General features: G+C 36.0%; 59 protein-coding genes, 1 tRNA gene and 1 pseudogene. 22 read left to right on the top strand and 39 right to left on the bottom strand.

The window, feature by feature from the left end; all coding sequences use genetic code 11:
- Window positions 1–67 precede the first annotated feature (67 nt).
- The 4 genes from E2R67_RS10980 to E2R67_RS10965 all read left to right on the top strand — a co-directional run bounded on the left by E2R67_RS10980 (window position 68) and on the right by E2R67_RS10965 (window position 3,116).
- On the top strand, window positions 68–307 hold the full coding sequence (locus E2R67_RS10980) for a hypothetical protein (RefSeq protein ID WP_134291003.1): 240 nt from the start codon (window positions 68–70) through the stop codon (window positions 305–307).
- Window positions 308–378: 71 nt separating this feature from the next.
- The gene (locus E2R67_RS10975) at window positions 379–1,236 is read left to right on the top strand and encodes an HAD family hydrolase (RefSeq protein ID WP_134291002.1); all 858 of its coding nucleotides are present in this window, start codon (window positions 379–381) and stop codon (window positions 1,234–1,236) included.
- Window positions 1,237–1,259: 23 nt separating this feature from the next.
- Complete coding sequence (locus E2R67_RS10970; RefSeq protein ID WP_134291001.1) at window positions 1,260–2,144, top strand: 2-hydroxyacid dehydrogenase; 885 nt, start codon at window positions 1,260–1,262, stop codon at window positions 2,142–2,144.
- A 291-nt stretch (window positions 2,145–2,435) separates the two neighbouring features.
- The gene (locus E2R67_RS10965) at window positions 2,436–3,116 is read left to right on the top strand and encodes a YiaD family glycine zipper/OmpA-like lipoprotein (RefSeq protein ID WP_134291000.1); all 681 of its coding nucleotides are present in this window, start codon (window positions 2,436–2,438) and stop codon (window positions 3,114–3,116) included.
- 72 nt (window positions 3,117–3,188) lie between these two features.
- Here E2R67_RS10965 and E2R67_RS10960 read toward each other — a convergent pair whose 3' ends face one another.
- From E2R67_RS10960 to E2R67_RS10935, 6 genes are read right to left on the bottom strand one after another with little or no spacing between them, the layout of a single operon-like run.
- Window positions 3,189–3,854, bottom strand: a complete 666-nt coding sequence (locus E2R67_RS10960; RefSeq protein ID WP_134290999.1) for an HAD family hydrolase — start codon at window positions 3,852–3,854, stop codon at window positions 3,189–3,191.
- A gap of 1 nt (window position 3,855) precedes the next feature.
- A complete protein-coding gene (locus E2R67_RS10955) occupies window positions 3,856–4,875 on the bottom strand; it encodes an ABC transporter ATP-binding protein (RefSeq protein ID WP_134290998.1) in 1,020 nt (339 codons plus the stop codon).
- Window positions 4,872–5,660, bottom strand: a complete 789-nt coding sequence (locus tag E2R67_RS10950; protein ID WP_134290997.1) for an ABC transporter permease — start codon at window positions 5,658–5,660, stop codon at window positions 4,872–4,874. The genes E2R67_RS10955 and E2R67_RS10950 overlap by 4 nt, the downstream gene beginning before the upstream one ends.
- Entirely contained in the window at window positions 5,650–6,537 is an 888-nt protein-coding gene (locus tag E2R67_RS10945) for an ABC transporter permease (RefSeq protein WP_134290996.1), read from the bottom strand. Before E2R67_RS10945 ends, E2R67_RS10950 begins: the two co-directional genes overlap by 11 nt.
- Complete coding sequence (locus tag E2R67_RS10940; protein ID WP_134290995.1) at window positions 6,534–7,337, bottom strand: alkaline phosphatase family protein; 804 nt, start codon at window positions 7,335–7,337, stop codon at window positions 6,534–6,536. The genes E2R67_RS10945 and E2R67_RS10940 overlap by 4 nt, the downstream gene beginning before the upstream one ends.
- A gap of 12 nt (window positions 7,338–7,349) precedes the next feature.
- Window positions 7,350–8,399: an ABC transporter substrate-binding protein gene (locus E2R67_RS10935; RefSeq protein WP_134290994.1), complete on the bottom strand. Its 1,050-nt coding sequence runs from the start codon at window positions 8,397–8,399 to the stop codon at window positions 7,350–7,352.
- A 214-nt stretch (window positions 8,400–8,613) separates the two neighbouring features.
- Between E2R67_RS10935 and E2R67_RS10930 the strand changes: the two genes are divergently transcribed.
- From E2R67_RS10930 to E2R67_RS10915, 4 genes are all read left to right on the top strand, one after another.
- The gene (locus E2R67_RS10930; RefSeq protein ID WP_134290993.1) at window positions 8,614–9,333 is read left to right on the top strand and encodes a UTRA domain-containing protein; all 720 of its coding nucleotides are present in this window, start codon (window positions 8,614–8,616) and stop codon (window positions 9,331–9,333) included.
- Window positions 9,334–9,467: 134 nt separating this feature from the next.
- Window positions 9,468–9,761, top strand: coding sequence for a methyltransferase family protein (locus E2R67_RS10925; RefSeq protein WP_134290992.1), 294 nt, complete (start codon window positions 9,468–9,470; stop codon window positions 9,759–9,761).
- A 94-nt stretch (window positions 9,762–9,855) separates the two neighbouring features.
- On the top strand, window positions 9,856–10,845 hold the full coding sequence (locus tag E2R67_RS10920; protein WP_243837002.1) for a YheT family hydrolase: 990 nt from the start codon (window positions 9,856–9,858) through the stop codon (window positions 10,843–10,845).
- Window positions 10,846–11,089: 244 nt separating this feature from the next.
- Window positions 11,090–12,127, top strand: a complete 1,038-nt coding sequence (locus E2R67_RS10915; RefSeq protein ID WP_166739370.1) for a YHYH protein — start codon at window positions 11,090–11,092, stop codon at window positions 12,125–12,127.
- A gap of 108 nt (window positions 12,128–12,235) precedes the next feature.
- Here E2R67_RS10915 and E2R67_RS10910 read toward each other — a convergent pair whose 3' ends face one another.
- From E2R67_RS10910 to E2R67_RS10900, 3 genes are read right to left on the bottom strand one after another with little or no spacing between them, the layout of a single operon-like run.
- Entirely contained in the window at window positions 12,236–13,039 is an 804-nt protein-coding gene (locus E2R67_RS10910; RefSeq protein ID WP_134290990.1) for an ABC transporter permease, read from the bottom strand.
- 3 nt (window positions 13,040–13,042) lie between these two features.
- Complete coding sequence (locus E2R67_RS10905; RefSeq protein WP_134290989.1) at window positions 13,043–13,849, bottom strand: ABC transporter permease; 807 nt, start codon at window positions 13,847–13,849, stop codon at window positions 13,043–13,045.
- Window positions 13,833–14,825, bottom strand: a complete 993-nt coding sequence (locus E2R67_RS10900) for an ABC transporter ATP-binding protein (protein WP_134290988.1) — start codon at window positions 14,823–14,825, stop codon at window positions 13,833–13,835. Before E2R67_RS10900 ends, E2R67_RS10905 begins: the two co-directional genes overlap by 17 nt.
- 397 nt (window positions 14,826–15,222) lie before the next feature.
- Here E2R67_RS10900 and E2R67_RS10895 point away from each other — a divergent pair, with 397 nt between their 5' ends.
- From E2R67_RS10895 to E2R67_RS10885, 3 genes are all read left to right on the top strand, one after another.
- Window positions 15,223–16,308, top strand: a complete 1,086-nt coding sequence (locus E2R67_RS10895; RefSeq protein WP_134290987.1) for a TRAP transporter substrate-binding protein — start codon at window positions 15,223–15,225, stop codon at window positions 16,306–16,308.
- 133 nt (window positions 16,309–16,441) lie between these two features.
- On the top strand, window positions 16,442–17,008 hold the full coding sequence (locus tag E2R67_RS10890; RefSeq protein ID WP_134290986.1) for a TRAP transporter small permease subunit: 567 nt from the start codon (window positions 16,442–16,444) through the stop codon (window positions 17,006–17,008).
- Window positions 17,005–18,384, top strand: coding sequence for a TRAP transporter large permease (locus E2R67_RS10885; RefSeq protein WP_134290985.1), 1,380 nt, complete (start codon window positions 17,005–17,007; stop codon window positions 18,382–18,384). The genes E2R67_RS10890 and E2R67_RS10885 overlap by 4 nt, the downstream gene beginning before the upstream one ends.
- A 111-nt stretch (window positions 18,385–18,495) precedes the next feature.
- Here E2R67_RS10885 and E2R67_RS10880 read toward each other — a convergent pair whose 3' ends face one another.
- From E2R67_RS10880 to E2R67_RS10860, 5 genes are all read right to left on the bottom strand, one after another.
- The gene (locus tag E2R67_RS10880) at window positions 18,496–18,984 is read right to left on the bottom strand and encodes a L,D-transpeptidase family protein (RefSeq protein WP_134290984.1); all 489 of its coding nucleotides are present in this window, start codon (window positions 18,982–18,984) and stop codon (window positions 18,496–18,498) included.
- A gap of 14 nt (window positions 18,985–18,998) precedes the next feature.
- Window positions 18,999–19,703 (bottom strand): HAD family hydrolase, encoded by a 705-nt coding sequence (locus E2R67_RS10875; protein ID WP_166739369.1) that lies wholly within the window; start codon window positions 19,701–19,703, stop codon window positions 18,999–19,001.
- 60 nt (window positions 19,704–19,763) lie between these two features.
- The gene (locus E2R67_RS10870; protein WP_134290982.1) at window positions 19,764–20,186 is read right to left on the bottom strand and encodes a GNAT family N-acetyltransferase; all 423 of its coding nucleotides are present in this window, start codon (window positions 20,184–20,186) and stop codon (window positions 19,764–19,766) included.
- Complete coding sequence (locus tag E2R67_RS10865) at window positions 20,186–20,845, bottom strand: Bax inhibitor-1 family protein (RefSeq protein WP_134290981.1); 660 nt, start codon at window positions 20,843–20,845, stop codon at window positions 20,186–20,188. The genes E2R67_RS10870 and E2R67_RS10865 overlap by 1 nt, the downstream gene beginning before the upstream one ends.
- Window positions 20,846–20,934: 89 nt before the next feature.
- On the bottom strand, window positions 20,935–21,327 hold the full coding sequence (locus E2R67_RS10860; protein WP_134290980.1) for a hypothetical protein: 393 nt from the start codon (window positions 21,325–21,327) through the stop codon (window positions 20,935–20,937).
- A gap of 269 nt (window positions 21,328–21,596) precedes the next feature.
- Here E2R67_RS10860 and E2R67_RS10855 point away from each other — a divergent pair, with 269 nt between their 5' ends.
- Window positions 21,597–22,724, top strand: a complete 1,128-nt coding sequence (locus tag E2R67_RS10855) for a M14 family metallopeptidase (RefSeq protein WP_134290979.1) — start codon at window positions 21,597–21,599, stop codon at window positions 22,722–22,724.
- Window positions 22,725–22,796: 72 nt separating this feature from the next.
- Here the strand turns inward: E2R67_RS10855 and E2R67_RS10850 are convergent, their stop codons facing one another.
- On the bottom strand, window positions 22,797–24,047 hold the full coding sequence (locus E2R67_RS10850) for a leucine-rich repeat-containing protein kinase family protein (RefSeq protein ID WP_134290978.1): 1,251 nt from the start codon (window positions 24,045–24,047) through the stop codon (window positions 22,797–22,799).
- A gap of 106 nt (window positions 24,048–24,153) precedes the next feature.
- The gene (locus E2R67_RS10845) at window positions 24,154–24,768 is read right to left on the bottom strand and encodes a LysE/ArgO family amino acid transporter (protein WP_134290977.1); all 615 of its coding nucleotides are present in this window, start codon (window positions 24,766–24,768) and stop codon (window positions 24,154–24,156) included.
- A gap of 179 nt (window positions 24,769–24,947) precedes the next feature.
- Between E2R67_RS10845 and E2R67_RS10840 the strand changes: the two genes are divergently transcribed.
- Window positions 24,948–25,853 (top strand): LysR family transcriptional regulator ArgP, encoded by a 906-nt coding sequence (locus tag E2R67_RS10840; protein WP_134290976.1) that lies wholly within the window; start codon window positions 24,948–24,950, stop codon window positions 25,851–25,853.
- Between the two features lie 9 nt (window positions 25,854–25,862).
- On the opposite strand, the gene E2R67_RS10835 is transcribed toward E2R67_RS10840, so the two are convergent.
- Together E2R67_RS10835 and E2R67_RS10830 are read right to left on the bottom strand one after the other, a co-directional pair.
- Entirely contained in the window at window positions 25,863–27,497 is a 1,635-nt protein-coding gene (locus E2R67_RS10835; protein WP_134290975.1) for a tetratricopeptide repeat protein, read from the bottom strand.
- A 138-nt stretch (window positions 27,498–27,635) separates the two neighbouring features.
- Window positions 27,636–27,719: transfer RNA gene (locus E2R67_RS10830), tRNA-Tyr, on the bottom strand.
- A 124-nt stretch (window positions 27,720–27,843) separates the two neighbouring features.
- On the opposite strand from E2R67_RS10830, the gene E2R67_RS10825 reads away from it, so the two are divergent.
- Window positions 27,844–28,401 (top strand): VC2046/SO_2500 family protein, encoded by a 558-nt coding sequence (locus E2R67_RS10825; RefSeq protein WP_134290974.1) that lies wholly within the window; start codon window positions 27,844–27,846, stop codon window positions 28,399–28,401.
- 75 nt (window positions 28,402–28,476) lie between these two features.
- Window positions 28,477–29,025 carry a DUF3332 family protein gene (locus E2R67_RS10820; protein ID WP_134290973.1) on the top strand — a complete coding sequence of 183 codons (549 nt, stop codon included), beginning with the start codon at window positions 28,477–28,479 and terminating at the stop codon, window positions 29,023–29,025.
- A gap of 76 nt (window positions 29,026–29,101) precedes the next feature.
- On the opposite strand, the gene purU is transcribed toward E2R67_RS10820, so the two are convergent.
- From purU to E2R67_RS10740, 17 genes and pseudogenes are all read right to left on the bottom strand, one after another.
- Window positions 29,102–29,941: a formyltetrahydrofolate deformylase gene (gene purU, locus E2R67_RS10815; RefSeq protein ID WP_134290972.1), complete on the bottom strand. Its 840-nt coding sequence runs from the start codon at window positions 29,939–29,941 to the stop codon at window positions 29,102–29,104.
- A gap of 28 nt (window positions 29,942–29,969) precedes the next feature.
- A complete protein-coding gene (locus E2R67_RS10810) occupies window positions 29,970–30,437 on the bottom strand; it encodes a YchJ family protein (RefSeq protein WP_134290971.1) in 468 nt (155 codons plus the stop codon).
- 63 nt (window positions 30,438–30,500) lie between these two features.
- Complete coding sequence (asnB, locus tag E2R67_RS10805; protein ID WP_134290970.1) at window positions 30,501–32,171, bottom strand: asparagine synthase B; 1,671 nt, start codon at window positions 32,169–32,171, stop codon at window positions 30,501–30,503.
- 207 nt (window positions 32,172–32,378) lie between these two features.
- Complete coding sequence (locus E2R67_RS10800) at window positions 32,379–33,995, bottom strand: cation:proton antiporter domain-containing protein (RefSeq protein WP_134290969.1); 1,617 nt, start codon at window positions 33,993–33,995, stop codon at window positions 32,379–32,381.
- 186 nt (window positions 33,996–34,181) lie between these two features.
- Window positions 34,182–34,433 (bottom strand): class I ribonucleotide reductase maintenance protein YfaE, encoded by a 252-nt coding sequence (yfaE, locus tag E2R67_RS10795; protein WP_134290968.1) that lies wholly within the window; start codon window positions 34,431–34,433, stop codon window positions 34,182–34,184.
- Between the two features lie 13 nt (window positions 34,434–34,446).
- Window positions 34,447–35,592 (bottom strand): class Ia ribonucleoside-diphosphate reductase subunit beta, encoded by a 1,146-nt coding sequence (gene nrdB, locus E2R67_RS10790; RefSeq protein ID WP_134290967.1) that lies wholly within the window; start codon window positions 35,590–35,592, stop codon window positions 34,447–34,449.
- Window positions 35,593–35,719: 127 nt separating this feature from the next.
- A complete protein-coding gene (locus E2R67_RS10785; protein ID WP_445177039.1) occupies window positions 35,720–36,469 on the bottom strand; it encodes a sterol desaturase family protein in 750 nt (249 codons plus the stop codon).
- Between the two features lie 56 nt (window positions 36,470–36,525).
- Window positions 36,526–37,161 carry a CDP-alcohol phosphatidyltransferase family protein gene (locus tag E2R67_RS10780; RefSeq protein ID WP_134290965.1) on the bottom strand — a complete coding sequence of 212 codons (636 nt, stop codon included), beginning with the start codon at window positions 37,159–37,161 and terminating at the stop codon, window positions 36,526–36,528.
- A 21-nt stretch (window positions 37,162–37,182) separates the two neighbouring features.
- Window positions 37,183–37,821: an ATP-binding cassette domain-containing protein gene (locus E2R67_RS10775; RefSeq protein ID WP_134290964.1), complete on the bottom strand. Its 639-nt coding sequence runs from the start codon at window positions 37,819–37,821 to the stop codon at window positions 37,183–37,185.
- Between the two features lie 23 nt (window positions 37,822–37,844).
- Entirely contained in the window at window positions 37,845–39,551 is a 1,707-nt protein-coding gene (locus E2R67_RS10770; protein ID WP_134290963.1) for an ABC transporter permease, read from the bottom strand.
- Entirely contained in the window at window positions 39,551–40,849 is a 1,299-nt protein-coding gene (locus E2R67_RS10765; protein ID WP_134290962.1) for an ABC transporter substrate-binding protein, read from the bottom strand. Before E2R67_RS10765 ends, E2R67_RS10770 begins: the two co-directional genes overlap by 1 nt.
- Window positions 40,836–41,723, bottom strand: a complete 888-nt coding sequence (locus tag E2R67_RS10760; RefSeq protein ID WP_243837001.1) for a DUF547 domain-containing protein — start codon at window positions 41,721–41,723, stop codon at window positions 40,836–40,838. Before E2R67_RS10760 ends, E2R67_RS10765 begins: the two co-directional genes overlap by 14 nt.
- A gap of 48 nt (window positions 41,724–41,771) precedes the next feature.
- The gene (locus E2R67_RS10755) at window positions 41,772–43,925 is read right to left on the bottom strand and encodes a dihydrolipoyl dehydrogenase family protein (RefSeq protein ID WP_134290961.1); all 2,154 of its coding nucleotides are present in this window, start codon (window positions 43,923–43,925) and stop codon (window positions 41,772–41,774) included.
- Window positions 43,926–44,244: 319 nt separating this feature from the next.
- Window positions 44,245–46,515, bottom strand: a complete 2,271-nt coding sequence (gene nrdA, locus E2R67_RS10750) for a class 1a ribonucleoside-diphosphate reductase subunit alpha (protein WP_134290960.1) — start codon at window positions 46,513–46,515, stop codon at window positions 44,245–44,247.
- 556 nt (window positions 46,516–47,071) lie between these two features.
- Window positions 47,072–47,278, bottom strand: coding sequence for a DUF2061 domain-containing protein (locus E2R67_RS16765; protein WP_208379512.1), 207 nt, complete (start codon window positions 47,276–47,278; stop codon window positions 47,072–47,074).
- Between the two features lie 42 nt (window positions 47,279–47,320).
- Window positions 47,321–47,464, bottom strand: a pseudogene (locus E2R67_RS16760) (DUF2061 domain-containing protein); the annotation flags it as partial.
- 230 nt (window positions 47,465–47,694) lie between these two features.
- Window positions 47,695–47,931: a YecH family metal-binding protein gene (locus E2R67_RS10740; protein WP_134290958.1), complete on the bottom strand. Its 237-nt coding sequence runs from the start codon at window positions 47,929–47,931 to the stop codon at window positions 47,695–47,697.
- 254 nt (window positions 47,932–48,185) lie between these two features.
- On the opposite strand from E2R67_RS10740, the gene E2R67_RS10735 reads away from it, so the two are divergent.
- Window positions 48,186–48,527, top strand: a complete 342-nt coding sequence (locus tag E2R67_RS10735) for an immunity protein YezG family protein (protein WP_134290957.1) — start codon at window positions 48,186–48,188, stop codon at window positions 48,525–48,527.
- A gap of 98 nt (window positions 48,528–48,625) precedes the next feature.
- On the opposite strand, the gene E2R67_RS10730 is transcribed toward E2R67_RS10735, so the two are convergent.
- Both E2R67_RS10730 and mtgA read right to left on the bottom strand, forming a co-directional pair.
- Window positions 48,626–48,964, bottom strand: a complete 339-nt coding sequence (locus E2R67_RS10730) for a thioredoxin family protein (RefSeq protein ID WP_134290956.1) — start codon at window positions 48,962–48,964, stop codon at window positions 48,626–48,628.
- A gap of 117 nt (window positions 48,965–49,081) precedes the next feature.
- On the bottom strand, window positions 49,082–49,762 hold the full coding sequence (gene mtgA / locus E2R67_RS10725; protein WP_134290955.1) for a monofunctional biosynthetic peptidoglycan transglycosylase: 681 nt from the start codon (window positions 49,760–49,762) through the stop codon (window positions 49,082–49,084).
- A gap of 322 nt (window positions 49,763–50,084) precedes the next feature.
- Between mtgA and E2R67_RS10720 the strand changes: the two genes are divergently transcribed.
- Complete coding sequence (locus E2R67_RS10720; RefSeq protein WP_134290954.1) at window positions 50,085–50,513, top strand: DUF2753 family protein; 429 nt, start codon at window positions 50,085–50,087, stop codon at window positions 50,511–50,513.
- Window positions 50,514–50,584: 71 nt separating this feature from the next.
- Here the strand turns inward: E2R67_RS10720 and E2R67_RS10715 are convergent, their stop codons facing one another.
- The gene (locus tag E2R67_RS10715; RefSeq protein WP_134290953.1) at window positions 50,585–50,974 is read right to left on the bottom strand and encodes a hypothetical protein; all 390 of its coding nucleotides are present in this window, start codon (window positions 50,972–50,974) and stop codon (window positions 50,585–50,587) included.
- A 53-nt stretch (window positions 50,975–51,027) separates the two neighbouring features.
- On the opposite strand from E2R67_RS10715, the gene E2R67_RS10710 reads away from it, so the two are divergent.
- Window positions 51,028–51,501 (top strand): MarR family winged helix-turn-helix transcriptional regulator, encoded by a 474-nt coding sequence (locus E2R67_RS10710; RefSeq protein ID WP_134290952.1) that lies wholly within the window; start codon window positions 51,028–51,030, stop codon window positions 51,499–51,501.
- A 136-nt stretch (window positions 51,502–51,637) separates the two neighbouring features.
- On the opposite strand, the gene E2R67_RS10705 is transcribed toward E2R67_RS10710, so the two are convergent.
- A complete protein-coding gene (locus tag E2R67_RS10705) occupies window positions 51,638–52,525 on the bottom strand; it encodes a bile acid:sodium symporter family protein (RefSeq protein ID WP_134290951.1) in 888 nt (295 codons plus the stop codon).
- A 391-nt stretch (window positions 52,526–52,916) separates the two neighbouring features.
- Between E2R67_RS10705 and E2R67_RS10700 the strand changes: the two genes are divergently transcribed.
- From E2R67_RS10700 to E2R67_RS10685, 4 genes are all read left to right on the top strand, one after another.
- Entirely contained in the window at window positions 52,917–53,726 is an 810-nt protein-coding gene (locus tag E2R67_RS10700; protein ID WP_134290950.1) for an alpha/beta fold hydrolase, read from the top strand.
- Window positions 53,726–54,646, top strand: a complete 921-nt coding sequence (locus E2R67_RS10695; RefSeq protein ID WP_166739368.1) for a GGDEF domain-containing protein — start codon at window positions 53,726–53,728, stop codon at window positions 54,644–54,646. Before E2R67_RS10700 ends, E2R67_RS10695 begins: the two co-directional genes overlap by 1 nt.
- 186 nt (window positions 54,647–54,832) lie before the next feature.
- Window positions 54,833–56,332 (top strand): hypothetical protein, encoded by a 1,500-nt coding sequence (locus E2R67_RS10690; RefSeq protein WP_134290949.1) that lies wholly within the window; start codon window positions 54,833–54,835, stop codon window positions 56,330–56,332.
- Window positions 56,333–56,733: 401 nt separating this feature from the next.
- On the top strand, window positions 56,734–57,510 hold the full coding sequence (locus E2R67_RS10685; RefSeq protein ID WP_134290948.1) for a DUF1223 domain-containing protein: 777 nt from the start codon (window positions 56,734–56,736) through the stop codon (window positions 57,508–57,510).
- Window positions 57,511–57,671: the final 161 nt, after the last annotated feature.

Below are 57,671 nucleotides of genomic sequence, written 5' to 3'. Positions count from 1 at the left end.
TTTTTAGTTTATATGAGAATAAAAAATATCTTTTATTAATAACAACTTGAATGTATTGGAGATAACAATGGAATGGCCAAGTATTAAAGACTGTTACGCTGCCATGTCTGCATTTTCAGAATATTATATGGAAGGCGAACAACTAGAAGAGTGGCGTTCAATTATTGAAACTGGATTAAATGAAGAGCGCTTTCCTCCAGGGAAAGGATTTCTATATGAAATTGAAAAGGTGATGAAAACCTCTTCTAAGCCAGAAATACAAGATAGAAAAAACCTACATGAAATAATTTGTATGGTTTGCATTTAGAAAGGTCATGAGTTGTAAGACTTTGTTTAGCTTTTACTGATAAACCCATTAAAAATATTAGGCGATTTTTTATGAAACCAGAAGAATCATTATATGTAACCGATTTAGATGGTACTTTATTAAAAGATGATCAAACTCTTTCCAAGGAAACGATTTCTTTTCTTACCAATGCAATAGAAAATGGCTTAAATTTTACCTATGCCACTGCTCGCTCCATCGCTTCTAGTGCTTTTGTTTTAGAATCGTTACAACTTAAATTACCTGTTATTTTATATAATGGTGCGCAGATATATTGTCCTAAAAAGCAATCTTATATACATACTTCTTATATGGATTCAGATTCATATTTAATGCAGTTACAATCATTATTAAACGATGGCCTAGACCCAATTGTTCATTGTTTAGATGAAAATGATAATTTAAATGTTTACTTCAAATCGGTTGCTAATGAAAGTACTAAGCAGTGGATTAACTCCCGTCTTAAAAATGGAGATAAACGATTTCGAGTTACTCATGATTTCTCAGAGATTGATAGCTATAAAGTAATTGAGCTAATGGTCGTTGGTTATTATGAACAACTTGTTGAGTATAAGACGGCTTTAGAGCAGGATTCTAGTATTTCATTTGTGCTCGGAGAGGATGTTTATTGTAGAGGCTATTATTGGCTTGAATTGAGTCATGCAAATGCTAATAAAGGTTTTGCGGTTGAAAAACTAAGAAAGTATTTATTAAAAGAGGGTATCGTTTTAAAGAATATTATCTCTTTTGGTGATAACCATAATGATATTCCGATGTTTAAACAGTCAACCAAATCCTGTGCTGTTAATAATGCAAAAGCGTCTGTAAAAGACATAGCAGATAGTGTTATTAAAAGTAATAATGAAGATGCTGTTATTGGTTACTTAAAAGAAAATGTAATGGCTAATTAATGTAAAATTTAATAGGTAATTTAGTGAATAAAAAATGCTTTGTTGATCCTTCTATAACCTTATCTGATAAAGATATTCTCTTTCTAAATAATTTGAATTTAGAGGTTGTCAACTATGATAAAAATGAGTGTGATCATCGCGAGATAAATTGTTTTTTATTACATAGTCAATGTGCAGATAAACAACTATTACAAATGGAAAACTGCAAATATATTGGTATTAGAGCGCACAATACAGACTACGTAAATAAACAAATAACTGAACAACAAGGCATTAAAATTCAAGGCTTAAAAAAACAACATAGTATTAATGCCGTCGCAGAGCATGCATTTTCATTAATTTTTGCCCTAACTAAAAACTTAATTAATACACACCAGAATGTGGTTGAAGGTGAGTGGCGAAATGGCTTGTCATTAAATTACGAACTTAATAACAAAAAGCTAGGTTTGATTGGTTATGGCCAAATTGGACGTAAAGTTGCTGAGTTAGGGAAAGCCTTTGGTATGGAAATATTGATTGCTGGAAAGAAGGGGAGTGATCAAGTTGATGAAATTAATTTAGAGCAAGTCTTAAAGGAAGCTGACATCATTTCTTTGCATTTATCGAGTAAACAAGAGAATTATAATTATATTGGCCACGAACAGCTTGCGTTAATGAAAGATAATTCAATTTTAATTAATACTGCTCGAGGCTCCGTTTTAGATTACAACGCTTTAGATGGTTACCTTAAACAAGGTAAATTTCTCGGAGTAGGTTTGGATGTGTTTGATAAAGAGCCTTTGTTAAAATCTCCACTAACAAATTATAGCAATGTCATTTTAACGCCTCACTCTGCTTATATGACTAATGAAACGTTAGATGAAATGAACAATGAGCTTTTAGAAAATTTAAAGATATTTTTAAAATGATTAGCTGTTATTAATTATGAAATAGGGAGAAGAAGGCTTGATCTAGTTACTCGAGGGTAAACGTAATGAAAGTTTAAAAAAGTAAACATTTAAATTATTGATGTGCTCTCTTTGAAACTTTCCTATACTCTGTATGCCTGTGTTTTTATAACAAATATTTAACTATTTCAAAAATGTTTAGTTTCCTAGTAAGCTGATTGCATTTTTATTAATAACGCCAATGTTGCTTTTAATAAGCAAAACCAATAATTTTAAGTAAAGCTGAATTAATCCATTTAAAAGAGAGTTTCCATGAAAAAAAATACTAAAACAACAATTGCATCAATTGCCTTGATCGCGCTATTAACGGGTTGTGAAGCGACGCAACGTCAAAATGCAACAACCGGTGAAACTGAAACAAACTCTGCGACTAAAGGGGCTCTAATTGGTGCGCTTTCCGGTGCAGTAGTTGGTCTTGCTGCAGGTAAAAATGCAAAAGAACGTAAAAAATATGCACTAGGTGGACTTGTTGGTGGTGGTGTAATTGGTGGCGGAGCGGGTTATTACCTAGATCAACAAGAAGCGGCTTTACGTGAAGAGTTAACTAATTCTGGCGTGCAAGTTAAACGTGTTAGTGAAACTGAGTTACAACTTATTATGGAAAATGGTATCGGCTTTGGATCTGGTTCATCTAATCTATCTTCAAGTATCTTTTCTACATTGAATGGTGTGGCTGTAATATTAGACGAATACCCAGATTCAAAATTAATTATTACAGGTCACACAGACAGCTCTGGTAGTGATGCAACAAATCAAAAGTTATCTGAGCGACGTGCAAGCTCTGTTGGTCGTTACTTAATTAATCAAAAAGTTGATTCAGCTCGTATTACAACACAAGGTGTGGGTGAAAGAAGTCCAATTTGTACTAACAGTACTGCACAAGGTCGAGAATGTAACCGTCGTGTTGAAATTAGCATTCAACCTACTAGTTAGTCGTTAGTTAAATTTTAATTAAATGAAAAAAGGGCAGGTAAACTCAATGTTTACCTGCCTTTTTTTTTAATATTAATTTCCCCAGCTATAAATCTGCCATTGACTGTGTTGTTTTGCTTGCTCCATTAGCTGTACGCATGGGTTGATCAAATAAGTATGATCAGCGTAAAGGCATAAAGGAAGATCATTGATTGAGTCAGTGTAAAAATGAATCTCATCAAAACTAATTTCGTTATCAGCGACCCAACTTTTTAAACGTTGAATTTTACCTTCACGGTAACTTGGTACACCTGATACTTTGTTAGAGTAACAACCATTTTCCATTAACAAATCAATACCGATTGCGTGTTCGATCCCCAATTTTTGAGCTACTTTTTTGACGATAAAGGTGACCGTCGCTGAAATGATTAATAGGGGCGTTTTATCTGCTTTCAGCTGGCTAATTAAGGTTAATGCTTCTGGGAATACAAGAGGCATAACGTCAGTGTTAACGAACTCGTCGACTAAACTATCAATTTCGCTTGCTGGGATGCTTGTGATGGGCGCTAAGGTGAATGCTAGATAATCTTCCATATCCATTTCACCTTTTGCATACAACGCCATCATTTCACGATCTTTAGCTAAAAAATCAGGGGAGTTAACTATGCCTTTGTTAACGATAAAGGCATTCCACAACATAGCACAATCACCATTTACTAAGGTTTCATCCATATCAAATACATAAAGTGCTTGCGGCATATTAAACTCCTACTGGTTGAATTTCATTTAAATTAAATAATAGTTCTATCGCGCTACCTTTGGGCATGAGTCGTTCAGAAGAGCGGTTTAATAAATCAACGGTTAATTCTTCATTTTCTACTTTTAAATTGTAGCGGATAACATTACCTAACAATTGATGCGAAACAACGGTTGCAGATTTTGGCGATGAGATATGATCTGCATATTGTCGACCTGATTCTTTGATGTAAATAGATTCGGGACGTATCGCGACTTTACTTGTGGTTTCGATATCAAACCAATGCTTAGCGGTTTCTGCTGCAATCAGGTTGTAATGCCCCATAAAGCCTGCCACAAATTCATTCGCTGGTTTGGTGTAGATATCTTCTGGATTACCTTGCTGAATAATTTCACCTTGATTCATTAAGAAGATTCTATCTGACATCAACATCGCTTCTTCCTGATCATGTGTTACAAAGATCGTGGTCAGATTTAATTCTTTCTGAATATCTAAAATTTGTTGTCTTAAATTTTTACGAATTTTAGCATCAAGCGCTGAGAGTGGTTCATCAAGTAGCAGAATTCTTGGCTTTACAATTAGCGCTCTTGCTAGTGCTACACGTTGACGTTGGCCACCAGAAAGCTCATGCGGATAAAACTTTTCTTTTCCATCAAGCTCTACAAGATCAAGCATATTTTGTATGTCTTGTTGTGCTTCTTTTTTACTGATGCCTTTCATTTTTAATCCAAAGGCTACGTTATCTTCTACCGTCATATTAGGAAATAATGCATAAGACTGAAACACCATGCCTATTTCACGGTTTTGAGGTTGTGTATGGGTAATATCAACACCATCAACCCATATTTCACCTTTATTGGCTTTATCAAGACCCGCTAAGGTGCGAAGTAGTGTGGATTTACCACAACCACTCGGACCTAATAATGTGACGAATTCACCTTGTTCAATAGTAAAATCAATATCTTCAAATACAGTGACATCACCAAAACGTTTACTCAGTTTATTTATTGTTACGTAACTCATAGATTATTTCCTCTGGTCAAACGACTCGCCAACCAAGTACACAAAAAGATGAAAGCAAAGTAGGTCATCACTAAAGCCGATGTGAAATGACCGCTAGTTTGGCGCATGTTATAAAGATAAATTTGTAATGTTTCATAGCGAGTACCAACAAGAATATTGGCAAACACAAATTCTCCGAGCAGGAAGGAGAAGGATAAGAATAAAGAAGCAAGTAAGCCTTTTTTTAAGTTCGGTAGAATGATTAATAAAAATGCTTTGGTGGTGCTTGCTCCTAAAAGATGAGCGGCATCGATCAAATCCTTCAAATTAATGGCGGTAAAACTATTGGCAATCGCTCGATACATAAAAGGTAATGCGATAGTGAAATAGGTGCCAACTAATATCCATGGCGTACCAATGAGTTGAAATGTACTGTCTGCATATAATTGTAATAACCCCACAGAAGACACCACAGGTGGTACTGCAAAGGGTAATAAAATTAACAGGTTCATGACTTTGTCGAGTTTAGGGTAATAATAAAACACCACAAAAATCATAGGCAACACAAGTACGGTTGCTAACAATAATGAAGCAATACAAATAAACAGTGAACGACCAAACGCATCAATAAAACGTGGATCAGTCAATAAGGCGCCGTACCATTTAAGTGAAAAACCATCGGGTAAAATAGTGGCTCCCCAACTCGATGATAATGAATAAATAAAGGTCGCTAATATAGGGATTAACAATAAGGTGCTAATACCGTAAACAATGCCTTTATGAAGAAATAATTTATTATTTTCCATGGTAACTCCGTGCAATTAACCATTGGTTGATAGCGGTAATAAAAGCAAGTAATAGCATTAATAGCACTGAAATAGCCGCTGCTAGGTTAGGCTCTAAGAAAAGGTCACCCGAGACCAAACTGGCAATTCTAATGGTGACCATGTTGTAGTTACCTGAAGTTAATGCGTAAACACTTGCATAAGCACCGATTGCATTAGCAAACAAAATAATAAAGGTGCCAAGCAAAGCGGGAGAAAGGATAGGAAAACCTATTTTAACCCAATATTGAAACGGGCTTGCTCCTAATAATGCAGCTGCTTCGTAAGCATCTTTTTTGAGGGCGTCAAAGGCGGGATAAAGTAATAAAGCGCCTAATGGAATTTGAAAGTAAATATATAGAGTGAGTAATCCCCAGCTGCTATATAAATTAAAGTCTTCAATGAGTCCCCATTTTTGTAATAGCAAAGTCACTGCGCCATTGGTGCCTAAAATAATAATAAAGGCAAAGGCTAAAGGCACGCCTGCAAAGTTACTACTCATATTAGTAAAAGCGATCATTGCTTCTTTAATACGGCTATTTAGGTGGCGTAATGATGAAACCAATAGGCCTGCGAGTATTAATCCTACTAAGCTTGACCAAAAGCTGATCCATAAACTGTTATGGAAACTTTGTAAGATAAAAGCAGAGTCGAATATTTCTTGATAGTTTTCTATTGACCATTCTTCTTCGTAAATAAAACTATTAATAAATACCCAAACCATTGGAGCGATTTGAAATAGATAGAAAAAAAGCGCAAATGGGATAAGCCATAATGCGGGTTTATAAGTTGCTAATGTAGAGAGTAAACTTTGTTTGGTAATATTTTCTTGTTCTTGTTTGATTACCTTTGTATTCATTTTAAACACTCCTTAATAAAGGGTTTTGAGTGTTCTAACCCAAGTAGCTCACAGACCATGCCGCAAAGTTCTGTTTGTTTTATGGCATTGGCTTGATGGCTGAAACGATCGCCTATTAAATAAAGCGGCACTTCGCGTTCTTCTTTAAGGGTACCTCCATGCGATTTATCATTATTCATACCATGGTCACTGGTAATTAATATTTGATATCCGAGATTGATCCACTGCGGTAAAAAGTCCGAGAGGATAATATCGACATGGCGCGCTGAATTACGATATTCAGCTGAATCTAATCCATACTTATGTCCTGCATCATCAACATTCATTGGATGAATCAATAAGAAGTCTGGATCGTATTCTTTTCTTAAATATTCCCCATCAAGGAATAGCGCTTGATCGGGATAATGATCCCAGTGATAAAACACACCATGTTGAATATTTAACTCTGGGTTATTGGTATGTCGATCTCTCTGCGCATCATATGGAGAGGTGTTATATAACTCACTAACCCAATGATAGGCGGCAGCGGCGGTTTTTTTACCTTGTGTTTTAGCCAAGCTAAATATGGATTCGTAATGTGAATTTCGCGTCACATGGTTGTGGACAATGCCACTTTTGACAGGAGAGGTGCCAGTTAATATACATTCGTATAAAGGGCGTGATAGCGAAGGTAATTCGCTATACAAAGAGTATTGACTTGCCATCTTGTGCTCAATTAATCCATTTAAGTAGCCCATACAATCTTGGGCTACTTTTAGATTCAAGCCATCAAGAACAACAAGGATCACCTTATTATTCATAGTTAGCCTCAATTATTGTTGGTGGATTAGTACACTTTCTTGCCAAGCGCGAGGTAGTCTACGTGCCGATTTTTCCCATGCTTTAAAATCAGTAATAGGATTAACTGATTTATATTGCTCATTAGGGATTAATTTAGCTTGAGTTTCAGCTGGTAGTGTTACATTTGTACGGATTGGACGTGCATAACCATTTGCAAGGTTAATTTGTCCAGCATCACTGAAAATGTACTCTCGTGCTAATTTTGCAGCATTTGGATTTTTTGCGTATTTGTTAATAATGGTTGTGTAACCAGAAATAACAGAGCCATCCTGTGGAATACTAACGGTAAAGCGTGAACGGTCGATTTTATCTCGGTAATTCAATGCATTAAAGTCCCACATAACAGCAACTTCTACTTCGCCTTTTTCTAAGTTCGCTAAACTTGGGTTGGTATAAGATAGTCGACCCTGTTTAGCTAGTTTTTCAAAAAACTTGATTGCTGGTTTGAGGTTTGACTCATCGCCACCATTAGCAAATGCAGCAGCTAACACAGCATTATTTGCTTGAGAAGCAACGCCAACATCACCAATAGTGACTTTGTAATCGCCTTCAAGTAAATCCGCCCATGTTTTTGGTGCATTTTTAACTAGGTTGTTATTAGAAATAAAAGAAATAGTACCTGTATAAGCTAGTGCCCAATGACCATCTTTATCTTTCGCCCAGTCTGGAACGTCATTCCAAGTCGTTGGTTTGTACGCTTGTGTCACGCCTTTTCTCGCTGCAACGCGTGCAAATGCAAAACCAACATCACCAATGTCTGCGGTTGCATTTTTCTTTTCTGCTTCAAATTTTGCAATTTCTTGTGCGGAGCTCATGTCAGTATCTTGATGGCTGATATTATATTTTGTTTTTAGATCAACCCAAGTATCTTTCCAGTTTGCCCAACTATCTGGCATACCTATGCTGTATACTTGTCCCTCTTTTTGTGCAGCTTTAATTAATGAGTCAACTGACTCAGCTGCATAGGTGTTATGGGTAAGTGATAGAGCAAGAAGTGTTGTAGTAGCTTTTATTATTTTCATTGTATGTTCATCCTTTGTTTTTTAAATTCATTGGACTAGCCCAGTGAGTACGTTTTTTATACTACCTGAGAGATATTACAGTTTGTTTACAAAAAAGATCAAGTTTTATTTATTTAAGTTGAAATGATTCATGTTTTAATGATGATTAACTTGCTTATTGTTGTTTTTATGGCTTAAATGGTTAAGCGTTAAATAATAGTTTGGACTAGACCATATGGCAATAAAGAAGGATGCCTCTAAAAATATTAAAGAGGTACTGCGTGACCAAATCAATGGTAAGTTGTTGCTACCATTGCAAAAGCTACCTTCGGAACGAGAGTTAAGTGAGCTTTTTTCAATTACGCGAATTAGTGTTAAAAGTGCATTGGATTCACTCGAAATTGAAGGCTTAATTTACCGTGAAGATCGTCGTGGGTGGTTTGTTTCTCCTCCTAGGGTTAAATATAATCCATTATCTAGATGTCACTTTCATCAGATGATTAGTGAGCAAGAGCGTATTGCTGAAACTCAATTACTTGGCGTTAAAAGCATGATGGCACCGAGCAGCATTGCAACCATACTCGCGTTGTCTGAACTCACGCCTATTCATGTGCTTGAACGATTACGTTATATTGATGGGCGTGCCGTTTTATTTGTTGAAAATTGCCTGATTAGTGAGTTTTTTCCAGATATTTTGTCAGAAAACTTGGCGCAATCACTGACTACGCTTTATGAAAAAAAGTATGGGTTTAAAAATAGTCGTTCTCATTTTGACTTCATTCCTACCTCAGCTCCAGAGCATGTAGCTCATGCATTAAATATACGTCCGGGGCAGCAAATATTAAAAATATGCCGAGTCAATTATAATCAGCATCATCAAATAATTGACTGTGAATTTGAGTATTGGCGACCTGATGCGGTTATTATTAGTATTGATAATCGAGAATCATTTTAACTATTAAAAAAATATGGCTCTTAATGAAACAATTAATTAGAGAGGCTTTATGGTTTATGTCATTGCACAATTTATATTATTAGCAGCGATTGCTTGGCCTATGGGAACGCTATCATTTTCATCAATCGGCTTTTATGGTTAATCGACCTGGTAATTTTAATGTGCGTCCTGATCCTAAAAAATCGGGAAAGTTGATCGTTCACGGTCCTTATCGATTGATTCGTCATCCCATGTATACCTCTTTATTCTTTGCAGGCTTAGGCGTACTTTTCTTTCAATTTAGTATTTATAAGTTAGTTGCTTGGTTATTATTGATTGTTGTGTTGGCTTTAAAGGCGCGCTTTGAAGAAAAAGCATTATGTTTGCACCATCAAGATTATGCTAACTATCAAAAAACCAACAAGGCTTTTATTCCTTGGATCTGGTAATTTGTTGAAAGTACCAAGTTAGAATAATACTTAAAGTATTGTAAAATCATGTTTATACTAATCACATTCTCAATTTTAGATGGCGTTATTGTTAATGATGAATCAATTTAAACCGGCTATTGGTCTTAGTAATCAGCACATTCAATCCATTATTTCTAGCACAGGTCCACGGAAGTTTTTAGAAAATCGTCGTGCTGCTACCTTGTTAAAAACCGCTCAACGTCATGTCATTAAAACACCTCAAGGTGTCCAATTATTAGGTTACCTTTCTAAAACAAGTGTCAGTGAGTCAAAGGGACTTGCGATTATTATTCATGGTTGGGAAGGGTGTTCTGAATCATTGTATGTTCTGTCTAATGGTCAAAGATTATTAGATGATGGCTTTGATGTGTTCCGTTTAAACTTGCGTGATCACGGCAGTACTCAATCACTGAATAAAGATATTTTTAATTCAGCTCGGCTAGAAGAAGTGGTTGAAGCTGTTAAGTACGTTTGTACCCATTTTGGTGGCGCTCATAATGTACTTTGTGGTTATTCTTTAGGGGGAAACTTCTGTTTACGTGTCGCTAATTTAGCCAAGGTTGAAAATATTGGAATCGATCAAGCGATTGCGGTTTGTCCTTTATTAGACCCAATAACGACAATGGAAAAATTGAATACCGGATTCTTTATCTATGAACAGTATTTTGTTAAAAAGTGGAAACGTTCTTTATTCAAAAAATTACAGTATTTTAAGGACTATGATTATGGAAAGCCGCTTAAAAAATTAAAAACTTTAGACCAAATGAATGCATTTTTTATTCTTGGTTATACTGATTTTAATACTATTGAAGATTACTTTAATGCTTATTCAGTACTTGATGATGGACTAAGCCAGTTAGCTATTCCAACGACTATCATCTCTTCTGAAGATGATCCTATGATCCCATCTTCTCAATTAGCACGTTTGTTTAAGTCAGAATGGTTACATTTTGAATTACAATCTAAAGGCGGTCATTGTGCTTTTATCAAAAACTGGAAGTTAGAAAGTTGGGCAACGGATAGGATCTCTGAGTTAATTAACGAATACCGCCTCATTAAATAATTGTATCTGCTTGTTTAAAGTCTCTTGCTCATAATATCCCTGTTATGAGCTAGTTCTCTCTCTATTATTACTAAAAAGATTGTTCATTTATTTCTCCATATTTCTTGCACAATAAATTCTTATACTCCTGAAATTATCAGTGATGTCTATAAATTAAATCATTTCAATGTGGCAAATAGAATCCGAACTAGGCTTATTTCTAAAATAAATGAAAATCTAATTAATGATGGTAAAGGGAATTAAAATGAAAAAAACATTAACGCTTTTAACAATGACTGCAAGTTTAGCGGCTTGTGTCGATCATGGGCATGATAGTGATCATAGTCATGATCATGGTGATAACAGTCATCAGCATAGTCATAGTACTGATATAACTAATGACAATGTAAAAGATATTACTGGCACCATTTTTACTAGCCGTGCAACAAATTGTGCAGAATATGCCAATGAATATACGTCTAATGTTAAAGATGTTAATGAAAATACTGCTTATGCTGGCCGTTTAAAGATCTCGTTAGAAAATGGACAATGTGTATTCAATACGAATGCGATCCCTAACCACGATTTTAATGATGGGAGTCGAACGTTCCGCAATCCCGTTTCAGAGCAGGATGTCACTTATACCATTCCACAATCTCCTAAGATGAGCGATAAAATAACCGAACTAAGTTTACGTGCAGATAATGCCGTATTTTTAAATGGTGTTAAATTGGATTTATTGGCAGCAGGGTGTTTTGGTGTCGGTGATGGTTTTATTGGTTGTGGTGATACAGAACAACCTTTTAGATTTGATCCGATGTCCTCGTTAAATAGCTTTGGAACCGACTCGCACAATGCACATACTCAACCTGATGGCACTTATCATTATCATGGCAATCCATTAGCGATGTTTACAGCGAGTAGTAAAGCTGCATCACCAGTGATTGGTTTTGCTGCTGATGGTTTTCCTATTTACGGTAGTTATTTTGATGATAATGGCACCATTAGGAAGGCTAAATCCAGTTATGTGTTAAAGAATAATGGCAGCTTAAGAGCAGATGTTGTCTTTGCCGGTAAAACCTATTCGCCAGGTGGTAGCTACGATGGTCAATATGTTGATGATTTTAAATACGATGCCTTAGCTGGTGGAGATTTAGATGAATGTAATGGTATGACTGTCGATGGTCATTACGGGTATTACGTAACGGATGCTTACCCTTGGGTGTTAAAATGTTTTAAAGGAACGCCTGATGATAGCTTTAATAAGAAAAGACCGACTAAAGGTCCAAAACGTAAGTTATAAGTAGGTATAAAGTAGTGGTCATATAGAGCCGAGTTGTGTGCTCTATATGACTGCAATAAAGTATTATATCTTTTAAAATCTTTTCTTAAATTTACTCCTAAAATTTTACTAATTCCCTGTGCTTTTATAAAACCTCAAACTATATCGCCAGTAACAATAAGATAAAGCATATAAAACAAACCCCACACAAGGTGCGATATAAATATAAGCAATCGGGAAATCAATAAGATCGGCTTTTCTTAATATAAATTGTGCTGGAAAATAATTAACAAACGCAAAGGGCACAATATAAATTAATAAGAACTGAATCGAACCATGAAAAATGCTTAAGGGATAACCTGCAAATTTTCGTGTATTCCAATACAGTATATTTCTTATATTAGTGACTTTGATTAATGTAAAACTCAATGACGCAATAAATAAGAATAAAGCGCCTTGAATTAAGACTCCACTGATCACAGAGACAATACAATAAAGCACTAAAGTTGTATTCCAATCGACATTAATTTGCCCTGCAGAATAGATGAAAAGTACTAAGCCTAAGCATCCGTGACCAATCGCTGCAAACCAATCTGCATTGCTTGATATTATTTGAAAGACTAAACCTCTTGGCCTTAATAAAAATCGGTCTAATGAACCTTTGTTAACCATGTTTTCAAAATCACGAAAACCAGTAAAAAATAAGATTAATAAACCGTAAGTAAAAAAGATAAAACTAAACAAAAATAATAATTCATCAATATTCCAGCCATTAATGTTTTCAAACTTTAATAACATAAAGTAGATAATAATGATGCTTGCGGATTCACGTAAAAATACAGCAAGTGATCTGAAAATCGCATCAACCTTATACTGGAATCGTGATTTGATAGTAATGAGCGAATAATGAATAAATAGAGCGAATGTATCCATTGCTTAACCTCCTTGTATCACGATGCGTTTTTTGCCTTTTAACCACATCACATGACTGATTAAATACAAAGCAATGATCCATAACGATTGTTTAATGAAAAACTCCCCTACATCAGCAGGCGCAATATCACCTAAATAGATACGAGAGGGAACGAAGTAGATAGAGCTGAAAGGTGTATATTCAATCCATTTTAAGATTGAATCGGGCATAAACCATAACGGTAAAACAGCACCTGATAATACGGTGATAAATACATTTTTAATGGTAGAAAGGCTCCAGACACTGATCATCCAGAATGCGAAGAACTGCACAATGGAACTGATCATCCATAACACCAAAAAACCTAACACGGCGCTAACAATAAAGAATAAAAATGAAACAAAGCTATCAGGCGGTAAAATGTCGATAACAAAACTGAAAAGGATAATGGTGGGTAAAAAGTTAGAGATTAAGCGGAATAAAATTTCACCTAAGGTTTCTGCAAACATTTGCCCGCGAAAATTGATTGGCAGTAATAAAGTGTAGGCAATCGTTCCATCATGAACTTTTTTAGAAACCATTTGATCGTTAATCGTGTAAGCGTTAGCTAAACCTTGGCTTATCATGATCGTTGTTACCACCATCGAAAATGAGATACCATTAAAAATCTCCTGTGCGCCATAGAGTGTTTTCCATATTAGGCAGGCAATAAACAACTGAATGCAGGTGTTTAAAATCCCCATCAAATAATCAAACTTGTAAACCATCTTGCTTAAGAAGACTGTTTTGGTAAAGGCAAGGTAGACGCTAATATTAAATACCTTTGTCATAAATATCCCTCACAATTTCTTCAATATCGGGTTCGCTGATCGTTAGATCAGAGACTTGATAGTTTTCAAATAAATACTGAATCAACGACTTTACTTCGATATCTTCATTTTTGAATAGAAATTCTTTACTGCGATCTTTTTTACTGATGATTTTAATAGAAGGAGTCTTCGCGACTTCAGATATGTCGTAATCTTGTTCAAACTTAACCACTAGTTTTCGCTCACTTCCAAAGTGAGTTTTAATACCAGCTACCGTTCCATCGTATATTTTTTTACCTTGATCAATGATGATCAAGCGTTCACAGGTTTTTTCTATGTCTTGCATATCATGCGTTGTGAAAATGATGGTGACACCGAGTTCTTTATTCATATAACGAATAAATTCTCTTATTTTCTCTTTAGCAACAACATCTAAACCGATAGTCGGTTCATCAAAGAAAACAAGCTCCGGAGAATGTAACAGGGCGGCTGCAATATCAGCTCTCATTCGCTGTCCAAGTGACAGTTGGCGAACGGGTTGCTCTATGAAACTTTTCATATCTAGAATTTTGGTGAACATTGCGAGATTTTCTTGGTATTTTTGATCTGGTATACGGTAGATTTTTTGCAGTAAATCAAAGCTATCGATAATGGGTAGGTCCCATGATAATTGCGACTTTTGTCCAAAAATAGCGCCAATCTTCGCAACATATTCAATACGATCTTTATCTGGACTCAAACCGAGAGCTGTAACGCTACCTTCTGTGGGTGACAAAATGCCACTGAGCATTTTTATGGTTGTAGATTTACCTGCACCATTGGCACCTATAAATCCAACGGCATCGCCTTTTTTGATGGTAAAGCTAATATCATCGACTGCTTTTTTGTGGATGTATTTAGGTAAAAATAAGTTTGCTAAGTGTCCGAATAATCCTTTTTCTCGCTTGCTGATTTTAAATGTTTTTTTAAGGCGCTTACCTTCAATCACAGTTTCCATTTTATGCATCCAAGGTATTAATAAAAAGTTGTTAATGAAAACTATGTAGCCAATTTTCATTTTTTAGAAACTAGGATGATGCTATGGAGAAGATGATTATCAAGTTGTTTATGTTGATTCTTCTACTTTGCCCCCTTTTTTTGTGATAAAAATTTTATTAATTCGAAGTGAGTATTTGTTTTTATTAATTGACCGTAAATCAGTTATTTTTTGATTTTTGTACTTCGATTAAATAATTAGACGGAGATATGTCAAAAACTCAAACATTTAATGCAAAATAATTCACTATTTGTTTACTCCTTGGCAACAAATGATTAGCATCACTACCCCTTATTAAAATCAATATGCTTTTATCTGATATTAGCGTATTTAAATATGACTACTCGAGGAATGTAAAATGCCGTTGAAGAAAATAATGAAGCGTTTAGGAATGGGCATCACCATTGCGGGAGTATTGTTGACCCCGTTTATGGCGAATGCAGCTAAAGCAGAATACAAATGGAAAATGGTAACAACTTGGCCTAAAAACTTTCCTGGTGTTGGGACTGGCGCAAATGAATTAGCAGAGCTAATCAATGAAATGAGTGATGGTCGTATTCAAGTTAAAGTTTACGGCGCAAAAGAATTAGTAGGCGCTTTAGAAGTGTTTGATGCGGTATCACGCGGTACGGCTGAAATGGGACATGGTGCATCCTATTATTGGAAAGGCAAAGTACCTTCCGCACAGTTTTTTACAACGGTTCCATTTGGTTTAACAGCACAAGAGTTAAACGGTTGGATTTACTATGGTGGTGGCCTTGCATTATGGCAAGAAGTTTACGAACCCTTTGGCGTACTACCAATGCCGGGTGGTAATACTGGCGCGCAAATGGGTGGTTGGTTCAATAAAAAAATTGATAGCCTTGCTGATTTAAAAGGGCTTAAAATGCGTATCCCTGGTTTAGGTGGTGAAATTTTAAAACGTGCGGGCGGCACACCGGTTTTATTACCTGGTAGTGAAATTTTCCCAGCATTACAGTCAGGCACGATTGATGCTACTGAATGGGTTGGTCCTTATAATGACTTAGCTTTTGGTTTAAATCGTGCGGCTAAATACTACTACTACCCAGGATGGCATGAGCCGGGTTCATCAGTAGAAGTATTATTTAATAAAGAAGCATTAGCAGCATTACCAAAAAATCTACAATCTATTGTGTTAAATGCGACTAAAATTGCGAATGCAAATATGTTAGCTGAATACACTACACGTAACAGTCAAGCGCTTGCTCAAGTTGCTAGTAAAGGTGATGTTCAAATATTACCTTACCCTGAAGATGTACTTAAGAAATTAAATGAGTTATCTGAGCAAGTTGTTAAAGAAGAATCAGAAAAAGATGAGATGAGTAAAAAAGTTTACGCTTCTTACAAAGCATACCGTGACCAAGTGATGAAATGGCATGATATTTCTGAACGCGCTTTCTTAAACGCAAGAAGTTTAAAATAGTGACATAGATAGTGTCTAATTTTACTGTTTAGTATTTCCAAGGGCTTAAAATGAATCAACGCTTTTTAAGCCCTTGTTCTTTTGATGATAGAGACTGTTATAATCGTTTTTTAGTTTTTGATTGAGAATCTATATGGATAACCCATCCCCTGTAATAATTAATTTGATCAAAAGTATCAATCGTTTTAGCGATGCTTTAGGTCGTTTTATCTCTTGGTTTGTTTTAGCTATTGTATTAATTACCTTTACCGTTGTTGTGATGCGTTATGTATTCAATACCGGTTCTGTTTTTATGCAAGAGTCTATTACTTACTTTCATAATTATGTGATCATGCTTGCGGCTGGTTATGCGCTGCTTAAAGGCGCACATGTACGTGTAGATATTTTCTATCGTCCAGCGAGTGCGAAGAAAAAAGCATGGGTCGATTTACTTGGCTTTATCTTTTTAATGTTACCAACCTGTTCTTTTATTCTTTATATTGCTTGGGAGTATGTGGCAGCGTCATGGAGTATTTTAGAAGGTTCACAAGAAGCGGGTGGTATTAATGCTCGTTACCTATTTAAAACAAGTATTTTATTAATGCCTGTATTGATGATTATACAAGGTGTAGCAGAAAGTCTAAAAGCAATTTTAGTGATTAAAGGTTATGAAAATCAAGTGCTTGAACTAGATGAGCAAGAAGAGGAACACGCATTATGATTGAACTTATTCCATTAGGCTTATTTGCTTTTGCTTTTGTCATTTTATTAATTGGCTACCCTGTGGCTTTTGCTTTATCTGGTTCGGCATTGTTGTTCGCTTTAATTGGCTATACAACAGGTACCTTCGATAGTGTTTTTCTTGAAGCCATTCCCAATCGTATTCAAGGCATCTTAATTAATGAATTATTAATCGCGATCCCTTTATTTGTATTTATGGGCGTGATGCTAGAAAAGTCAAAAATAGCAGAAGAACTACTAGATACCATGGGGCAAGTCTTTGGTGGTAAACCTGGCGGTCTTGGTTTATCCGTTCTAGTTGTTGGGATGTTACTTGCGGCTAGCACAGGTATTGTTGGTGCAACAGTAGTGACTATGGGATTATTGGCCTTACCGACAATGCTTAAGCGTGGTTATTCTCCACAAGTGGCGACAGGTGTTATTTGTGCTTCAGGTACCTTGGGGCAAATTATTCCGCCTTCTATTGTACTGGTGTTATTAGGTGACGTCATTTCATCGGCTTATCAACAAGCGCAATTAGACCAAGGTATTTTTTCACCTGAGAGTGTGACTGTCGGTGATTTGTTCTTAGGTGCATTAGTGCCGGGAATGTTGTTAGTCGCTTTGTATGCGCTTTATATTATTTTTATTGCTTTTTTTGCACCGAAAAAAGTACCGCCAATTCCTGCTGATGAACGCAAAGTTAGTAGAGAGTTATGGATGCAGGTATTGACTGTTTTAATTCCACCTATTACTTTGATTGTATTAGTACTTGGATCTATCTTAGCTGGGATTGCAACACCGACTGAAGCGGCTTCTGTCGGCTCGGTAGGCGCAATCATATTGGCTAAATTTAAGAAAACATTAAACTTAAATATTTTAAGGCAAGTATTAAGAAGTACTACTGAAGTCACTGCTATGGTCTTTATGATATTAATTGGTGCTTCTATTTTCTCATTAGTATTTAGAGGATTTGGTGGTGATGATTTAGTACGTGAATTCTTAACAGGTTTACCGGGCGGAGTATTTGGTGCAGTCTTCTTAGTGATGCTAGTCATGTTCTTATTAGGTTTCTTCTTAGACTTTATTGAAATCACGTTTGTGGTGATCCCAATTGTTGCTCCTGTTTTATTAACCATGGGAATCGATCCAATTTGGTTAGGTATTATGATTGCTTTGAACTTGCAAACATCATTCTTAACACCGCCTTTTGGGTTCTCACTCTTTTATCTCCGAGGTGTCGCACCCGATTCGGTTTCCACACCGCAGATATATCGAGGTGTAGTGCCTTTCATCGGCATTCAACTATTTGTTATTGGGTTGCTCGCTTATTATCCGCAACTAGCAACTTGGTTACCTGAGTTCGTTTACGGTTAATATTTACTGTTATTTGCAGTGAACCCTAGATAAATAAAAACCGCAAGCCAAGTAAATTGGGTTGCGGTTTTTTTATGGGCTTTCTGATCTCATTAATTTTAAACGGGTAATTTACCACTCAATTGTGATTTTTGTGCCAACTTCAACTAGATCTAGAAACTCATCGATTTCAGAATTTGTTAATGCGATGCAGCCATTCGTCCAATTAAATAGTTGAGTAATAGGGGAGAGAAAACCTAACCAATTTCGTTGTCCGTGCACCATAATAAATCCACCTGGAGAAACGCCAAGCTGTTTAGCATTTTCTTTATCCGCTGCTTGAGGGTAGCTAATATGCATGGCACGATAAAAGGAAGAGTCATCTTTTTTATAATCTAAGGTATAAGTGCCTTCGGGCGTCTTTTCGTCACCTTCTTGCTGTTTATGCCCTTTAGGATTTTCACCAAAAGCAACGTGATATTCTTTTACTATTTGTCCGTTGTCTAATAAATACATTTTGTTCTCAGACTTGTCGACTTTGACCAGATCGACTTTAGCTAAGGCGGTGTTAGACATAAAAAGGTTAGTTAACAGTAGTAATATGAATAGGGTGTGCTTCATCGTATTCTCTGTGGTTATATTGCGTTATTTAATGATAATAAGTCTATTATTTGAGACAAATGTTCAATGGAGTGATCCGCGGGTTTTATATTTTTAGGCCAATCATGAAAACCTTTTATCCAGATTGTTTTTAATCCTGCATTTCGTGAACCTTCAATATCGTTAATAGGATGATCGCCTACGTAACAACATTCTTCAGGTTTGAATCCCGCTTCAGTCAGTGTATTGATAAAGATTTCTTTAGCGGGTTTATTAATGCCAGCAGATTCGGAACTAACTAACTTGTTAACTTTGCTATACGCCGTTAGTGTTTCTGCTCTTGCTAATCGCGTGTCATGTGCTCCATTTGAAATGATACCAATATAAAAGCCTTGTTCAGATAAAGTTTGTAGTAATTCATTAGCGCCTTGCATAGCAACTGAATAAAGCGGAAATTGGTTATTCCAATGCGTTTTAAGCTGTTCAATAGTCGGTTCTGTATGCCAATTAAGTTGTTGATAAAGTGTTTCAGAAACGGCTTCTTTTACCGTTTTGTAAGGGGAATCTTTGGCTAAATAACCTCCATTATCTTGAGTTTTTATTATTGTAATAATATCTGTAATGGACGCTTCAAGTAATTGTGAGGCAAAGTCTTGATAAAATGCAGCCGCGTAAACTTCAATACTTTTGATTCTATGTATCAGTGTGTTGTCTAAGTCAAAATAGATTGCTTTAATCATTACTCTCTCCATGAGTTTATACTTAGTGGTAGATTTACTTTGCCTTATTGATGAATAGGATTAATTTTTTACCATCAGTTCGATTTTTAAACCTTGCTGTAAATAGCTTTGCTTTCTCTTAATAAGAAACTCAGGTGTATTTGAAGGCTCCGCAATAACAAAACCTGCTTCACCATAAAAGTTAATTAAATGGGAATGGGGTAAGCAGTAGCAAGGAAGTTGATTGGGAGATAATTTAGACATCATGTATTTCAATAATTCCTTCCCAATATGTTGACCGCGCAAATGAGGTAAAACTTGCATGCCTCTAAGTACTGGGATCCCTTGTTCAGAGGCTATGCGAACTACTGCGCAAAGTTTGTTATCTTGAAGTATATAAAAAACAGTGTCATCACTATTAAAAGTACCGCCATAACCACAGACAGCATAAAAGTCTGCTAGTTTTTTCAATTCATAGGCTTTTGCTTTTAATAATTGCAACACTACTTTCTACTACCTAATATTCTTAAAATTCGTAAGAATAAATTGATGATATCCATGTAAAGTGACGCTGCACTATCAATCGCATTATCATAGGTTTTAGGGATCGCATTTGCTCTTGCCCAATCATATCCAATATAACCACAGAAAATCAGGACAACTATCCAATCAATAATGTCGTGATGTGTTTTGAAAATGAAAATTTCAACTAATTCTACGACAATTACGCATATAAGGGCGATGCTTAATCCACCGATAATTTTATTAAAGAAAGCTGGATATAATGATCCTAATATCATCATAATAACAGTGACAGAAGCGGTAACGCGTATAGCTTCAAGTACAATATTTTGGTCATATTGACTAACGACTAAATTGATAATTAAGCCAAAGGGAACCACAACCAAGTTATAGCCGAGAAAACTAATCGCAGGAGTATTCGATTTTTTAAATAAATAAATACCAGTGAAGCATGTAACAAAGTAAGCGATAAAGAAGATTAAAGGATTAATATTCGCAATTGAATCCACAGAGATATTTAAAACCATTAGCCAGTTGATGGTAAAGCCCCACAAAAGGGTTAAACCGATTATTAAGTTATATAACGAAGGGCTAATGCGTTGATCATTAGTTTCAGTTCTATCAAATACAGAGTCGGTCATTACGTGTTTCCTTAGGTATGAGTTCTTAAATTTTAAACGGGGATGTTAAATACTCACTCTTTAGTTTATTGAGTGAGTATTCTGAGATTTTATTCTTTGGTTGCTAACTGAATTGTTTTTGATAACTCTTTAATCGCATTAAAGTTGGTTTCAATAGTAAATAATTCTTTAAAACCTTTTCTAACATTACTTTGATCTACGCCTTCAGACTTTGCGTAGCGAGCAAAAGCGGCGGCAGTGATTTTTATATCGTAAGCATATTTTTGAATATCAGTTTTAGCGATGACTTTATAAACTTCGCAACTTTCACTGTCCCATCCTTTGCTTTTTTGAAGCTTCATTTCAACTAAACAATTTAAGGTAATATCTTTATATTCATTAGATAGCTCAGCCATTTCTTGAAGGTCATCAATTTCATCTTTGTCCATCATTGAACAACCGGAAAGTAATGCTGTAAATAAAAATATCCAAACCTTTGCCATTTGCTTTTCCTTTTAGAAGTTGATGATTCATTAAATGGTTTTACTAAAACAAAAATAAAATATTATCACGGGAATTAGAAAAAGTTGTCTTTATTATTTAAATTCACGATCAAAAACCTAGAAAATAGCCTCTTTGTGAATCAATTAATGTTTATTTAAGTTGATGATTAGAGTGTAAAGCACTAATTAGATTGTTAGTTTTCCTACCTTGTTTGTTTACAATCGTTTATGATCGAAACTCTAACTTACACATTAAGAAAGGAAAAACTATGCGCATCACCGCTAATTTTGATTCAGGCAATATCGACGTTATTAATGCCGATGATAAAAAAGATATTCAACTTGCAATACGTCCAGATGCAGGAGGCGAGTTTTTTCAATGGTTTAACTTCCGCTTAGAAGGTGCAGTAGGTGAGCAATATATTCTGAATATTTTAAATGCTGGCGAATCTTCTTATGTTGAAGGCTGGGAAAATTATCAAGCCGTGGCTTCGTATGATCGCCAACATTGGTTTAGATTACCTACTTTTTATAAAGAAGGTAAATTAACGATTGCTGCGCAATTAGAATGTGAGTCGATTCAGATTGCCTACTTTGCACCTTACAGCTATGAACGTCATCAGGATTTATTAGCCGCAGTACAAACTCATCCTTTAGTAAGCTTGGTACATTTAGGTGAAACGCTTGATAAGCGCGATTTAACTTTAGTTAAAATTGGTAATGATGATGCTAACAAACGTAATATCTGGATCACTGCGCGTCAGCATCCTGGCGAAAGTATGGCTGAATGGTTAGTTGATGGATTAATGCATAGTTTGCTTGATAGCGACAATCCAACGGGTAAATTATTATTAGACAAAGCTAATTTCTACATAGTGCCTAATATGAACCCTGATGGTAGTGTGCGAGGACATTTACGTACGAATGCGGCAGGCATGAATTTAAACCGCGAGTGGCAAAATCCAAGTTTAGATAAAAGCCCTGAAGTTTTTCATGTGATCAAAAAAATGGAAGAAACGGGTGTTGATTTATTCTATGACGTACACGGAGACGAAGCATTACCTTATGTCTTTTTAGCAGGATCTGAAGGTGCGCCAAGTTATAGTGAACGATTAGCTAATTTACGTGAGCGATTCTCTGAAGTGCTTAAGTTAGCAAGTGCAGATTTCCAATCTGAATTTGGTTACGATGTTGATGCACCTGGCGAAGCAAATATGACTGTTGCAACAAATTGGGTTGCAGAGCGTTTTGATTGTTTGGCGAATACATTAGAAATGCCGTTTAAAGACAATGATAATTTACCTGATCCAACAATGGGCTGGTCTCCTGAGCGTTCAGTTAAATTAGGTGAAGCGTCATTGATCGCGATGTTAGCAGTCGTGGATGACTTGCGTTAATTTAACCGCTCATTTTACCTGCTCAAACTAAAATCAAGCTTAGCTCTATTTGCTAGGCTTTTTTATCTCTGTTTATTTAACTTGTAACACTAAGCTTTGATAAAGCGATGTGTTTTTGTCTTCTTCTACACAAATACTGAGTAGATCATCAATAAAGAGTTTCAAAGCCCGTTGTTCAATGGTTTTGATACTAACTTGAATCTCATCGGAGAGCATGTGATACATACTTGCTGCTCCAAAGTCTCCAAAGATGATATTCGCTTCTTCATCAAATAACGTATTGTGTGCGTACAAGTCGCCATGACAGACCTGCTGATTATGCATATGTTCAAAGACTTGTGTCATTTGATCGACTATTTTCTTTATCTTCTCAATGGATAAAGTGAATTCATTGTTAAAAGTATCTCGCGTACAAGTTTCTAACGTAGGAGGTAAACCTAGGTTTTTAAAATGAGGTGGAATTAACTCCATAATTAAAGCTAAGCAATCACTTTCATTTACTTGTGCAATCGAGCTTACTAAACTGTTGTGAATGCCTACTTTCAAACAAGCTTGTAATTCATCTTGAGGGTAGCCATCACTGGTTACTTCGCCTTTAAAGACCTTCACAGCAATTTCAGAAGGGAAGTGTTGTTGCTTATCTTCAATCCATTTTGCTTTATAAATAACACCTGATGCGCCTTGCCCTAACACTTCTTGTAAAACATAGTCTTTAGATGCCACTTCAGGCACTGAATCAATTGCATCACAGGCTTGGTTGGTTTGGCAAAAAGGATTACCTGAAAAAGCAAACCAAGCCAGTTTAGGTAGCGTTAATAGCTGTATCGGGAAAGCAACGAGTTGATTGGCTGAAATACGCAGTAGTTCAAGGTTAGTAAGCTGAGAAAAACTGTTAGGTAGATGAGTTAATTGATTACCTGCTAATGCGAGCTTTTGTAGGCGAGGACGTTTACCTAACATTTCTGGTAAGGCGGTTATTTTATTATCGGTTAAAATTAACCATCGTAATGTTAAAGGTAATGATTCCGCTGGTACTTCAGTGATTTGATTAGATTTAAAGCCAATCATTTCCAATAAAGGACATAAACCTAACACGCTCGGCAAACTTGTAAATTGATTATTAGAAGCAAAGATTATTTTGAGTTGCGTTAATTGAGCGATTTCATCAGGTAAGCTGCTGAGTTGGTTGTTAGAAAGATCTAATATTTCCAAACTATCGGCTAAGGATAAAATCTCCATTGGAAATGTTGTTAAATTTTCTGACAGTTGTAGGCGTTTAATGCCTTTCAATTCACCAGCTTTAAGTTGCTCAATCGTATGCAAAATGATTCCCTAATAAACAAAAAGGTCCAACTAACATGAACCTATTAAATAAAAGGGGTATTTGAACATAGAGTGGCGGCTATTCGCCACTTTAATTTAACACGGGTTAGTTCGTTAAAACATATTGCAATAAATAAACAGCTAAGACCCACATCATACTTGCGATAACAAAGTCGATGATTTGTTGGCTTCTTGGTTTTGATAAAACAGGTGCTAATTTTTGTCCCAATAACGCTAAACCAAAGAACCAAATAAATGAAGCACTCACACCACCAAAAACAAACCAAGGACGTTGCTCAGCAGTTAAGTTCGCTGCAAACCCACCTAAGATAACAATCGTGTCGATATACACATGTGGGTTCAAAATAGTAAAAGCACAACAAGCTAATACAATTGCCTTAAAGCTGCGGTTTTTATTATCTGTCTGTAAATTGTTGCCACCTTTAAAGGCGCTTTTAAAACACAAGAAACCATAATAAGCCATGAACACTGCGCCTAATATACCAATGCCAGTTAATAACCAAGGATAAGCGTTAAATACCTTTGCTCCACCCCAGACTCCAGCTGACATGAAAATAACATCTGCGATTGAACAAAACGCGGCAACAAATAAGTGATGTTGGCGTTTAATACCTTGGTTTAATACAAACGCGTTTTGCATACCAATAGGCATGATTAATGTTGCCATTAAGGTAAGACCAGTAAAATAAGTGCTAAACATAAAATCTCAATAATATGGGGTTGTTGAAAATAGGTGGCTACTATAGTTTTTTTATTTATGTTAGTGTAGCTAATAAATTTAATGATTGATTAGTTTTTCTTATGTTGTTTTGAATAAAATCCATTACAACAAGATAATCATGGGCTAATTGATGGTTCAGTGCATGAAAAGGACGTTATATGGATCTAAGTAATATCGACTATAAGTTATTAAAAGCCTTGGATGCCGTTGTGTCAGAGCAAAGTTTTGAACGTGCAGCACAACGTCTTTTTATTACTCAGTCAGCTGTGTCTCAACGTATCAAGTTATTAGAGAAATTATTTGGTGAGCCTTTATTAATTCGTTCAACACCGCCGCAATCTTCAGAATTAGGGCGTTTGTTGTTAGGTCATTATCAACGCGTCTTACAATTAGAAACAGAGCTTAATCAGCAATTAGATTTAAAAAGTAACCAATCACAGACTTTACCACTTGCGGTAAACGCAGATAGTTTAGCAAGTTGGTTGATTACTGCTTTGAGCCCGTTATTACAACAAAAGAATGTGCAGCTTAATTTATTTGTTCAAGATGAATCGACTACATGGGAAAGAATGCGTAGCGGTGAGGCGTTGGCATGCTTAAGTAGCAAAGAAAAAGCAATTAGTGGCAGTGATAGTCATTTTTTAGGTTATATGGAATATATTTGCGTAGCGAGTCCAGATTTTATTGAGCGTTTCTTTAAACAAGGCGTCAATAAGGAAAGCTTAAAACATGCGCCAGCGATGTCATTTGATCAGCATGATGATATGCACTTAGCTTTTCTAAGAGAGCATTTTCAATTGGAAATGGGACAGTATCCTTGCCATACCATTAGGTCTTCTGAAGCTTTTGTTGATTTAACCCTAGCCAGTGGTGCTTATAGCTTTAATACCGAGTTTAGTGTGCGTGAACATTTACGTAATGGACGTTTGATTGATATTTTGCCTGAGCATAAAGTGCGTGTGCCTTTATATTGGCATTGTTGGCAATTAGGCGGTGAATTAATGCAAGAATTGAGTATGCAAGTGATTAACTACGCTAGGCAAGTATTGGAAACCGTCAATTAAAGAATGAGCTTAAGTAAGCTCTCTTAACTCTTTTAATAACGAACTTAATCTTTTTGCATGATTTTCAGGTAAGTGCGTATTACTCAATAATAAGAAACTATTTTGGCATTGTTTAACTAATTTATTTCTGTCTTTATCTTTATCCGCTTTATCTTGCAATATACGAATAAGTACTTGCGAGCGATTTAATAATGCGCCTGAGTTGAGTGGCTCTAATGCTAAGGCTTGATCAAAGCTATCTAATGCTTCTTCAAGTGCGCCCGCACTAAAGTACTTAATACCCATTTGATTATAACCTTTAAAGCTTTTCATACGCGTTGTAAGCCCTTCACCAGTTTGTTTTTTAATGTTTATCGCTGTGGTGGGATCGATAATATCGCGCGTCTCTAATTCTTTTAAATATGGTGCAGCTTCTTCAAATTCTCCGATTTCTAATAATGAAAACAAAGTTTCTGTTAAAAATGTCGTATCAAATTCAGAAATAGGCTCTTCAGTTTTTCTCAGTGTATTAAAAATTCGACGTTTGGCTTTAAGCGGCTCATCCATGGCAAAGGAAACTTTCGCTTGGCAGATTTCATCAAAGCCTGCGAAGTTAAAATCATGGTTTCTTCCTTCCTCAAAACGGCTTTGATAAAGTGTTGAATTGACCTTTTTTAAAATGTTTTTACGTATGCCCATGTCTTTTTCTTGCTTAGCAAATTCGATAATACTACGAATGTAATTAGCAAGGTGGCAAGGATCTGGATAAAAGGAGTTACGGTTTAATGATAAAATTGCAGAATAGCTGTTAAGCATGATCTTATGCTCTTGCATTTCATTCGCCAATAACACCACTTCTTGATGTCGTTCAATACTATGATTGGTGGTCTCTGCTGCCTGTGTCAATATAACCAGTGCTTTTTCTAATTCACCATTATCTTTATATGCTCGCGCCAACCATCGATAAGCTTCCATTTGTAATGGCGTGTATTCGATCAAACGTTTTAATACTTCGATAGCTTGAACATATTTCTTTTGTAAATAATAAGCTTTTCCTAAACTGATACTTGGCCTTACTAAAGGCCTTAAATCAATTAAGGGTTTTAAAATCGTTTCTGCTGCACTGAATTCTTCTATTTGAATATAGATATCTGCGAGTAAATTTTTACAAAGGCTACGGTGCTTAGTTTCTTTATCGATCTTTTCTTTGCATTGTTGGATAGCTTGTTCGTACTTTTCTTCAGAAAGGGATTGAAAGATATCTTGAAATATTAATTTACGTTTTGTCGCTGCGGCTAATCGATTACTTAATTGAACCTGCGAGAAAGGTTTCATTAAATAATCATCTGGAGACTTTTCAATTGCCGTTAACACCATCCCTTTGCTGCTGTCGCCAGTAATAATAAAACATAATGCGTGGTTAGGGACGAGTTGATTTCTTTTTAAGTAATCGAGTAATTGAGCGCCGTTTTTTCCTGAACCTAAATTGTAATCTAACAGATATATATCGTATTGAACTCGGTTGGCAATTCTTACTGCTTGGTCTGCTGTTTCTGCAAAATTTATGTTTTTGGCGCCTTGATTAGTCAGCATCGTTTTAAGCATGACATGGAATGGCTTTTGATCATCTACGATTAATATTGTTTTATCACTGTAGTTAAACATAATCAGGTTCTTTTTTAAAAACGAAAGCTTATTGCTCAGTGTAGAGTAATTTTTATCAATAAATAAGCAATACTAGCTAAAGGTATAAAATTTGTGAAATAAAATTTAAAACAAGCAGGGGGAATATCGAAGTTGAAATGGTGGAGGGAGGTGGATTCGAACCACCGAAGCTTTCGCGACAGATTTACAATCTGTTCCCTTTGGCCACTCGGGAACCCCTCCGTTATTTCGCAAAAGATAATATCAGAAAATAAGCGCTTGTGAAGATTAAAGTTTAAAAAAACATTAAATAAAATCAATTTGTTGCCGATAAAGAGAATAGTTTACCAAGGAATCTTTTTATCGTATGAATATCGAACAGCTTGATCAACAAGTTATTATTAACGAATGGCAATTAGGACAGCAGTTAAATACCGCTGTGCATAGTGGCACTCGTGAAAAATTTAATTTGTTATTAAGTTTTTTGTCCGATGATGCGCGTGATTTTGCACAATTTGATATAAAGAACCCAGATCCTGATGTCAATGAAGCACCTGATTTACGGGCTAGGTTTAACTTGTCTGCCGCACAACCTTTAGTTAATGAAGGTCCTTCTGAAGTATTATTGGCTGAGCTTAATAATGACTTACAACAAACTAGGTTACATGATATTCGCCTTAAACAGCTCCTTTCCAATGAAGCTATTTTATCTAAAGCCACAGAAGGGGCTTTGCCAATAGATGTGCTTGATAACTTACCTTTAATAAAGCAACAAAGGATCAACCAAGCGTATCAAGCAAATACCGCTGAAATTGTGGTTAATGATCGAGAACCTAAGATCGCACAAGGTGTTGATGCTCATCTATTAGATGAATATTCAAACTTAGATTTAGCTAACCGACCTATACAGGTGAGTTATGCATAATTTTTTATTTTTACGCAATAGACTTTTACATCTCTAATTTTACTTCTTGTATGAAATTAGGTTTTAGGAAAATTTATGAAAAATAAAACCTTTAAATTAATAAGCTGCTTTTTACTCACTCTGAGTAGCACGGGGTTATTATCTGGCTGTATTGGCAGTAATGTTGCTACTTCTAAAGTACTACAATTTAATTTGGAAGTAGTTGAAAATAAGTATGCTCGTGGTGGTGTGAACGTACTACTGACACCTGTTTATGCGTTAACTGTTGCCGTTGATCTACTTGTGTTTAACACCATTGAGTTCTGGGCAGGAGAAAGCCCATTAAATGGCGAAAAACATATTTTTGATTCAACAAACTCTCCCGTGTATCAAGTTGACCAAAAAGTATTAATTCCTGAAAGAACATTCACTTCAATTAATAATGAGCAAACTAATAAACAAGTTTATTCAGTACAAGCGACACTTATTAATAAAAATACAGTGGATTATAATATTGTTTACAATAATGGTGATGTGGCTGTGTTAAGAGGGGATAAGTCAGGTGAAGAGATCACTTTCTATCTTGATGGAAAACTTGTTACACATGCTTCTATTAATGATTTGCAAGCGTATTTAAATCCTTAGTTCCTATCTAAAAAAATGCCCTGTTGTCTAGCAGGGCATTTGATATTCAGTATTTAAAAACATTCATTTAAAGCCGTTATTTAAACACAACGGTTCTGTTGGCATACACAAACACTTTATCATCTAGTACTTGTTGTAAAGCTCGACTTAATACTGACTTCTCCACATCCTTACCAGCTTTAGCTAGTGCTTCTGCGCTGTAAGCATGGTCGATATGCGCTACATCTTGAGTAATGATTGGACCTTCATCTAAGTCGTTATTAACAAAGTGGGCCGTTGCGCCAATGATTTTCACACCACGATCAAAGGCTTGCTGGTAAGGTTTTGCGCCAATAAAAGCAGGTAAAAATGAATGGTGAATATTAATTAACTTATTGTCATAAGCTTCAACAAATTTAGGCGTTAGAATACGCATGTATTTAGCAAGAATAACGTAGTCAGGTGTATAAGGTGCAATTGCTTCTAAAACCTTATTTTCATGCTCTTCACGCGTTAAACCTTCATGGCTTACTGTGTGGTAAGGAATATTAAATTTAGTGACTAAGTCTTCTAAAATATCGTAGTTACCAATGACTGCTGCAATTTCTACATCGATACCACCATAGGTGCTCTTCATTAAGATATCACCTAAACAATGTGCTTCTTTTGTCACTAATATCACAATACGTTTGCGTTGATTAGAACAAATTAGTGAGCGATTTGAACCTTTTGGTAAATTTAAATCTAAATCCGCTAATAAAGTTTGATCATTAAAAATGCCTTCAAGCTCAGTACGCATGAAGAAACGGTTATGTTGATGGTCAACAAACTCATTATTTTTAACGATATTAAGTTGGTGTTTTTGACAGATATTAGTAATTTGCGCAATTAATCCTTTTGCATCAGGGCAATCGGTTAGCAGTGTTTTCTTTTCCATTAGTTTCTCTATTATTTTGATCATGCTGTTATTGGCCACAACATTTTTTATATTTTTTACCGCTTCCACAGGGGCAAGCATCATTGCGGCTTATCTTACCTGATTTTTCACTTGGATAAAAAGTTCCGTCACAATAAAGCCATTGATCATGATCTTTCACAAAGTTAGAACGCTCATGGTGACAGTTTAAGTGGCCTTCCTGTGTGTACCAAGCTTTGAATTCAACAAAGCCTGTTTGTTGATGTGTTTCTGTTGCAATGATCTCTAAGTTCTTCCAATCCAGTGATGCTTCAGAAAGAGCTGCAACAGTTAATTCTCCACGATAATCGATATGGTAAGTGTTAAATAAATACTCCCCGAGCTGTAAACAAAAGGCACTAAACCGTGAACGCATGAGTTGTTCACAGGTCTTCGGCTTTTCTTGTTGCATATGAAATGGTTCGCAACAATTCTGATACTGCTGTCCACTTTTACAAGGGCAGGGCATTGGCTTCATTTTCTTTAATCCATAAAAAAAGCGCTCAATGAGCGCTTTAATAATTTCTATTATTCACTCAGCTTATTTTTGTTTGTAAGCATCGTTGTGAATGCCAGCAGCACGACCAGAAGGATCAGCATTATTCTGGAAACTTTCATCCCATGCTAATGCTTCAACGGTTGAACAAGCCACTGATTTACCATGAGGAACACATTCTGCTGCACTATCAAGTGGGAAATGCTCTTCAAAAATAGTACGGTAGAAGTAAGCTTCTTTAGTATCTGGTGTGTTAATTGGGAATTTGAATTCCGCAGACGCTAACTGTTGATCCGTTACTAATGTTTCAACATGTTCTTTTAATGTATCGATCCAGTTGTAGCCAACACCATCAGAGAATTGCTCTTTTTGACGCCATAATACTTCTGGTAATAGTTGACCATCAAAGGCTTCACGTAGGATATTTTTCTCGATACGACCATCTTTGATCATTTTAAGTTCAGGGTTAGTACGCATTGCTACGTCTAAGAACTCTTTATCTAAGAAAGGTACACGCGCTTCAACGCCCCAAGCTGCCATTGATTTATTAGCACGTAAACAGTCAAACATATGAAGCTTACTTAGTTTACGGTTTAGTTCCTCATGGAATTCTTGTGCATTAGGTGCTTTATGGAAGTATAAGTAACCACCGAAGATTTCATCAGCACCTTCACCAGAAAGTACCATTTTGATACCCATTGCTTTAATTTTACGCGCCATTAAGTACATAGGCGTAGAAGCTCGGATAGTGGTTACATCATAAGTTTCTAAGTGGTAGATAACTTCTTTTAACGCATCAATACCGTTTTGAACAGTAAAGATGATTGGATGGTGAATAGTACCTAATTCATCAGCCACTTTTTGTGCTGCTGCTAAATCTGGTGAGCCTTCAAGACCCACAGAGAAAGAGTGAAGTTGTGGCCACCATGCGCCGCTTTGATCGTTATCTTCAATACGTTGTTTAGCAAATTTTTGCGTTATAGCAGAAATAACAGATGAATCTAAACCACCTGATAATAAAACACCGTATGGTACGTCACACATTAATTGACGTTTTACAGAGTCTTCTAATGCTTTACCGATTTCTGCAGCGCTGCCGCCGTTATCTTTAACTGCATCATATTCCATCCAATCACGAACGTAATATTTAGTTAATTCACCTACTTCGCTATCTAGGAAGTGTCCTGGTGGGAATTCAGATACTTTTGCACAAATTGGTGTTAATGCTTTCATTTCAGATGCAACATAGTAGTTACCATGCTCATCCCAGCCTTGATACAGTGGGATGATACCCATGTGATCACGGCCGATTAAGTATTTGTCTTTTTCTTGGTCATATAAACAGAAAGCAAAGATACCGTTTAGGTCATCTAAAAATGCATTACCTTTCTCTTCGTATAAACCTAAGATGATTTCACAGTCAGACTTAGTTTTGAATTGGTAGCCACAAGTTAGCTCAGCAGCTAATTCTTTGTGGTTGTAGATTTCACCATTTACAGCAAGTATGTGTGTATTATTTTGATTGTATAGCGGCTGTGCACCTGTATTAACGTCAACGATAGAAAGACGTTCATGAACAAGGATTGCTTTATCAGACGAGTAAACACCAGACCAATCTGGGCCACGGTGACGAAGCAGTTTTGACATTTCAATTGCTTGTTGGCGCAATGCGATAGGATCGCTTTTAATGTCGAGCACACCAAAAATAGAACACATAGGGTTACCTTTTTTATTGTAAACGGACTGGAAAGTTATCCGTAACTTCTTAAATTGCTTATAAGTACGAGATAAATAATAAATGTACTTAGTGATCAAGTGAGATCAAAAATATTAGTGTTATGATTTTTGCAGAATAAACAGCAAAAGTCACACGAAATCAGTGCAATTTACTAACAAAAATCACTGATCCGATGATATTTCTTGTTATAAGTCGAGTTTATGAGGACTTTTGGGTAAAACAGACTGTAAATCGTTCCAGATATGTCTTGCGAAACCCGCACCAGCTTCTTCATACATATTAAATACTAAGTCGATACCTAGCTCGCGCAGTTCAGTTTCATCTCTTTTGTAATGTGCAAGCGCGGCCACTTTAAAGTTGTAGTCATCTATCTTATTAAGTTGCTCTGCAGCATAGCGGTTACCATTATGATCGGGCATAGCCAGTAGAATTAATTTGATATTGTCAGTGAGCTGTAATTTATTCCAAAAATCAGAATCGAGAGCGTCACCTGTGATCACTCGTCGACCTGCTTGTCTATGTTCAATGGTTGTTTGGTGATTATAATCGACGCCCATTACTTTTTCGCCATAACTTAGTTTTAACGCATCATAAGCACCGGCGCCAATTCTCCCCATTCCCATTACTAATATTTGTGAATCACCCACGCGCACCGGTCTATCGTCTAAATGTAAACGAGTGGATTGAAAGCGTTTAAGGGCAAAGCTGTAATAGGTGTAAATATTGTCTGCATATTTATTGAGCAGAGCGGCAATAATAAAGCTTAAGGAAACCGCGATGGCGGTAATAATTAACCAATCCTGTGATAACCAACCTTGATGTGTTGCTAATGAGGCTACAATTAAACCGAACTCACTGTAATTTGCGAGGCTAAAGGCTGCAAATAACGAAGTACGCGAACGTAGTTTGAAGCGGCTTAAGGTTAAGAAATAAAGTATTATTTTACCTGCTAATAATAGTGTTATTAACCCTGCGACCAATAAATGATCCATATGTGGGAAGCCGCCCAGTCCAATACTCAAGAAGAAGCAGACTAAAAATAACTCCTTTAGATTAAATAATGACTTAGCCATTTCTTTTGCACTAGGATGCCCCGCTAGTAACATACCTGCAATTAAAGCCCCAAGGTCAGCTTTCATACCCACACTTTCAAATAAACCTGCACCAATCACTAAAGCTAGGAAGAAACCATATAAGACTAATAACTCACCATGGCCAGCTCTATCTAGTAATTTATATAATAAAGGTCGAATTAGCGGTAAGGCCAATAAACCAATGGCCCATATAGATGGGATTTTACCAAGGGATACTGTTAAAAATAGGACGGCAAAAATATCTTGCATAATCAGTATGCCGATAGCAATACGACCGTAAAGTGAATTGGTTTCACTTTTTTCTTCTAAGATTTTTACAGCAAAAACAGTACTAGAAAAGCTAAGAGCAAAGGAAATAAGCAATATGCCCAGGGTATCTAACTCTGCGAATAACGATAAACCAAACTGTTTGATTGCAAATAAAACGACTGTGTAGAAAATGATACTCGCCGCGATATGAATACTCGCTCCACCCCAAACTTCAGATTTAAACAAAGTGCGGATATCAAGTTTTAAGCCTATTGAGAAAAGAAGTAGGGTGACGCCTAAATTAGCAAAAATAACTAAAGCGTCATTGGATTCAAATCCTAGTGAGTTCAGCGCAAAACCTGCTAATAAAAATCCGACCATAGGGGGTAAACCCGTTAGGTTAATGATCATACCAAAGGTGAAAGCTACGCCTATAAAAAGTAATATTGTGCTATCCATGCATCCACTTATTTAATTAGGTTGTGAGAAAAATAAAGCGTTTATTAATTTTTGATTTTAGGTGATTGAATAAAAGAGGGCAATCCCTATTTATAATGGAGTTCCAGTAACGATAACTAGACAACATTTGTCGGTTACTGATTTCTATTTCATTGATTGTAGACGAGATTTAACTTAGTAGGGAAGTTATAGGCTTTTTATATTAATGCTTTCGTTACTTTTGCTGCAACAAAGTAAAACTTCGCCGTCTTTTAAGTAAGCCATTGGGAAGGTTGAATAATCAACATTGCCAGAAACGAGTATTGAGCGGCATGCGCCACAGTGACCATCTCTACAATGAAATTCAACAGACACTGCTTGAGCTTCTAAATTCTCAAGCAGTGTTTTGTTTGGGTCAAGTTGGTATTCTTGACCATTGTAAGTAAAACTTGATGCCATAAATTAAATAAACTTAAAGCTCAAAAGTACTAAGATCAGCACTATCTACTGAGCTGTTAATTTGTCCTACTAGGTATGAACTAATTTCAGCTTCTTGTGGTGCTACTTGAACATTATCACTTACTAACCAATGGTTGATCCAAGGAATTGGATTATTTTTCACTTCAAAAGGCGGTTCATAACCAATTGCTTGCATACGTTGGTTAGCAATGTATTCAACATATTGCGATAGAATTTGTTCGTTTAAGCCAATCATTGAGCCGTCTTTAAATAGGTATTGAGCCCATTCTTTTTCTTGCTCTGCTGCTTTTAAGAAGATTTCACGACCTTCGGCAAAGCATTCTAATGCAATTTCAGCCATTTCTGGATCATCTTTACCATCAGCCCATAAATTCAACATTTGTTGTGTTGCATTTAAGTGTAACGCTTCATCACGAGCAATCAGTTTGATAATTTTCGCATTACCTTCTAATAAATCACGTTCAGCAAAGGCAAATGAACAAGCAAATGAAACATAAAAACGAATTGCTTCTAGTGCATTCGTTGAACAAATACATAAATAAAGTTTTTTCTTAATATCACGTAGTGTCAGTTTTTCTGCTTTTCCTTGAATATTCACATATTCAACGTCAGTTTGGTCTAACCCATGTAATTGCATAAATTGTACTGCGTGGATTAATTCATCGTAGTAATAAGAAATATCGACAGCACGTTTTTGGATTTCTTGGTTATTAACGATATCTTCAAAGACTTCGTTTGGGTCTGTGAATAAGTTACGTAAAATATGCGTGTAACTACGACTATGGATTGTTTCTGAGAAAGCCCAGGTTTCAATCCAAGTTTCTAATTCTGGAAGTGACACAATCGGTAACAGCGCAACATTTGGGCTACGACCTTGAATCGAATCTAATAGTGTTTGGTATTTTAAGTTTGAGATGAAGATATGTTGTTCATGATCTGGCAGATTTAAAAAATCGATACGATCACGACTTACGTCGATCTCTTCTGGACGCCAGAAAAAACTTAATTGTTTTTCTATCAGTTTTTCAAATACTTCGAATTTTTGTTGATCGTAACGAGCCACGTTTACTGGGTTACCAAAAAACATTGGCTCTTTAAGAGCGTCATTAGAAAGAGTAGAGAAAGTTGTATAAGCCATGAGACTCCCGAGAAGAATTGAAATTTTCAGTATCTTAACAAAGTAGCTGTAGCTAAGCACTCATTTCTTAAAATTATGTGTTTGAAAGATGTATAACCTCTTTAATATCAGTAACAACTTAAATTTATTATTTTCTCTTAAAGGGCATAGATAATAATCCCCATAACTGTGCATTTTCTTTTGTCTCAGGATATTCAACTAAACCAATATCTATTTGCGTATCTGGTTTCGTTGCTTCATCGGTGTAGCTACCAAACAATCTATCCCACCAAATTACACTAAAACCAAAGTTGCTGTTACTTTCTTGGTACAGTTGACTGTGATGAATACGGTGCAAAATTTGAGTCATTAAAATTGTGCGTGCAACGGCTTCGACTTTTTTAGGTAAACGAATATTCGCGTGATTGAAAATGGCAAAACCATTTAATAGCACTTCGAATAAAATCACCGCGACGGCAGGGACACCTAAGATAAAAACAGCACCCATTTTAATAAAAATACTGGCGACTATTTCAATAGGGTGGAATCTTAATGCTGTGCTTACATCTACATGAGGATCCGCATGATGTACTTTATGTAAGTGCCATAATAATGGGATTTTATGGAATAAACGGTGTTGCCAATAAATAAGCATATCCAGTAATAAAACACTGGCAACAATACTTAACCAAGTTGGTACTTGTAGTATGTTAAATAATCCCCATTGTTGGTCTGCCGCATGCATTGCAAAACTAGCTAATCCAAGTGGTAATACCAACTTAGAAATAAAGTTTGAAATGATTAATATGCCGTAGTTACTTAATAAACGTCCGCTTTGCACAGATTGTAACTCTGCTGAAAGACGTCTTGCAGGGAAACATAATTCTAAAATTATCATTAATAGTAGAACGCTGAAAAAAACAATCAGTCTTATCGAAGTATCATCCAATGTCATTACTTAACCTTTTGCTCTTGAGTGTTATTTTTTAAAGTTTGGTATCCTCCATGTATCCGAGTGAGGATAGTGATGGCGCCTAAGAATGCAAAGCTATAAGCGATCTCTGGAAAGTACGCTGGCCATAGGCAAAAGGCAACAAAAAACGCGATAGTTTCTGTACCTTCTGTTAACCCATTCAAAAAATAAAAACTTTTATTGGCAAATTGCGGTCTTGGTAAGTTTAATTTCTCAGCGGGAATCGCAAAAGCCAAAAAGCTTGAGCCCGTTCCGATAAATACGCTTAATAATACTGCTGCGGGTAAGGCATTTGTACTGGGATCGGCAAGAGCAAAACCTAACGGAATGGCTGCATAAAATAAAAAGTCGACGCAGATATCCAAGTAACCACCGGCATCGCTGGATTTCTCTTGGTATCGAGCTAATGCGCCATCTAACCCATCTAAGATCCGATTCAAGGAGATCATGACTAACGCAGGTATCCAAAGTTGATTGGCCAACAATGGCACTGCTAATAAACCAATAACGAAGCCTATTAAAGTGATTTTATCTGGATGTACATTCCATTTATCTAATTGTTTCACTATCGGTGTTAACAATGGTTTGATAACGGGAGTGACAAATCTATCTAACATGCTTCATTCCTAATTTTATTATTAAGCAGGTACACTTGCTAATGTGATCACTTTGCCTTTTGCTGCAACAGCATCACTTTCATCATGTGTCACCATGATAGCAGGGATGTTATAAAGTTTTATTTGCTCGAAAACTAATTCACGAATTTCTTGGCGTAATTGGCTATCAAGTTTACTAAAAGGTTCATCTAACAAAATCGCTTTGGGTTGGCTAAGTAGTACACGTAACAAAGCAACACGCGCTTGTTGTCCGCCAGATAAACTGTTTGGACTACGCTGTCCCATGCCCTCAAGCCCTACTTGTTTTAACGCTTCAGTAATTGTTTGGCGTCTTTCTTTTTTATCACCTTTGGGCATAGCAAAAGCAATATTGCCTTCTACTGATAAATGCGGAAACAATAAAGGATCTTGATATAACAACCCAATATGTCTTAAATGACTCGCCATATCAGAGATATCTTGATCATTTAAGTAAAGTGCTCCACTAGCTTGAAAACCTTCTGGTAGCATGCCGACTAACCAATTTAAGAAAGTAGATTTACCACTTCCAGAAGGGCCCATGATAGTCAGCACCTCACCCCCATCAACGGTTTCATTGATGGATAGCAGCGTTTTATTATCTTGTTGTAATACTAAATTATTAATTTTTAATGATTGCATCGATATTGGTCTCATTTAAGTTATTAAGCTCGAGCTCGGTATAAACACTTAGGAATTGCCCAAGCTAATAAGAAAAACAACGCAGGTAATAACATTTGCACTAAGGCATAAACAGCGCTGGTTCTTCGACTTGCTCCATTGGCAAGTGTCACGGCTTCCGTTGTAATGGTATTAATGCGTCCTGCACCTGCTAGTAAAGTAGGTAAATATTGGCTAAAGCTAATCGCTAAACCTAAGGCTGCTGCAATTAAAATTGGCCCTAATAATAGAGGCAATTTAAGTTGCCAGAATATTTTAGAAGGGCTAGCACCAAGACTCGCTGCTACTGAGCCAAAACGTGGGTCAAGTAGACGGTAGCTATTTGCTAAGGATAAGAATACGTAAGGTAATACAAACAACAGGTGCGCTAAGATCACGTTGATATAAGCGTGTTGGCTACCTACTTGCTCAAAGACCCATACGAGTCCAAATAAGAACGCGATACTTGGAATCAATAACGGTAAGTAGATGATAAAGCCACTAATTGAAGATATTGTCTTTGTATTTTGTTGCTCAGCTTCTAATGCAAATAAAGTAAGAGCAATGGCAATAAACGTACTTGTTATCGCAATTAATAAAGTATTCCATAAAGGCGTTTGCATCTGCATTATTGCAGTTTGCCAATGTTGGCCAACAAGTTGCTGCGGGAATAGATCAGGGAAAGACCAAAAGCCTGCAAATGACCATAACACCATTGCCACTAAAGCTAAGCCGATAATGCTTAAAATAATGCTAGTTAATAAATGCGTGAAACGTTGAATAATCATTCCACCAAATTCACGTTCGCCATTCACTAAGATTGCTGCACTGCCTTTTTTAATCGCAACTTCTAATGACTTCCACGTTAATAGCAAAATAACGGTGATACCTATTTGTAAAATAGCACCTGCTGACGCTTTAATACGAAGGCTTAAATCAACATCATGGAACCATTGCATAATGGCAACTGCTAACGTCGGTGGTGTATTAGGGCCAAGAATTAATGGCATTTCTACACTGGCACTTGAGTACGCTAATACGGCTAACAATGGTAAGCGCATATAACCATAAAGATTAGGCAATACGACTTTGAAAAAAGCAGTCATTGGGCAATAGCCTAAACTTAATGCCACTTTATGTTGTGCTCTTAACTTTTTACCTATTTCAGGTTGTGCTAAAACACCTAGTGCAATTAATAGCAAAAACGGCAACTCTTTAACCGTTAAACCAATAATAATACTGATGCCCATTGGATCGTGTGGGAATAACCAATCCGGCGGAGTATCCCAACCACTAAGCCAAGGTGAAAACAGTCTTGTTAAAAAACCAGAAGGGGTGATTAAAAAGCCAATCGCAATTGCTGCAGCGGCATGTGGAATAACAAGAATAGGGCCTAATAAGCGTTGAATTCGATGTAGCCAAGGACTATTAAAGTAACTTGCTAGAATTAATATGGTAATTAAAAAAGCTAATAAAGTACTGATTAAACTCGTACTAAAACTTAGCCAAACCATTTTATCAATGCCTGGGGTACTAAACAGCTGCGAGAAACCAGATAAATTAAAGTTTGTTTCATTCAGTGCAGGTAACCAGCTAAAGGCTGGTAAAAGCACGCCTAATAAACCGCCAGCAACGGGCACAACTAATAAAGCAATTAACAAATACGGACTATTGCGTACAAGTCGAGTAAAGAGAGTGTTAGCAACGATCATTATTGTACTCCATAGCGAATAAGCCACTGGTCAGTGATTACTTTCACCCAGCTTGGATGAAGCTCACTTAACAAACGAGTATTATCAATATTGATAATGGTGGCACTTATATGCTGTTTTTCTGCGACTTCAAAAAGTGATTGTTGTGAGGGAGTCAGTTGAGATAAATCTAATACACTGTTATCACCCCATATCGCTGTTTCTTGTTTTTTCGATTGCGCTTCAGGGCTTAGTAAAAAGTTAGCCACTAACTTCGCACTGTCGATATGCGCAGAATTATAAGGGATCGCAACAAAGTGAATATTACTTAAACTGCCATCTTTCATACGATAAGTACGTGTTGTATCTGGCAAATCATAACGTGAAATTGCCGAAGGAATTTCCGCTGCTGAGAAAGTAAAAGAAACTTGTAGCTCTGTATCTGCCATTAAACGGCGTAATGCTAATCCGTTAGAAACAAAGTGTTTGCCGCTGTGCCATAGGTTAGGGTGCAACTCATCTAAGAAAGACCATAGTTTAGGTAATAATAGCGCTTGGCTTTGTGCTGTGGCCGGGAGGTAGAGTTGTTCTTTGACATCTGTGGGCTGAGATTCATTTAAAATGATTAATGCATATTTTAAAAAACTCATGCCTAAAAACTCAGGAGGTTTAGGGTAGGTAAAACGCCCAGGGTTTTGTTTGGTCCATGCTAATAATTCAGGCAAGGTCTCAGGAACGTTTTTTACTTTTAAACTATCAAAGTAAAAAGTCAGCGCTGCTTGTCCCCATGGTGCTTCCATTCCTTGTGTAGGTACACCAAAGTCACGTGTCATGGCCGGATTATTGGTTGGATTCGTTAAAACAAAGTTAGGGAGTTGTCCCGCCCAATTAGGCGCGAGTAATCCATTTTTTGCCATTGAATCGAAATTAGCACCATTGATCCAAACAAGATCAACTTGTCCATTGTTATGGTTATTCGCTGACTTTTCAGCTAAAACTCGACTTACTGCTTCCGCTGTATCAGTTAGTTTTACATGGTTTAAATCAATGTTGTATAAGGCTTCAACACGATCTCCAACCCATTGAATATAGTTATTGATTTGAGCGTCACCACCCCAAGCGTGAAAATACACGCTTTGGTTGGCACCACGCTTTTCAATCGCTTGCCAAAGTGGTGAATTTTGCTTAGCGGCCACATCAGCTTCTGCCGAAGTGGCTGATGCAAATACATTGCTGCTAAGCGATAACATAATGACAAAACAAAAACTAATACAACAACTGACGGGGGTAAGTTGACGATAATAGTTATTTAATTGCATTAAGGTTCCAGTCATAGTCTAAGAATTTAATATTCAAACTTGCTTTACTTAACGCTGTTTTTTGCGCATCAGTTAACGTTAATGAATCTGCGTAAAGTGATACAAAGCTTTGTATTGATTTTGTGCCACGGAAGCCTTTTTCAAAATCATCTCCATACCATTTAAAGATAGAAGACATATAAAAGTTTTTACCTTTAATATAATTACGGCTTGTATCATTTAAAAATCGTTCTGTTTGCTCTGTTAATTGTTGCTCAAGTTTATCACCAGTATAGGCTTCTTCACGTAAAGCAGGGCAGCCAATACTTGCACAGTTTACTGCAAAGTGGATACGTGGATCATTATAACGATCGCTACCACGAATCAAACCATGTTCAATATCGTTCAAACTCACTGTTTTGCCAAATAATGGAATAAACTCTTTATCCCATGGTGAATTAAAGAAACTGCCTAAATCTTTAATTGAATCAAGATCTGGGTATTTTGTTAATATAAATTCAACAGTCCATGCGTTATAAGCGTTAATCAAAAAAGCGAGCTGTTTTGACGTAGACCAAGCATCAAACTCAGTTTGTGAAACCTTACCTAATTGCTCAAGGTAAGATTTTAATTTAGTTCGTTCATCTTTAAATGCTGCATAGTCAACGGCAGTACTACTGCCATTGTTGATTGAGCTGATATTTTGCTCAAGCAAGGTTTCCCATGTTGCATGAATACTTGACTGTGCCGCTACCTGTACACTGTTTACCGCATTATCTGCTGCATAAACATGGCTAAAAAGAGAACCTGTTAATAGTGCCGTGCCTATTGTTAAGCGTTTTGCGTTTAACATTAGGGCTGCACTGAGTTTGTTTTTAATTATTTTATTATTCATCACTTCTCCATATGTGATATTTAAATATCTGGTCTCGACGGCGTTTAATTAACCACGTTTCCATGTGTGATATTTCTCTAACCAATTTAATACCGTTTCTGGTGCGTGATTACGTTTCCATTCACCAGCAGCGTATTTGTTTCCTTCAGCCCATGTTGGGTAGCTGTGAATTGTGCCTAGTATTTTATTAAGACCTAAACCATGTTTCATCGCTAATACAAATTCAGCAATCAAATCACCTGCATGTTCAGATACAATCGTTACACCTAATATTTTATCTTTACCCTTAGGCGTAATGACTTTAATGAAACCTTTGGTTGCGCTATCCGTAATTGCACGATCTAATTCTTCAAAGTCAAAACGCGTGATTTCGTAATCAATGCCTTTTTCTTTCGCTTCAGCTTCGTTAATACCAACACGAGCGACTTCTGGATCAATAAAGGTTGTCCATGGAATAACACGGTAATCCACTTTGAATTTTTTCAAGTTACCAAATAAACCATTCACAGCAGCGTACCAGCCTTGGTGAGCAGCAACGTGAGTGAATTGGTAAGGACCAACAATATCACCAGCAGCAAAGATATTAGGATAAATTGTTTCTAAGTATTCATTGGTTAATATAGTACGGTTAGTTTCAATACCTAGCTCTTCTAAGCCGTAACCTGTTAAGCGAGCACTACGTCCTACTGCACATAATAATTGGTCGTATTCAATCGCAATTTCTTGATCGTTATGTTTAACAATGATGAATTTCTTACCGTCTTTAATTTCACAACGCAATGCTTGGTGAGACGTTAAAATATTGACGCCACTTTCTTGTAATGATGCTGTTGCAAACTCTGATACTTCAAGATCTTCTTTGATCATTATGCGTTCAGCCATTTCGATTTGTGTCACTGATGAGCCTAGACGAGCAAAGCTTTGTGCTAATTCTGAACCAATCGGACCACCACCTAAAACAACTAACTTTTTCGGTGCTTCGTCTAATTTTGCAAATTCATTCCATAATGTATCACTAGTCACGTAACCTGTTTCTTCGATACCTGGTAGTGGTGGAACAAATGGACGTGCGCCCGTTGCAATAACAATACTACGTGTTGTTAATTTTTTAGTTGTTCCATCTTCATAGCTGATTTGTACAGTCCAAGGGTCAAGAATTTTTGCATAACCTTTCTCAACTTCAACACCTAAATTTGTGTAACGTTCAACACTATCATGTGGTGCAACATCGGCAACAACTTGGTGTACACGGTCCATTACTTTCTTGAATGAAAATTGTGGCGTTGAATCATCTAAACCGTAGTGATGTGCGTTGCGAATTTGTTCTGCAATTTTTGCACTTTTGATAATTGCTTTACTTGGCACACAACCATAGTTAAGACAGTCACCGCCCATTTCACCAGCTTCAATTAATGTCACTTTAGCTTTTACTGCTGCGGCAATATAACTTGTTACTAGACCACCTGCACCAGCACCAATTACAACCATGTTGCGGTCAAATTTAGCGGGTTTAGTCCATTTGCTGTAAACGCGACGTTTTTTAATTATATTAACAATTCCTTTGGCAATCAGTGGAAATAACCCTAATAAAACAAAAGAGATAATTAGGTTAAAAGATAAGATGTTCGATAGGCTATCGATTTGAGCTAATTGAGTACCCGCATTCACGAAGATGAATGTACCCGCTAACATACCTACTTGGCTAACCCAGTAGAATGTCCAAGATTTAATTGCTGTTAAACCCATTAGTAAGTTAATTAAAAAGAATGGAAAAACAGGCACTAAACGTAAGGTGAATAAGTAGAATGCACCTTCTTTTTTAACGCCTTCATCAATTGCTTTTAAACGTTCAGGAAAACGTTTTATTAGCGAGTCACGTAATAAGTAACGAGAAACAATAAATGAACACAGTGCACCAAGACTAGAAGCAAAAGAAGCAATTAAAAATCCTTCAAATAAACCGAATAAAGCGCCGGCTGCCAAGGTTAAAATTGCAGCACCAGGTAAAGCAAGTGCAGTCACTGCGACATAAAGTAGAAAAAAGCCACCAATCATTAATACTGGTGCTTGAACTCTCCATTCGCGGAATTGATCCATTGAACCTTTTAAGCCATCAAGGGTGAGTAATTGATGCAAATTAAAGTGGAAAAATGCCCCAATTAATACAACAGCGAGCAGGAGTAGTACGATTTTTTTTAACATAGTTTATTGCCTTCAAGTGAAATACACCGGGTTTGATTTATTAGTAACCTAAAACACCAATAATTATTGTTATTCATTAATTAAAATTTATGATTTTAATGAATAGCTTAGAAGTATAGACCTGATACCCTTTGTTTTTATTTCCTATTAATTAAAAAAACTAATAAATAATTTGAAAGGTGATTTCAGACAGAGGTTTTTTGTAGGATTTATGGTGGATTGCAGAAGAGTAGATATAAAAGAAAGGATGTGATTAACACATCCTTTCTTTGAATTTAATGCCTTTATTTAATGCATCAATACTAGAATCAGTCGTTGCTTATATTTTACAAGCACCATCTGCACAGCCATCATCTTCAATGACTTTCTCATCATCAGCACCATCACGAGTGTTATGGTAATAAAGTGTTTTAAGTCCCATTTTGTAAGCCATTAACAAGTCTTTCAGCAAGGTTGTCATTGGTACTTTACCGTCATCAAAGCGTTTTGGATCGTAGTTTGTATTGGCTGAAATAGCTTGGTCTACGAATTTTTGCATAATACCAACTAGCTCTAAATAACCTTGATTATTTGGAATCGTCCATAACAATTCATAGTTATCTTTGTATTTATCAAATTCAGGTACAACTTGTTTTAAAATACCATCTTTACTTGCTTTAACGCTGATGAAACCACGTGGTGGCTCAATACCGTTCGTTGCGTTAGATATTTGGCTCGATGTTTCAGAGGGCATTAAGGCTGATAGCGTTGAGTTACGTAAACCGTCTTTAACGATGTCTTTACGTAATGTCTCCCAGTCTAAGTGATACTCTTCATCACAAATCGCATCTAATGACTTTTTGTAGTTATCTAGCGGTAAAATACCTTGTGCGTAACGTGTTTCATTAAATTTAGGGCAAGCTCCACGTTCTTTCGCTAATTTGTTTGATGCTTTTAACAAGTAGAACTGAATCGCTTCAAAAGTTTTATGTGTTAGATTATTTGCACTGCCATCAGAGTACTTAACACCATTTTTGGCTAAGTAATAAGCGTAGTTAATTACACCTATACCTAAGGTACGGCGATTCATGCTGCTTTTTTCTGCGGCAATGATTGGGTAATCTTGGTAATCCAATAAATTATCTAAGGCACGTACGGCTAATTCAGCTAAAACTTCAATTTCATCTAATGATTCAATTGCACCTAAGTTAATCGCAGATAAAGTACATAAAGCGATTTCGCCTTCTTCATCCATAATATGTGCTAATGGTTTAGTCGGTAATGCAATTTCTAAACATAAGTTGCTTTGGCGAACTGGCGCGACTTTACTATCAAATGGGCTGTGTGTATTACAGTGATCTACATTTTGAATATAGATACGACCCGTACTCGCACGTTCTTGCATTAACAGAGAGAACAATTCAACGGCTGGAATACTACGCTTACGTATTGATTCATCAGCTTCGTAAAGGTGATATAAACGCTCAAATTCATCTTGATCTTCAAAGAAGGCATCATACATTCCCGGCGTATCAGAAGGGCTGAATAGGGTGATATCTTTTTTGTCGATCAAACGTTGGTAGAATAAACGACCTAACTGCACACCGTAATCAAGATGGCGAACACGGTTAGAATCAATACCGCGGTTATTTTTTAATACTAATAATGATTCAACTTCTAAATGCCATACTGGATAGAAAACCGTTGCTGCACCACCACGAACGCCACCTTGCGAACAAGATTTAACAGCTGTTTGGAAGTATTTATAAAATGGAATACAACCTGTATGGAATGCTTCACCACCTCGGATATTACTACCCATTGCACGAATTCGACCGGCATTGATACCGATACCCGCACGTTGTGATACATATTTAACAATTGAGCTTGCTGTTGCATTGATTGAATCTAAACTGTCGTCAGCTTCAATTAATACACAAGAGCTAAATTGACGAGTTGGAGTACGTACACCTGACATAATAGGTGTTGGTAATGATATTTTAAATTGAGATGTTGCATCATAAAAACGTTTTACGTAATCAAGACGTACATCTTTATCGTAATCTGCAAATAAACAAGCTGATACTAAAAGATACAAAAATTGTGCACTTTCATATATCTCACCGTTTACACGGTTTTGAATAAGGTATTTACCTTCTAACTGTTTTACCGCAGCGTAAGAGAAGTTTAAATCACGATCATGATCGATGAATCTATCCATCTCTTCAAATTCTTGCTTGGTGTAATCTTCAAGTAAATGTTCATCATATTTACCTTTAGAAACCATTTTACTCACGTGCTCAAATACACTAGGCGGCGTAAAACGTTGATAAGCGCGTTTACGTAAATGGAATACGGCTAAATGAGCCGCTAAATATTGGTAATCTGGAGATTCTTCTGAGATTAAATCCGCTGCTGCTTTGATAATTGTTTCATGAATGTCATCGGTGCGAATGCCATCATAAAACTGTATATGTGAATTTAACTCTACCTGTGAAACTGAAACGTTGCTGAGACCCTCTGCTGCCCATGTAATCACGCGATGTATTTTATCGAGATCAATGCTTTCGCGTTTCCCATTTCGTTTAGTAACAGATAGGTTCTTATTCATTTTTTTACCTTAATTAGTTCTAAAAGTAATAATGTTAGTAATAACAAGTAGTTATAGAAGTATGTACGGATTGCTCAAAAAAAACACTATATGTAGTGTCTAATGTTGCAGTGACACACAAGATAAAGCTTTTTTAAATTATTTCAAGGGATAACTATTGTAAGATTTGTGGATAAAAAGCGACATAAACATATTAGTTAGTAGTCGCTAACAAAATGTTGTAAGCGAGAGTTGTTTTAAGAAAATAGCAATGCTTTTTTTAGTTTTTTTTCTTACTTAAAAAAATATTTCTATAGGGGTATAAATTTCTCGAATCTAGATCTTTTTCAAATTTTTAAGCATAAATTGAATTTAATTGTTGAGGTTATTTAAAGGACCACTTTGACCTATTTTTTACATATTACAAGTATTTTTTGTAAGGGAATTAAGCGTGGAATATTAATTACTAGCAGATTTAATTTATTGGCAAAACATTAACGAAACTTAAGATGGTAAAGTCGATTATAAAACAAGTAAAGTAGTAAGGCGTTCCTTACCACTTACTGTTTTGTTGTATTTATACATAAGCAATTTGCTCTATCTTGGCTTTTTTATTTCTATTAAGCCAAGCTTTTTCATGGAAAAAATAAGCAACAGAATTAATAGCAGGCTCTATGGTTGCCATCAATCCTCCAATAAATGCGTCGCCAGTTAAAGCATAAGTCACCGTGAAAGCAACGTTAAAGTGTATAACAGCAAAGCTAACTGTTTTTACTTTAGTCATTGAATCATGCAGCTTAAGAAAAGGGATATGCTGCCATGCCTTTTCATGAGCATAAAAAGCCACTGTATTAATTGAAGGTTCAATTATGGCGATCATGCTGCCTAACAAAATATCACCTGTTAATGAAAAAGCGACTAAGGTTGCAATAGAAAAATGAATAATTGCAAAAGTAATTGTTTTAACCATGATACGTCCCTCGTTAGTTATGTTTTTACTATGTAATTATTATTGATAACTATTATCATTAAGTAAAGGGGGAAATATCTATTCATAAAATAGTCTATGGCTATCGTTTATTGAATTTCAATTGTTTTTAGTGTTTTAACTTGAGTTGGCAGTATTATGTGAGACCGTAGGTCAATGATTAAGGGCGATTAATTTGTTTTAGCGTTTTGTCTGTGCTTGATTCTATAAAGTTAACAAAGGTGCTCTTCTGGTATCTTAATTCCTTCGCTTGATTCAACAAATTTTCCTTTAGATGTTAAAAATTCAATAAGATCATCTGCAGTTAAATCACTACCCATGCAAGTATGAAAGCGTGCATTCTCGCCAAATTTAGTTGCGATAGCTAATTTTAAACTTTGTTTAGTATAAGCTTGCTTTGATTTCGCCATCATCTCCATTACTTGATGGCCGTGAATTGATTCATTCATGTTATTACCTTTTAGCTAATTAATTGTGCGTACTATAACTAAGAGGAATATTGGCGCATTGATACAAAACAATTCAATTATACAAAGTAACTAATTACTCTTTAAAAAATATTCAATAGCCATTCTTATGAATAAGAAGGCATACTAACAGTCGTATTTATTCTCAAATATTTGCTATGTTTATCAGCTATATTTAGGGATTCGTTTCTAGATGTCATTAATACGATTTAGGTTTGAAAAATACCCGGAAAAAAATGAAAATAGAAAATGTTTATTCAAGTATTGCCAACAATATAGCTAATGCTATTGATATAAGTTGGGATAAAGCTGAACTTACCGTTAAAAGGGCAGCTAAAGATGCTATTAATTTCAAAGGTGGAACAACTTTAAACAAAGAGTTTTCATCTTTTAAATTTAAGCTGTTCGATCGGCGACTGCTTGTTAAGGATTTTCATGCTTTATATGACATTGTGACAGAGGGAAACTCAAATCATTGGAATAAAGCCACTTTTACTTTATTACCTTCCGGAAAATTCAATATAGAATTGGATTGGGATGATAAAATGGCTGCTGAGCTTAAATCTTTATCGGAATAATAGAATTTTTTTGAAAACGAGTATTATTGACAGTGTAGCCTTCAGTTTAATGGTTATTAAATTTTTCCCTAGGGAGGAGCAAACTTTTAATGTACTTTTTATGCCGTTTTTGAAATAAAATCTCGTACCTCATTCGACTGTAATGGTCTAACTAAGCGTGCGACTTCAGTACCATCATGCAAATAAATTAAAGTTGGCCAAAGCTTTACTTTGAATGCACGTCCTAATACTTTGCCTTTTCCATCTGCAATTTTAATGTGAGGTAACTCTGGATGCTCAGAAAGTACCTCTTTTATTGCTGAGCTTGCCGCTTGGCAATGTCCACACCAAGCTGTACCAAATTCAAGTATCGCGTTACCTGGTAATTTATTAAGCTGATCAAGTGTGATTGCTTCTTCTTCATAATCAGGGTTAAAACCAAATTGAGTATTGTTCATTTTGTTTAAGCTCCAATATAAATTAAAAAATTAAATTAACGCTAATACAGTTATAAAACAAGCAACAAGGTTGATATGAATCTACTTATAAACCAATTATGAGACAAACTTATTGCTTTAATTTTCTATCATTGGCTTTAAATAACTCGAGCCAAGTTGCCTCATTTGTCGTTTTATCCACACAACTCGCTCGCTAAGGTTTGCTGTTAAACGATGAGGATCGCGTGTTTTCGGGCTCGGTAATAGTACTGCTAATTGAGCGCTTTGATTGTTAGAAAGATGACGAGCTGATTTACCAAAATAATGCTGGCTAGCGGCTTCAACACCATAAATCCCTTTACCAAATTCTGCGACGTTTAAATACACTTCTAAAATTCGCTTTTTACCCCAAATAACTTCAAGGCTAGTGGCTAAAGCGGCTTCTACACCTTTACGTATAAAGCTTCGACCAGACCATAGGAAAAGATTCTTTGCTGTTTGTTGTGAAATCGTACTTGCACCACGTAGACCTTCACCATCATCATATTGTTCGAGTGCATTAATGATCTCGGTGAAATCGACACCAAAATGCACTGGAAAGCGTTGGTCTTCAGAGGCCACGACAGCTAACGGCATAGACGAAGGGAGCTTATCAATACTGATCCATTTTTGCGTGACAGGGTAGGGGCTTTGCAACATAAACGCTGAAGTGGGTACAGGCACAAAGCGAAATACTAATAAGACGACAACGTATAACAATAATAAACGCCATAAGAGGTACCAAATTTTGCCCAAAATACTAGATTGTCGTTTTGCCATTGTTTATCTCTAAGTGGTTTTTAACGCGAATGAGATGATTTCATAGAATGCCACACCCTGACTTTTTTATCTCTAATCAGCGAAAAGATAAAAAATATGAGTCAATAAAATCGAATGATTTGGCAGCTTTATTTTGTTTTGGTTCGGAAACCTAATTTTAAGACGTTTAGAAGTACTTACAAAAATTGATCTGCACTATAGTTTTGCTGTTTTTTAATAAAAAGTAGAGTTTTGCTATTTACAAAAACCTAAATCTAAACGATAGTTGTTATCACTTGCGCAAAGTTTAGAATCAAAATTGAAATTTAATGGTGAGGATCGTATGGATAGAATAAATAATGAAATGACATTGCAACAACCTCGTTATAAAAATGATTACTTAAACAATAGTGAACGCTTTTATCGAGAAACAATTTATCACCTCGAAAAGAAATTAGCAGTACAACCTAAATGCCTTGACTCTCTTTATGATTGGATTGCCAGTTATCACGAATTAGCTGTTATTTATGAGCAAAAAGAGGATGTGCTTATGGCTCAAAAATGTTTATTGATCCCACATCAATCTATGCTTTACATGGCGTTGAATTTTAAAGATGATAAAGAATGGGAACAAGTTGCGCTTAGTGCGATTAATTTAACTTTACCTAAATTGATGGCCTTTGCTGAGGTTCATCCGCCTTGCGAACAATGTATGCAAGAGTTGAATTCACAATTAGCGCTGATTGAAAATAATAAAAAAAGACATCACTAGCTGGTGGGGAGAAAAAGCGCAGAGTAAAGCATTTTTTGTCTGCGCTTATCTTTAAATTTTATTGGATGTAATTAACAATTCCCCATTTTCTTTCTTGCAAGCATTTGTAACCAACCAAAAGTACCTACCATTAATGCAACGAGTAGAGCTGCAATAATACCCATCGACGTCGTGATCCACATTTCGGCGAATATTAAATAAAGTGTCGCCAGTACCCATATATAATCGCCAATTGAAAAATAAAGTACCAAAAACTTGCTTGGCATTGATTTAAACGAAGCCCAAATCAAATGAAAACCATTAAAGAGTAAAATAAGTCCAAGCAACAGAAAAACTAGACTAGGTGCTTGATGACTGATGCTCAAAAAGCCAGAAACCTGTTCTGAGAACAATGAAAAAATGGCGCCAAATCCAATACAGCTTGTTGCATTTGCTTTCATTACATTACTTAACGTGATCATTTTCTTTCCTCATGTATACTTAGTTGACATAACTATAGAGAGAGGTTTTATGTATGTCAATTAGGTTGACAAAAAATAATATTCCAATGGTAGAAAGTCAATCTCTACAATTAGTGCTTGCTGCTGCACAAGTGCATGAAAAAATAGCTTTATATCTTTCTGAATCTTTAAAAAATAAAGGCTATAAATTGGCTTCACCTTCTGTTTTAAATTTCTTAAGCACTTTAGAGTGTGGTATTAATTTTGGTTCTGAAATCGCTAGAACATTAGGTGTCTCTCGACAAATGGTTGCCAAAACAGTCAAAGAATTATGCAAGGCAGGTTACATAGAACAGCGAGATGGCAAAGGTAAACAGAAGGAAATATTTTTTACTAAAACCGGTGAGCTTTTAATGTCGGATGCAAGGCAATTATTAGCTGATATTGATACCGTACTAAATAAAGATGTTGGAGAGAATGAATTAAAAGCAACCGTGACTGAGCTGCAAAGTATTGAGCAAATTATTTCTCAATTAAGTACTGAGTAAGATAGAAAAAGCGATAAAGGACGGTGCTGGTGATGTGAGTAAGGTTTTGTATTTTCCTAGGCTTTTAAAACTATCACTAAGAAATTCATTAATCTATAACCTTACCTTACTCAAATCACTATTAAATTTTTTGTATTTAAGACTCTACTTTTAAAGTAGTGATCACTTTATCTTTATGTAGTAACCAATAAACAAAAGCAAATACGGGGATATTCATTAATATGCCATACATTAATGGGATCACTGCTAATTCAGGTTGATGCATAATACTTAATGCAATGACCATCGCCGTTCCTGCATTTTGTACTCCTACTTCCAAAGCAATGGTTTTTCTATCTGTATCGCTCGTATTGGCTTTTCCTGCAATAAAATAAGCAATAAATAAACTTGAACTACACAGCAATATCACTGAAATTCCTTGTATAGAAAACATGGCTGGAACAATATTTAAATTCGTTGCAAGCAATGCAGCGACGATCAATAACATAGCAATAGATGATACTTTCTTAATGAAAGGGATAACCGATTGTGACCATTGATCGGCAAAATAGCGAATACTCATACCAATAACAGTAGGTAACAAGGTAACCATCACCAGTTTCTTAATCGCAGGTAATAAAGGTAAATCAAAATATTGGCTGTCTACATGACCGCTGTAATGAATAAAACCAATAAAAGCGACGGGTAAAATAAAAGGTGAAAGCATACTCACAACACTGGTTAAGCAGACACTTAACGCAAGGTTACCTTTAGCGATAAATGAAAATAAGTTGGAAGTTGCGCCACCAGGACATAATGCCAGTAAAAAAAGCCCTGCTGCAGCAAACTCATTGAGCGCAAAGGCTTTAATAATAATCAACGCCAACACAGGCAGTAAAAAGAGTTGTAATAAAAAACCGAGAAGGGCGACTTTAGGTTTGGTTAATACCGCTTTAAAATCTTTTAGTTGTAAACTTAATCCCATACCTAACATCACCAGACCCAATACGACGGGTAACATTACTTGCGCTATTATTTGAGCCATAAATTCACTTATTCTTTAATTGATTGATAGCGTTAATGCTATCGATATTAATGATTATCATCTTGATATAGGACATTATTTCTTAGCTTTTCCGCATACTAAAGCTAATTACTTCTTAATCGTTAATAATCATTTCAAACTGATCATCTTATAAAATAGTAATGTTGTAATTAACTGTTAACTGATTAGCTTCTTATCTAGTTACGCTCTCTGCACTTCACAATACCTTATATTACTCAAATATAAGGCTTTATATCGTTTTACTTCTATAATTTCATTTTTATTCGATCTTGATTCTCATTTCAGCTATAAATTGATTTAACTCACAATCATTTATAACCTACACTCATTAGATAGAAATTTGCTTAGCCACTAATAAAATGAGACTACTATGCAACTTGCAAATGATGTACTGACTCGTAACAACGTTAAAGTAATTGGCACAGGATCTAAAACCTTAATGCTTGCACATGGCTTTGGTTGCGATCAAAACATGTGGCGTTTTATCACACCTTCACTCGAAAAAAAGTTTAAAATAATACTCTTTGATTATGTGGGCTCAGGCAATTCTGATCTTTCACAATACGATAAAGAACGCTATAGCAGCCTTGAAGGTTATGCGCAGGACATTATCGAAATAGGTGAAGCATTACAACTCTCTGATACTATTTTTATCGGACACTCTGTCAGCGGTATCATTGGCTCCCTTGCGAGTATTGAAGCACCCAAGCTTTTCTCAAGTATGATCATGATTTGTCCATCACCTTGTTTCTTAAATTTTCCTCCAGATTATTTAGGTGGATTTGAAAAACAAGATTTACAAGAATTATTGAATTTGATGGATAAAAATTATATCGGGTGGGCGAATTATTTAGCGCCGTTAGTAATGGGAGAAACGAATCCAAGTGAATTTACTGACGAACTTTCCAGTAGCTTCTGCTCTACAGATCCCGTTGTAGCAAAGGGGTTTGCTAAAGCGACTTTTCTTTCTGATTATCGACATATATTAAAAGACATTAAACAACCCACATTAATATTTCAAAGCAAAAACGATTCATTAGCTTCCCCTGAAATAGGCAAGTTTATCAATGAAAATATAACCAATAGTGAACTCGAGATTGTAGAAGCTGATGGGCACTGTTTGCATATGACTCACCCCGAACCAATCATAGATTCTATATTCAAATATTTAGATAAATAATGAAACAGCAGCAAGCTATTTCTGCTTCGCCTATGACGGCATATACGTTAAATGACTTTCCTAACGGAGTCTTTATCACTGATGAGTCAAGAATGATTATTTATTGTAACGACTATTTTTCGACAGAGTTAGAGTGGGAGCTCGATGCGCTAATTGGAAAAAGTGCAGACATTATTTTTACGCTTGCTTCTAAGGTTTTTTATCAAACTTATTTAGTGCCAACACTCTTACATGAAAATACATGTGAAGAGATGCAATTAACTATGATAAATGGAAAAGGCGTGCGTATTCCAATCACGGTTAACGTTAAAAGCGATAACAATGGTCTTATCTATTGGAGTTTTTTTAACGCATCAAAACGAGATAAATTGTATGAAGAGTTAATTCAAGCAAGAGAAACACTTGAACAACAAGCAGAACAATTAAAACTACTCGCATCAACGGATGAATTGACAACCTTACTAAATAGAAGAGAAATGAAGCATAGAAGTAGTCTAGCGATTGAACTGGCAGCAAGATCTCACCATTCTGTGGCTTTACTACAACTCGATATAGACCATTTTAAAAAAGTAAATGATGCCTATGGGCACCCCGAAGGCGATCGCGTGTTAAAAGAACTAGGGATGCAATTAAAGAAACTTGCACGGAAAACAGATCTCGTTTCTCGTTTTGGTGGTGAAGAATTTTTAATTCTTTTACCCGATTCCAATAAACAAGATGCAATATTGTTTTGTGAGCGACTGCACCATTTAATGAAGGAAATTAAAATAGGAAGTGATCACATCCAAGCCAGTATAGGATTAACCATCAGCAGTTCAGAAAGTACATTTAAAACACTTTATAGCGAAGTAGATAATGCTTTATATAAGGCTAAAGAATCCGGTCGAAATAGAACAGAACTTTACAATTCAAACCTATAAAAAAACGAAGCTATTTAACAAACCGCTACCGGATCATTTTTCTGATAACTCATCCTAACCAATTGATGTAAATTGTCTGGTATGTTGGTTTTCATCATTTTATACTGCCAAATTTCTGTTTTTACTGATTATTTTAATAAGATATAATCACACAATTATATTAACACTTTTATAGAGGTAAGTAAGTTGAGCGAGAAAAGTGAAAGTACAGAAGTCTTAACTGCCATTGGCGATAGCATTCCGGGATTTGAACATAACGGAAGTATTTATTATGTTTCTCAATGTGAAACCATGCTTGCCGTTAAGCTAAACGACGGCGTTTATATTTATGATGTGAGTGCTGATGTGTGGAAAGTCATCACTATCATCGAAACCAACATTAATATCAGCAATATAGAGTTATATAAAGATCGTGTCGTATTATCCGGTGATACTTGGGGAACTCGATTAGGTAAGCTTTCCATTCATAATGTTGCTGATGGTTCTGTCATTTTTGAATGTGAACATTCTTATATGTATATAGGGTTAGATTTGCAAGGAGATGATCTCTTTCTCGCTCATAAAGATGGTCTGACTCATCTTAATATTGAAAATGGTACTTTTACCGATGTTGGATTTGTGCCTGATCCAAAATCCCCTGAACGTACACATGGAATGTATAATAGTTACGGTAAGGATGTGGTTGTCTCGGATAATTATGTTTACATTAATGGACGCCATATTGGAGTTAATGTATTTAAACGAGAAGAGAACAATCAGCTTGTTTTCATTAAGAGCGTTGGTCCACGTTATACGCCTACAAAAATGCAATGGTTAAAAGAACAAGAAACGCTACTGCTTTTAGGAGATACGGTCGTTTTAGTGGTTGATGTTACTCAACCTGAAAAACCTAAAATGTTACCCACTGCTTCTTTCAAAAAAAGCGAAGTGGAACTAGGCCTTTGGGATGGAGATAATTTCCTTACTCTGGTAAGCCCCATTTCTCAAAGAAAAAAAATAAAGCTAGCTTCTATTGATCTTACTGATGCTCCTACTCTTGTTGATGAATATACTTTTGCCAGAGAGGATGACGCATCACCTAAAGCAATCGTGCTAAATGGTCATCGTCTCACTATTATTTATAGCGAAACCATGTCAGTTTTTGAATATGCAGGATTCTCAAAAGGGCATTCTGATAAATTTGAAGCAGCTATTAAAGAATTAAGAAATAGTGACTCCGGCGCTTTAATATCATCAACATTGGATTCATTAGCCGCATTGAATAAAAAGCTGTTGGTTAAGAATATTGCAGCTGACCTTGAAAAGTCCTTTAAGTCATGGGCAAAAACCAAACCAGAAGGGGTACTAGAGAGTGTTAATTTTGAGTGGCCGGGACATGTTGCGGAGCCAGCTGACTACAATGCTCAAGCTTATGCAACCTCGGACCAATTCAGTTTATCTGGATTTAATGTGGGCTTCGCCTATCAGATTGTTGATCAATTAGATATTAATGATCAGCGAATTGAAGAAACGATCAGTGAAGTACAAGCTATCGCGGATGATTTAACTTACTCTGTATTTAAAGAGGCGTTTGCAGTCGCTGCTAAGTCTACGGCCTTTAAAAAATTGAACAAAGCGGATGTATTGAGCTTTACCATGAATAGTCACGAAGACACTCCAATAGAAGTATTTAATTACACTTCTTAACTGCCTATCTTGATAACCAGAGAGCTTGCAATTTGATTGCGAGCTCTCTTAACAACGCATCAATTGTAATAACTTCAAACATAATAATGCCAACCTTAAAGATTTGAGTAGATACTTTGCATTAAGTTGAATCAGTTTTTAACTGATTGATATTGCTTAACTTAATAATAAAATACTCAGCACTTTATTTTTTTATATTTTTAATGAAATCAAATTCCCTTCTGCTTGGTCTATTAAACGTTACCTCAAGTATTTTACATATCTCAACAGTGTTTAGTTTTTCTTCTCTTGGCATTTGAAATAAAAGGAAGAGCGGACTGTCTATTTTAAGATTATTTGAGCGTTTGCAATAGAAAAACAAAGTGAACACATTACATTTTCTAGTTAACAAAGAGGGCGTTATGAACAAATTAATTAAATCAGGTTTATTAACCATTGCACTATTTGGTCAACAACAAGTCTTAGCCGAAACGTTTAATAGCGGAGTCGATTCTGTTGCATTAGTTGAGCTTTTTAGCTCTGAAGGTTGCCATTCTTGCCCGCCTGCGGATGAAAAAGTGAGTGAGTTATTGGATAGCCCTACATTATTCAAAAAATTCGTTCCTGTTGCTTTCCATGTCGACTATTGGGACAGATTAGGTTGGAAAGACCCCTTTGCAACACCAGAATATACCGCTAGACAATATAGCTTGTTACAAGAAGGTGGTCGAAGAGGAGCTTATACGCCAAATTTCATTATTGCGGGTAATGAGTGGAAAGGTTTCTTTAGAGGGCATTCTATAGAAAGTGGTGTCGATACGTTTGCAAAAAGCGCCATTGGTAATTTAAAAATAGATTATCAAGCCTCCAACACCGAGCACGAAGTTAAAGCGGTTTTTTCGCCTGACAAAGGATTTATAGCAGATAAAAGCAAGCCATTGGTATTATCGGTTGCCCCATTAGGCATGGGGTTAAAGAGCAATGTAAAACGCGGAGAGAACCGTAATAAGCAATTACAACATGAATTTGTGGCGTTAGATTGGCAAAAAATCCCGATGACATTTGAAAATAACCAATGGGTTGCGACATTGAATTTAGCGAAAGATGCACATAAAGAGCAAGCACAAGCGATCAGTGCATGGGTAAGTAGTGATAATAGTTTAGTGCCTATTCAAGCAGTCGGAGGTTATATTAAATAACTGTTAATAAATGGTCGTTAATACAAAAGCTAATCACTGTGACCCTGTAAATAATTCTGTGTAATTACCATTTTTACAGATGTTTTTTCAAGCGGTCTTCAAACTCTATTATAAACCGATTCATGGCAGCTCTCCAACTATGGATCGGTTTTGACCATTTC

The sequence above is a fragment of the Psychromonas algicola genome (genome assembly GCF_004378355.1).
GTDB lineage: Bacteria > Pseudomonadota > Gammaproteobacteria > Enterobacterales > Psychromonadaceae > Psychromonas.
The sequence above is the reverse complement of the archived record's forward strand: the minus strand, read 5'-3'. Positions and strand labels throughout refer to the sequence as shown.

Bases quoted from the DNA above. Each gene is read 5' to 3' on its own strand.
- E2R67_RS10980 (WP_134291003.1), top strand. From the start codon at position 68: ATGGAATGGCCAAGTATTAAAGACTGTTACGCTGCCATGTCTGCATTT.
- E2R67_RS10975 (WP_134291002.1), top strand. From the start codon at position 379: ATGAAACCAGAAGAATCATTATATGTAACCGATTTAGATGGTACTTTA.
- E2R67_RS10965 (WP_134291000.1), top strand. From the start codon at position 2,436: ATGAAAAAAAATACTAAAACAACAATTGCATCAATTGCCTTGATCGCG.
- E2R67_RS10960 (WP_134290999.1), bottom strand. From the start codon at position 3,854: ATGCCGCAAGCACTTTATGTATTTGATATGGATGAAACCTTAGTAAAT.
- E2R67_RS10955 (WP_134290998.1), bottom strand. From the start codon at position 4,875: ATGAGTTACGTAACAATAAATAAACTGAGTAAACGTTTTGGTGATGTC.
- E2R67_RS10950 (WP_134290997.1), bottom strand. From the start codon at position 5,660: ATGGAAAATAATAAATTATTTCTTCATAAAGGCATTGTTTACGGTATT.
- E2R67_RS10945 (WP_134290996.1), bottom strand. From the start codon at position 6,537: ATGAATACAAAGGTAATCAAACAAGAACAAGAAAATATTACCAAACAA.
- E2R67_RS10940 (WP_134290995.1), bottom strand. From the start codon at position 7,337: ATGAATAATAAGGTGATCCTTGTTGTTCTTGATGGCTTGAATCTAAAA.
- E2R67_RS10935 (WP_134290994.1), bottom strand. From the start codon at position 8,399: ATGAAAATAATAAAAGCTACTACAACACTTCTTGCTCTATCACTTACC.
- E2R67_RS10930 (WP_134290993.1), top strand. From the start codon at position 8,614: ATGGCAATAAAGAAGGATGCCTCTAAAAATATTAAAGAGGTACTGCGT.
- E2R67_RS10925 (WP_134290992.1), top strand. From the start codon at position 9,468: ATGGTTAATCGACCTGGTAATTTTAATGTGCGTCCTGATCCTAAAAAA.
- E2R67_RS10920 (WP_243837002.1), top strand. From the start codon at position 9,856: ATGATGAATCAATTTAAACCGGCTATTGGTCTTAGTAATCAGCACATT.
- E2R67_RS10915 (WP_166739370.1), top strand. From the start codon at position 11,090: ATGAAAAAAACATTAACGCTTTTAACAATGACTGCAAGTTTAGCGGCT.
- E2R67_RS10910 (WP_134290990.1), bottom strand. From the start codon at position 13,039: ATGGATACATTCGCTCTATTTATTCATTATTCGCTCATTACTATCAAA.
- E2R67_RS10905 (WP_134290989.1), bottom strand. From the start codon at position 13,849: ATGACAAAGGTATTTAATATTAGCGTCTACCTTGCCTTTACCAAAACA.
- E2R67_RS10900 (WP_134290988.1), bottom strand. From the start codon at position 14,825: ATGGAAACTGTGATTGAAGGTAAGCGCCTTAAAAAAACATTTAAAATC.
- E2R67_RS10895 (WP_134290987.1), top strand. From the start codon at position 15,223: ATGCCGTTGAAGAAAATAATGAAGCGTTTAGGAATGGGCATCACCATT.
- E2R67_RS10890 (WP_134290986.1), top strand. From the start codon at position 16,442: ATGGATAACCCATCCCCTGTAATAATTAATTTGATCAAAAGTATCAAT.
- E2R67_RS10885 (WP_134290985.1), top strand. From the start codon at position 17,005: ATGATTGAACTTATTCCATTAGGCTTATTTGCTTTTGCTTTTGTCATT.
- E2R67_RS10880 (WP_134290984.1), bottom strand. From the start codon at position 18,984: ATGAAGCACACCCTATTCATATTACTACTGTTAACTAACCTTTTTATG.
- E2R67_RS10875 (WP_166739369.1), bottom strand. From the start codon at position 19,703: ATGATTAAAGCAATCTATTTTGACTTAGACAACACACTGATACATAGA.
- E2R67_RS10865 (WP_134290981.1), bottom strand. From the start codon at position 20,845: ATGACCGACTCTGTATTTGATAGAACTGAAACTAATGATCAACGCATT.
- E2R67_RS10860 (WP_134290980.1), bottom strand. From the start codon at position 21,327: ATGGCAAAGGTTTGGATATTTTTATTTACAGCATTACTTTCCGGTTGT.
- E2R67_RS10855 (WP_134290979.1), top strand. From the start codon at position 21,597: ATGCGCATCACCGCTAATTTTGATTCAGGCAATATCGACGTTATTAAT.
- E2R67_RS10845 (WP_134290977.1), bottom strand. From the start codon at position 24,768: ATGTTTAGCACTTATTTTACTGGTCTTACCTTAATGGCAACATTAATC.
- E2R67_RS10840 (WP_134290976.1), top strand. From the start codon at position 24,948: ATGGATCTAAGTAATATCGACTATAAGTTATTAAAAGCCTTGGATGCC.
- E2R67_RS10835 (WP_134290975.1), bottom strand. From the start codon at position 27,497: ATGTTTAACTACAGTGATAAAACAATATTAATCGTAGATGATCAAAAG.
- E2R67_RS10825 (WP_134290974.1), top strand. From the start codon at position 27,844: ATGAATATCGAACAGCTTGATCAACAAGTTATTATTAACGAATGGCAA.
- E2R67_RS10820 (WP_134290973.1), top strand. From the start codon at position 28,477: ATGAAAAATAAAACCTTTAAATTAATAAGCTGCTTTTTACTCACTCTG.
- purU (WP_134290972.1), bottom strand. From the start codon at position 29,941: ATGGAAAAGAAAACACTGCTAACCGATTGCCCTGATGCAAAAGGATTA.
- E2R67_RS10810 (WP_134290971.1), bottom strand. From the start codon at position 30,437: ATGAAGCCAATGCCCTGCCCTTGTAAAAGTGGACAGCAGTATCAGAAT.
- asnB (WP_134290970.1), bottom strand. From the start codon at position 32,171: ATGTGTTCTATTTTTGGTGTGCTCGACATTAAAAGCGATCCTATCGCA.
- E2R67_RS10800 (WP_134290969.1), bottom strand. From the start codon at position 33,995: ATGGATAGCACAATATTACTTTTTATAGGCGTAGCTTTCACCTTTGGT.
- yfaE (WP_134290968.1), bottom strand. From the start codon at position 34,433: ATGGCATCAAGTTTTACTTACAATGGTCAAGAATACCAACTTGACCCA.
- nrdB (WP_134290967.1), bottom strand. From the start codon at position 35,592: ATGGCTTATACAACTTTCTCTACTCTTTCTAATGACGCTCTTAAAGAG.
- E2R67_RS10785 (WP_445177039.1), bottom strand. From the start codon at position 36,469: ATGATAATTTTAGAATTATGTTTCCCTGCAAGACGTCTTTCAGCAGAG.
- E2R67_RS10780 (WP_134290965.1), bottom strand. From the start codon at position 37,161: ATGTTAGATAGATTTGTCACTCCCGTTATCAAACCATTGTTAACACCG.
- E2R67_RS10775 (WP_134290964.1), bottom strand. From the start codon at position 37,821: ATGCAATCATTAAAAATTAATAATTTAGTATTACAACAAGATAATAAA.
- E2R67_RS10770 (WP_134290963.1), bottom strand. From the start codon at position 39,551: ATGATCGTTGCTAACACTCTCTTTACTCGACTTGTACGCAATAGTCCG.
- E2R67_RS10765 (WP_134290962.1), bottom strand. From the start codon at position 40,849: ATGCAATTAAATAACTATTATCGTCAACTTACCCCCGTCAGTTGTTGT.
- E2R67_RS10760 (WP_243837001.1), bottom strand. From the start codon at position 41,723: ATGAATAATAAAATAATTAAAAACAAACTCAGTGCAGCCCTAATGTTA.
- E2R67_RS10755 (WP_134290961.1), bottom strand. From the start codon at position 43,925: ATGTTAAAAAAAATCGTACTACTCCTGCTCGCTGTTGTATTAATTGGG.
- nrdA (WP_134290960.1), bottom strand. From the start codon at position 46,515: ATGAATAAGAACCTATCTGTTACTAAACGAAATGGGAAACGCGAAAGC.
- E2R67_RS16765 (WP_208379512.1), bottom strand. From the start codon at position 47,278: ATGACTAAAGTAAAAACAGTTAGCTTTGCTGTTATACACTTTAACGTT.
- E2R67_RS10740 (WP_134290958.1), bottom strand. From the start codon at position 47,931: ATGAATGAATCAATTCACGGCCATCAAGTAATGGAGATGATGGCGAAA.
- E2R67_RS10735 (WP_134290957.1), top strand. From the start codon at position 48,186: ATGAAAATAGAAAATGTTTATTCAAGTATTGCCAACAATATAGCTAAT.
- E2R67_RS10730 (WP_134290956.1), bottom strand. From the start codon at position 48,964: ATGAACAATACTCAATTTGGTTTTAACCCTGATTATGAAGAAGAAGCA.
- mtgA (WP_134290955.1), bottom strand. From the start codon at position 49,762: ATGGCAAAACGACAATCTAGTATTTTGGGCAAAATTTGGTACCTCTTA.
- E2R67_RS10720 (WP_134290954.1), top strand. From the start codon at position 50,085: ATGGATAGAATAAATAATGAAATGACATTGCAACAACCTCGTTATAAA.
- E2R67_RS10715 (WP_134290953.1), bottom strand. From the start codon at position 50,974: ATGATCACGTTAAGTAATGTAATGAAAGCAAATGCAACAAGCTGTATT.
- E2R67_RS10710 (WP_134290952.1), top strand. From the start codon at position 51,028: ATGTCAATTAGGTTGACAAAAAATAATATTCCAATGGTAGAAAGTCAA.
- E2R67_RS10705 (WP_134290951.1), bottom strand. From the start codon at position 52,525: ATGGCTCAAATAATAGCGCAAGTAATGTTACCCGTCGTATTGGGTCTG.
- E2R67_RS10700 (WP_134290950.1), top strand. From the start codon at position 52,917: ATGCAACTTGCAAATGATGTACTGACTCGTAACAACGTTAAAGTAATT.
- E2R67_RS10695 (WP_166739368.1), top strand. From the start codon at position 53,726: ATGAAACAGCAGCAAGCTATTTCTGCTTCGCCTATGACGGCATATACG.
- E2R67_RS10685 (WP_134290948.1), top strand. From the start codon at position 56,734: ATGAACAAATTAATTAAATCAGGTTTATTAACCATTGCACTATTTGGT.